The sequence below is a fragment of the Roseinatronobacter bogoriensis DSM 18756 genome, assembly GCF_004366635.1.
GTDB lineage: Bacteria > Pseudomonadota > Alphaproteobacteria > Rhodobacterales > Rhodobacteraceae > Roseinatronobacter > Roseinatronobacter bogoriensis.
In genome coordinates, this window is record NZ_SORN01000008.1 from 1 (window position 1) to 54,126 (window position 54,126).

General features: G+C 58.1%; 67 protein-coding genes and 2 tRNA genes. 53 read left to right on the forward strand and 16 right to left on the reverse strand.

Features of this window, described 5'->3' with window-relative positions:
* The 32 genes from EV660_RS14605 to EV660_RS14760 form a co-directional block, all read left to right on the forward strand.
* The coding region (locus EV660_RS14605; RefSeq protein WP_446430595.1) for an EF-Tu C-terminal domain-related protein at positions 1–258 on the forward strand (258 nt) is incomplete at its 5' end.
* 57 nt (positions 259–315) lie between these two features.
* Positions 316–624 carry a 30S ribosomal protein S10 gene (gene rpsJ, locus EV660_RS14610; protein WP_071469578.1) on the forward strand — a complete coding sequence of 103 codons (309 nt, stop codon included), beginning with the start codon at positions 316–318 and terminating at the stop codon, positions 622–624.
* A 12-nt stretch (positions 625–636) separates the two neighbouring features.
* Entirely contained in the window at positions 637–1,473 is an 837-nt protein-coding gene (gene rplC / locus EV660_RS14615) for a 50S ribosomal protein L3 (protein ID WP_071479241.1), read from the forward strand.
* Position 1,474: 1 nt separating this feature from the next.
* The gene (rplD, locus tag EV660_RS14620) at positions 1,475–2,095 is read left to right on the forward strand and encodes a 50S ribosomal protein L4 (RefSeq protein ID WP_071479242.1); all 621 of its coding nucleotides are present in this window, start codon (positions 1,475–1,477) and stop codon (positions 2,093–2,095) included.
* Entirely contained in the window at positions 2,092–2,388 is a 297-nt protein-coding gene (locus EV660_RS14625; protein WP_071479243.1) for a 50S ribosomal protein L23, read from the forward strand. The genes rplD and EV660_RS14625 overlap by 4 nt, the downstream gene beginning before the upstream one ends.
* A gap of 119 nt (positions 2,389–2,507) precedes the next feature.
* Complete coding sequence (rplB, locus tag EV660_RS14630) at positions 2,508–3,347, forward strand: 50S ribosomal protein L2 (RefSeq protein WP_071479244.1); 840 nt, start codon at positions 2,508–2,510, stop codon at positions 3,345–3,347.
* 3 nt (positions 3,348–3,350) lie between these two features.
* Positions 3,351–3,629: a 30S ribosomal protein S19 gene (rpsS, locus tag EV660_RS14635; protein ID WP_071469573.1), complete on the forward strand. Its 279-nt coding sequence runs from the start codon at positions 3,351–3,353 to the stop codon at positions 3,627–3,629.
* A gap of 3 nt (positions 3,630–3,632) precedes the next feature.
* Complete coding sequence (rplV, locus tag EV660_RS14640) at positions 3,633–4,013, forward strand: 50S ribosomal protein L22 (RefSeq protein ID WP_071479245.1); 381 nt, start codon at positions 3,633–3,635, stop codon at positions 4,011–4,013.
* Entirely contained in the window at positions 4,013–4,714 is a 702-nt protein-coding gene (gene rpsC / locus EV660_RS14645) for a 30S ribosomal protein S3 (protein WP_071479246.1), read from the forward strand. The genes rplV and rpsC overlap by 1 nt, the downstream gene beginning before the upstream one ends.
* A 21-nt stretch (positions 4,715–4,735) precedes the next feature.
* A complete protein-coding gene (rplP, locus tag EV660_RS14650) occupies positions 4,736–5,149 on the forward strand; it encodes a 50S ribosomal protein L16 (RefSeq protein ID WP_071479247.1) in 414 nt (137 codons plus the stop codon).
* A gap of 182 nt (positions 5,150–5,331) precedes the next feature.
* Positions 5,332–5,535: a 50S ribosomal protein L29 gene (rpmC, locus tag EV660_RS14655; RefSeq protein WP_071479248.1), complete on the forward strand. Its 204-nt coding sequence runs from the start codon at positions 5,332–5,334 to the stop codon at positions 5,533–5,535.
* Positions 5,536–5,546: 11 nt separating this feature from the next.
* Positions 5,547–5,786 (forward strand): 30S ribosomal protein S17, encoded by a 240-nt coding sequence (gene rpsQ, locus EV660_RS14660; protein ID WP_071479249.1) that lies wholly within the window; start codon positions 5,547–5,549, stop codon positions 5,784–5,786.
* A 63-nt stretch (positions 5,787–5,849) separates the two neighbouring features.
* On the forward strand, positions 5,850–6,218 hold the full coding sequence (gene rplN, locus EV660_RS14665) for a 50S ribosomal protein L14 (RefSeq protein WP_071469567.1): 369 nt from the start codon (positions 5,850–5,852) through the stop codon (positions 6,216–6,218).
* A complete protein-coding gene (gene rplX, locus EV660_RS14670) occupies positions 6,218–6,523 on the forward strand; it encodes a 50S ribosomal protein L24 (RefSeq protein ID WP_071479250.1) in 306 nt (101 codons plus the stop codon). The genes rplN and rplX overlap by 1 nt, the downstream gene beginning before the upstream one ends.
* Entirely contained in the window at positions 6,523–7,083 is a 561-nt protein-coding gene (rplE, locus tag EV660_RS14675; protein WP_071479251.1) for a 50S ribosomal protein L5, read from the forward strand. The genes rplX and rplE overlap by 1 nt, the downstream gene beginning before the upstream one ends.
* Before the next feature lie 19 nt (positions 7,084–7,102).
* Positions 7,103–7,408, forward strand: coding sequence for a 30S ribosomal protein S14 (gene rpsN / locus EV660_RS14680; protein WP_071479252.1), 306 nt, complete (start codon positions 7,103–7,105; stop codon positions 7,406–7,408).
* 15 nt (positions 7,409–7,423) lie between these two features.
* A complete protein-coding gene (gene rpsH, locus EV660_RS14685; protein ID WP_071479390.1) occupies positions 7,424–7,816 on the forward strand; it encodes a 30S ribosomal protein S8 in 393 nt (130 codons plus the stop codon).
* An 11-nt stretch (positions 7,817–7,827) separates the two neighbouring features.
* The gene (gene rplF / locus EV660_RS14690; RefSeq protein WP_071479253.1) at positions 7,828–8,361 is read left to right on the forward strand and encodes a 50S ribosomal protein L6; all 534 of its coding nucleotides are present in this window, start codon (positions 7,828–7,830) and stop codon (positions 8,359–8,361) included.
* A gap of 11 nt (positions 8,362–8,372) precedes the next feature.
* On the forward strand, positions 8,373–8,732 hold the full coding sequence (rplR, locus tag EV660_RS14695) for a 50S ribosomal protein L18 (protein WP_071479254.1): 360 nt from the start codon (positions 8,373–8,375) through the stop codon (positions 8,730–8,732).
* A gap of 10 nt (positions 8,733–8,742) precedes the next feature.
* A complete protein-coding gene (gene rpsE / locus EV660_RS14700; protein ID WP_071479255.1) occupies positions 8,743–9,297 on the forward strand; it encodes a 30S ribosomal protein S5 in 555 nt (184 codons plus the stop codon).
* A 15-nt stretch (positions 9,298–9,312) separates the two neighbouring features.
* Positions 9,313–9,501: a 50S ribosomal protein L30 gene (gene rpmD / locus EV660_RS14705; protein ID WP_071479256.1), complete on the forward strand. Its 189-nt coding sequence runs from the start codon at positions 9,313–9,315 to the stop codon at positions 9,499–9,501.
* Between the two features lie 114 nt (positions 9,502–9,615).
* Positions 9,616–10,107 carry a 50S ribosomal protein L15 gene (rplO, locus tag EV660_RS14710; RefSeq protein WP_071479257.1) on the forward strand — a complete coding sequence of 164 codons (492 nt, stop codon included), beginning with the start codon at positions 9,616–9,618 and terminating at the stop codon, positions 10,105–10,107.
* Positions 10,108–10,213: 106 nt separating this feature from the next.
* Positions 10,214–11,587: a preprotein translocase subunit SecY gene (gene secY, locus EV660_RS14715; protein ID WP_071479258.1), complete on the forward strand. Its 1,374-nt coding sequence runs from the start codon at positions 10,214–10,216 to the stop codon at positions 11,585–11,587.
* Positions 11,588–11,890: 303 nt separating this feature from the next.
* Positions 11,891–12,259 carry a 30S ribosomal protein S13 gene (rpsM, locus tag EV660_RS14720; protein ID WP_071479259.1) on the forward strand — a complete coding sequence of 123 codons (369 nt, stop codon included), beginning with the start codon at positions 11,891–11,893 and terminating at the stop codon, positions 12,257–12,259.
* Between the two features lie 15 nt (positions 12,260–12,274).
* Entirely contained in the window at positions 12,275–12,664 is a 390-nt protein-coding gene (gene rpsK, locus EV660_RS14725; protein WP_071469555.1) for a 30S ribosomal protein S11, read from the forward strand.
* A gap of 117 nt (positions 12,665–12,781) precedes the next feature.
* Positions 12,782–13,798, forward strand: a complete 1,017-nt coding sequence (locus EV660_RS14730; RefSeq protein ID WP_071479391.1) for a DNA-directed RNA polymerase subunit alpha — start codon at positions 12,782–12,784, stop codon at positions 13,796–13,798.
* A 123-nt stretch (positions 13,799–13,921) separates the two neighbouring features.
* Complete coding sequence (rplQ, locus tag EV660_RS14735; RefSeq protein ID WP_071479260.1) at positions 13,922–14,338, forward strand: 50S ribosomal protein L17; 417 nt, start codon at positions 13,922–13,924, stop codon at positions 14,336–14,338.
* Positions 14,339–14,449: 111 nt separating this feature from the next.
* Complete coding sequence (locus EV660_RS14740) at positions 14,450–15,835, forward strand: trypsin-like peptidase domain-containing protein (RefSeq protein WP_071479261.1); 1,386 nt, start codon at positions 14,450–14,452, stop codon at positions 15,833–15,835.
* A gap of 41 nt (positions 15,836–15,876) precedes the next feature.
* Positions 15,877–17,184, forward strand: a complete 1,308-nt coding sequence (locus tag EV660_RS14745; protein WP_071479262.1) for a replication-associated recombination protein A — start codon at positions 15,877–15,879, stop codon at positions 17,182–17,184.
* Between the two features lie 144 nt (positions 17,185–17,328).
* Complete coding sequence (locus EV660_RS14750; protein ID WP_071479392.1) at positions 17,329–18,363, forward strand: RluA family pseudouridine synthase; 1,035 nt, start codon at positions 17,329–17,331, stop codon at positions 18,361–18,363.
* 11 nt (positions 18,364–18,374) lie between these two features.
* Positions 18,375–19,022 (forward strand): HAD-IA family hydrolase, encoded by a 648-nt coding sequence (locus EV660_RS14755; RefSeq protein WP_311638542.1) that lies wholly within the window; start codon positions 18,375–18,377, stop codon positions 19,020–19,022.
* The gene (locus tag EV660_RS14760; RefSeq protein WP_071479264.1) at positions 19,019–19,729 is read left to right on the forward strand and encodes an ATP12 family chaperone protein; all 711 of its coding nucleotides are present in this window, start codon (positions 19,019–19,021) and stop codon (positions 19,727–19,729) included. The genes EV660_RS14755 and EV660_RS14760 overlap by 4 nt, the downstream gene beginning before the upstream one ends.
* Before the next feature lies 1 nt (position 19,730).
* Here the strand turns inward: EV660_RS14760 and EV660_RS14765 are convergent, their stop codons facing one another.
* The 10 genes from EV660_RS14765 to rpmH all read right to left on the reverse strand — a co-directional run bounded on the left by EV660_RS14765 (position 19,731) and on the right by rpmH (position 26,791).
* A complete protein-coding gene (locus EV660_RS14765; RefSeq protein WP_071479265.1) occupies positions 19,731–20,231 on the reverse strand; it encodes a SixA phosphatase family protein in 501 nt (166 codons plus the stop codon).
* Positions 20,228–20,878, reverse strand: a complete 651-nt coding sequence (locus tag EV660_RS14770) for a ferredoxin (RefSeq protein WP_071479266.1) — start codon at positions 20,876–20,878, stop codon at positions 20,228–20,230. The genes EV660_RS14765 and EV660_RS14770 overlap by 4 nt, the downstream gene beginning before the upstream one ends.
* Positions 20,879–20,882: 4 nt before the next feature.
* The gene (gene argB, locus EV660_RS14775) at positions 20,883–21,755 is read right to left on the reverse strand and encodes an acetylglutamate kinase (RefSeq protein ID WP_100319238.1); all 873 of its coding nucleotides are present in this window, start codon (positions 21,753–21,755) and stop codon (positions 20,883–20,885) included.
* Positions 21,756–21,772: 17 nt separating this feature from the next.
* On the reverse strand, positions 21,773–22,426 hold the full coding sequence (yihA, locus tag EV660_RS14780; protein WP_071479268.1) for a ribosome biogenesis GTP-binding protein YihA/YsxC: 654 nt from the start codon (positions 22,424–22,426) through the stop codon (positions 21,773–21,775).
* Entirely contained in the window at positions 22,423–23,172 is a 750-nt protein-coding gene (locus tag EV660_RS14785; RefSeq protein ID WP_071479269.1) for an MOSC domain-containing protein, read from the reverse strand. The genes yihA and EV660_RS14785 overlap by 4 nt, the downstream gene beginning before the upstream one ends.
* 4 nt (positions 23,173–23,176) lie before the next feature.
* On the reverse strand, positions 23,177–24,949 hold the full coding sequence (yidC, locus tag EV660_RS14790; protein ID WP_071479270.1) for a membrane protein insertase YidC: 1,773 nt from the start codon (positions 24,947–24,949) through the stop codon (positions 23,177–23,179).
* Positions 24,950–25,048: 99 nt separating this feature from the next.
* Entirely contained in the window at positions 25,049–25,921 is an 873-nt protein-coding gene (ttcA, locus tag EV660_RS14795) for a tRNA 2-thiocytidine(32) synthetase TtcA (RefSeq protein ID WP_071479271.1), read from the reverse strand.
* A 6-nt stretch (positions 25,922–25,927) separates the two neighbouring features.
* The gene (gene yidD, locus EV660_RS14800; RefSeq protein ID WP_071479272.1) at positions 25,928–26,203 is read right to left on the reverse strand and encodes a membrane protein insertion efficiency factor YidD; all 276 of its coding nucleotides are present in this window, start codon (positions 26,201–26,203) and stop codon (positions 25,928–25,930) included.
* Positions 26,200–26,619, reverse strand: coding sequence for a ribonuclease P protein component (gene rnpA, locus EV660_RS14805; protein WP_071479273.1), 420 nt, complete (start codon positions 26,617–26,619; stop codon positions 26,200–26,202). Before rnpA ends, yidD begins: the two co-directional genes overlap by 4 nt.
* Positions 26,620–26,656: 37 nt before the next feature.
* A complete protein-coding gene (rpmH, locus tag EV660_RS14810; protein WP_071479274.1) occupies positions 26,657–26,791 on the reverse strand; it encodes a 50S ribosomal protein L34 in 135 nt (44 codons plus the stop codon).
* Between the two features lie 255 nt (positions 26,792–27,046).
* Between rpmH and EV660_RS14815 the strand changes: the two genes are divergently transcribed.
* The 4 genes from EV660_RS14815 to EV660_RS14830 all read left to right on the forward strand — a co-directional run bounded on the left by EV660_RS14815 (position 27,047) and on the right by EV660_RS14830 (position 30,761).
* Positions 27,047–27,796 carry a TVP38/TMEM64 family protein gene (locus EV660_RS14815; RefSeq protein WP_071479393.1) on the forward strand — a complete coding sequence of 250 codons (750 nt, stop codon included), beginning with the start codon at positions 27,047–27,049 and terminating at the stop codon, positions 27,794–27,796.
* Positions 27,793–29,187: a dihydrolipoyl dehydrogenase family protein gene (locus EV660_RS14820; RefSeq protein ID WP_071479275.1), complete on the forward strand. Its 1,395-nt coding sequence runs from the start codon at positions 27,793–27,795 to the stop codon at positions 29,185–29,187. Before EV660_RS14815 ends, EV660_RS14820 begins: the two co-directional genes overlap by 4 nt.
* 22 nt (positions 29,188–29,209) lie before the next feature.
* Positions 29,210–30,607 (forward strand): sensor histidine kinase, encoded by a 1,398-nt coding sequence (locus EV660_RS14825; RefSeq protein ID WP_071479276.1) that lies wholly within the window; start codon positions 29,210–29,212, stop codon positions 30,605–30,607.
* Positions 30,608–30,684: 77 nt separating this feature from the next.
* A tRNA-Arg gene (locus tag EV660_RS14830) sits at positions 30,685–30,761 on the forward strand.
* Between the two features lie 174 nt (positions 30,762–30,935).
* On the opposite strand, the gene EV660_RS14835 is transcribed toward EV660_RS14830, so the two are convergent.
* The 3 genes from EV660_RS14835 to deoA form a co-directional block, all read right to left on the reverse strand.
* A complete protein-coding gene (locus EV660_RS14835) occupies positions 30,936–31,301 on the reverse strand; it encodes a PAS domain-containing protein (RefSeq protein WP_232727369.1) in 366 nt (121 codons plus the stop codon).
* A gap of 198 nt (positions 31,302–31,499) precedes the next feature.
* Positions 31,500–33,677 (reverse strand): excinuclease ABC subunit UvrB, encoded by a 2,178-nt coding sequence (gene uvrB, locus EV660_RS14840; protein WP_071479394.1) that lies wholly within the window; start codon positions 33,675–33,677, stop codon positions 31,500–31,502.
* Positions 33,678–33,768: 91 nt separating this feature from the next.
* The gene (gene deoA, locus EV660_RS14845; RefSeq protein ID WP_071479395.1) at positions 33,769–35,070 is read right to left on the reverse strand and encodes a thymidine phosphorylase; all 1,302 of its coding nucleotides are present in this window, start codon (positions 35,068–35,070) and stop codon (positions 33,769–33,771) included.
* Between the two features lie 84 nt (positions 35,071–35,154).
* On the opposite strand from deoA, the gene EV660_RS14850 reads away from it, so the two are divergent.
* From EV660_RS14850 to argE, 6 genes are all read left to right on the forward strand, one after another.
* On the forward strand, positions 35,155–35,562 hold the full coding sequence (locus EV660_RS14850) for a PaaI family thioesterase (protein WP_071479278.1): 408 nt from the start codon (positions 35,155–35,157) through the stop codon (positions 35,560–35,562).
* Between the two features lie 37 nt (positions 35,563–35,599).
* On the forward strand, positions 35,600–36,550 hold the full coding sequence (locus EV660_RS14855) for a DMT family transporter (protein ID WP_246028979.1): 951 nt from the start codon (positions 35,600–35,602) through the stop codon (positions 36,548–36,550).
* A gap of 12 nt (positions 36,551–36,562) precedes the next feature.
* A complete protein-coding gene (locus EV660_RS14860) occupies positions 36,563–37,234 on the forward strand; it encodes an SOS response-associated peptidase (RefSeq protein ID WP_071479279.1) in 672 nt (223 codons plus the stop codon).
* Between the two features lie 107 nt (positions 37,235–37,341).
* Entirely contained in the window at positions 37,342–39,135 is a 1,794-nt protein-coding gene (locus EV660_RS14865) for a Na/Pi cotransporter family protein (protein WP_071479280.1), read from the forward strand.
* Positions 39,136–39,209: 74 nt separating this feature from the next.
* Positions 39,210–39,494, forward strand: coding sequence for a hypothetical protein (locus EV660_RS14870; protein WP_071479281.1), 285 nt, complete (start codon positions 39,210–39,212; stop codon positions 39,492–39,494).
* Between the two features lie 55 nt (positions 39,495–39,549).
* A complete protein-coding gene (gene argE / locus EV660_RS14875) occupies positions 39,550–40,740 on the forward strand; it encodes an acetylornithine deacetylase (protein ID WP_071479282.1) in 1,191 nt (396 codons plus the stop codon).
* Between the two features lie 15 nt (positions 40,741–40,755).
* On the opposite strand, the gene EV660_RS14880 is transcribed toward argE, so the two are convergent.
* Positions 40,756–41,604 (reverse strand): hypothetical protein, encoded by an 849-nt coding sequence (locus EV660_RS14880; RefSeq protein WP_134014083.1) that lies wholly within the window; start codon positions 41,602–41,604, stop codon positions 40,756–40,758.
* 200 nt (positions 41,605–41,804) lie between these two features.
* Here EV660_RS14880 and EV660_RS14885 point away from each other — a divergent pair.
* The 6 genes from EV660_RS14885 to EV660_RS18695 all read left to right on the forward strand — a co-directional run bounded on the left by EV660_RS14885 (position 41,805) and on the right by EV660_RS18695 (position 48,888).
* A tRNA-Ser gene (locus EV660_RS14885) sits at positions 41,805–41,894 on the forward strand.
* Positions 41,895–42,360: 466 nt separating this feature from the next.
* Positions 42,361–43,260 carry an ArdC family protein gene (locus tag EV660_RS14890; protein WP_071479284.1) on the forward strand — a complete coding sequence of 300 codons (900 nt, stop codon included), beginning with the start codon at positions 42,361–42,363 and terminating at the stop codon, positions 43,258–43,260.
* Positions 43,261–44,074: 814 nt separating this feature from the next.
* Entirely contained in the window at positions 44,075–45,835 is a 1,761-nt protein-coding gene (locus EV660_RS14895; RefSeq protein ID WP_071479285.1) for a site-specific DNA-methyltransferase, read from the forward strand.
* On the forward strand, positions 45,832–48,378 hold the full coding sequence (locus EV660_RS14900) for a DEAD/DEAH box helicase (protein WP_071479286.1): 2,547 nt from the start codon (positions 45,832–45,834) through the stop codon (positions 48,376–48,378). Before EV660_RS14895 ends, EV660_RS14900 begins: the two co-directional genes overlap by 4 nt.
* A gap of 142 nt (positions 48,379–48,520) precedes the next feature.
* Complete coding sequence (locus EV660_RS18690) at positions 48,521–48,694, forward strand: hypothetical protein (protein ID WP_157798906.1); 174 nt, start codon at positions 48,521–48,523, stop codon at positions 48,692–48,694.
* A gap of 50 nt (positions 48,695–48,744) precedes the next feature.
* Complete coding sequence (locus EV660_RS18695; RefSeq protein ID WP_157798907.1) at positions 48,745–48,888, forward strand: hypothetical protein; 144 nt, start codon at positions 48,745–48,747, stop codon at positions 48,886–48,888.
* A gap of 15 nt (positions 48,889–48,903) precedes the next feature.
* Here the strand turns inward: EV660_RS18695 and EV660_RS14905 are convergent, their stop codons facing one another.
* Positions 48,904–49,548, reverse strand: a complete 645-nt coding sequence (locus tag EV660_RS14905) for a hypothetical protein (RefSeq protein WP_071479287.1) — start codon at positions 49,546–49,548, stop codon at positions 48,904–48,906.
* 142 nt (positions 49,549–49,690) lie between these two features.
* Here EV660_RS14905 and EV660_RS14910 point away from each other — a divergent pair, with 142 nt between their 5' ends.
* The 4 genes from EV660_RS14910 (at position 49,691) to EV660_RS14925 (ending at position 51,883) form a co-directional block, all read left to right on the forward strand.
* Positions 49,691–50,008 (forward strand): plasmid mobilization protein, encoded by a 318-nt coding sequence (locus EV660_RS14910; protein ID WP_071479288.1) that lies wholly within the window; start codon positions 49,691–49,693, stop codon positions 50,006–50,008.
* A gap of 142 nt (positions 50,009–50,150) precedes the next feature.
* Positions 50,151–51,065: a relaxase/mobilization nuclease domain-containing protein gene (locus EV660_RS19110; protein ID WP_084634607.1), complete on the forward strand. Its 915-nt coding sequence runs from the start codon at positions 50,151–50,153 to the stop codon at positions 51,063–51,065.
* A 14-nt stretch (positions 51,066–51,079) separates the two neighbouring features.
* Positions 51,080–51,493, forward strand: coding sequence for a hypothetical protein (locus EV660_RS14920; RefSeq protein WP_071479290.1), 414 nt, complete (start codon positions 51,080–51,082; stop codon positions 51,491–51,493).
* Between the two features lie 12 nt (positions 51,494–51,505).
* Positions 51,506–51,883: a hypothetical protein gene (locus EV660_RS14925; protein WP_134014080.1), complete on the forward strand. Its 378-nt coding sequence runs from the start codon at positions 51,506–51,508 to the stop codon at positions 51,881–51,883.
* A gap of 229 nt (positions 51,884–52,112) precedes the next feature.
* On the opposite strand, the gene EV660_RS18860 is transcribed toward EV660_RS14925, so the two are convergent.
* Complete coding sequence (locus tag EV660_RS18860; RefSeq protein ID WP_071479291.1) at positions 52,113–52,934, reverse strand: hypothetical protein; 822 nt, start codon at positions 52,932–52,934, stop codon at positions 52,113–52,115.
* 101 nt (positions 52,935–53,035) lie between these two features.
* On the opposite strand from EV660_RS18860, the gene EV660_RS14935 reads away from it, so the two are divergent.
* Entirely contained in the window at positions 53,036–54,115 is a 1,080-nt protein-coding gene (locus EV660_RS14935; protein WP_134014078.1) for a hypothetical protein, read from the forward strand.
* Positions 54,116–54,126: the final 11 nt, after the last annotated feature.

Consider the following 54,126-nt stretch of genomic DNA (forward strand, 5'->3'; position numbering starts at 1 on the left):
TATATCCTGACCAAGGAAGAAGGCGGTCGTCACACACCGTTCTTTGCGAATTACCGTCCGCAGTTCTACTTCCGCACAACGGATGTGACCGGCACTGTGAAACTGCCTGAAGGCACGGAAATGGTGATGCCCGGCGACAACCTGAAATTCGAGGTTGAGCTGATCGCGCCCATCGCGATGGAAGAGAAGCTACGCTTCGCCATCCGCGAAGGCGGCCGCACCGTCGGCGCTGGTGTTGTGTCGAAGATCATCGAATAATCAAGCAGGTCAGATGCGTGGAAACCCACGCATCTTCCCTTCCGAAGGAACAGCAAGATGCAAGGTCAGAATATCCGCATTCGGCTAAAGGCCTTCGATTACCGCGTGTTGGATGCCAGCACACAGGAAATCGTTAATACGGCCAAGCGTACGGGTGCCCAGGTTCGGGGGCCAATCCCGCTGCCGAACAAGATCGAAAAATTCACCGTTTTGCGTGGCCCGCATATCGACAAGAAGTCGCGCGACCAGTGGGAAATCCGCACGCATAAACGCCTACTCGATATCGTCGATCCGACCCCCCAGACTGTGGACGCGCTGATGAAGCTCGACCTCGCTGCCGGGGTTGATGTCGAGATCAAAGTTTAAGGAGCCAGGACAATGCGCTCTGGAGTTATCGCAAAGAAGCTGGGAATGACCCGGCTGTTTATGGAGGACGGGCGGCAAATTCCCGTAACTGTCCTTCAACTGGACGGGTTGCAGGTTGTTGCCCAACGCACTGCTGAAAAGGACGGCTATTCGGCTGTTCAACTGGGTGCTGGTGCTGCAAAGGCAAAGCGCGTTGCCGCACCGATGCGTGGTCATTTCGCGAAAGCCAATGTTGCGCCCAAGCGCAAGCTGGCCGAATTCCGCGTCAGTGCCGAGAACTTGATTGAAGTCGGTGAAGAGATCACGGCTGACCACTATTTTGAAGGTCAGTTTGTCGATGTCGCCGGTACCTCGATCGGTAAGGGCTTTGCCGGTGCGATGAAGCGCCACAACTTCGGCGGCCTTCGGGCGTCGCATGGTGTGTCGATCAGCCACCGTTCGCATGGTTCGACCGGTCAGTGTCAGGACCCGGGCAAGGTGTTCAAGGGCAAGAAGATGGCCGGTCACATGGGCGCTGCCCGCGTGACAACGCAGAACCTGCAAGTCGTGAAGACTGACAGCGACCGCGGCCTGATCATGGTCAAGGGTGCCGTGCCGGGTTCGCGTGGTGGTTGGGTGACGATCAAGGATGCGGTCAAAAAGCCGTTCCCTGAGAATGCCATTCTGCCCGCCGCTCTGAAATCCGCCGCTGACGCCGCACGCAAGGCCGCTGAGGAAGCTGCTGCTGCCGCTGCAGCCGAGGAAGAGGCCGCACGTCAGGCTGCGCTGGAAGCTGAGGCCGCAGAGCAGGAAGCTGCCCTGAAAGAGGCCGAAGCTTCGATCGAAGCCGAGAAGAAGGAAGGCGAGTGAGATGAAACTCGACGTTGTCAATCTGCAGGCAGGCAATGCCGGCGAGATCGAGCTAAATGAGGCCATCTTTGGCCTTGAGCCTCGCGCCGATATCCTGCACCGCGTGGTGCGCTGGCAGCGGGCGAAAGCCCAGGCTGGCACCCACAAGGTCAAGACCCGCTCGGAAACCAGCTACTCGACCAAGAAGATCTATCGCCAGAAGGGCACAGGTGGCGCACGTCACGGTGACCGGAATGCTCCGATCTTCCGCAAGGGTGGTGTCTACAAAGGCCCGACGCCGCGCAGCCATGCGTTTGATCTGCCCAAGAAGGTTCGTGCGCTTGGTTTGCGCATGGCGCTTTCGGCCAAGGCAGGCAGCGGCAAGCTGATCGTTCTGGACACAACAGAGATGGCTGAAGCCAAGACCTCTGTTCTGGCCAAGGCGGCCAAGGAGCTGGGCTGGAAAAAGGCGCTGGTCATTGATGGGGCAGAGGTGAATGAGAATTTCGCCCGCGCCGCACGCAACCTTGAAGGGGTTGATGTGCTTCCGTCGATGGGTGCCAATGTTTATGACATCCTGCGCCGTGATACGCTGGTGATCACGCGTGCCGGACTTGAAGCACTGGAGGCTCGGTTAGCATGAGCGCACAGGCCAAGCATTACGATGTGATCCGCAAGCCGGTCATCACGGAAAAGGCCACAATGGCTTCTGAAGCCAATGCTGTGGTGTTCGAAGTGGCGATCGACGCGAATAAACCCCAGATCAAGGATGCCATCGAGGCAATCTTTGGTGTGAAGGTCAAAGCGGTGAACACGACCATTACCAAAGGCAAGGTCAAGCGGTTCAAGGGGATGCCCGGACGCCGCAAGGACGTTAAGAAAGCATATGTCACCCTCGAAGAGGGAAATGCTATCGACGTCACGACCGGGCTTTGATAAAGGACTGAACGACTCAGCGGCCCCGGCGCAATCGGGGCCGCTGGTTATTTGGCGCTGCGGCGCCGGATTGACTGAAACCGGACCAATTGGTCCAGAGCACACGGAAGACAGAAAGCATGGCACTCAAGTCGTATAAACCGACGACGCCTGGCCAACGTGGGTTGGTGCTGATCGACCGTTCGGAGCTTTGGAAAGGTCGCCCGGTCAAGGCCCTCACAGAAGGCTTGACCAAATCGGGTGGTCGGAACAACACCGGACGTATTACAGCACGCCGCATTGGTGGGGGCGCAAAGCGTCTTTATCGTATCGTGGATTTCAAGCGCGCGAAGCTTGACGTTCCGGCTGTTGTGGAGCGGATCGAATATGACCCGAACCGCACCGCCTTTATCGCATTGATCAAATATGAAGATGGCGAGCAGGCTTATATCCTTGCGCCCCAGCGTCTGGCTGTTGGTGACAAGGTTGTTGCCTCTGCGAAGGCTGACATCAAGCCTGGCAACGCAATGCCCTTCTCGGGTATGCCCATCGGGACGATCGTGCACAATATCGAGATGAAGCCCGGCAAGGGTGGTCAGATCGCGCGTGCTGCTGGCACTTATGCGCAGTTCGTGGGCCGCGATGGTGGCTATGCTCAGATCCGGCTGTCTTCGGGCGAGTTGCGTCTGGTGCGTCAGGAATGCTTTGCGACTGTTGGTGCGGTTTCAAACCCCGACAATTCCAACCAGAATTTCGGCAAGGCTGGCCGCACACGCCATCAGGGCAAGCGCCCGTCGGTACGTGGTGTTGCAATGAACCCGATCGATCACCCCCATGGTGGTGGTGAGGGTCGGACCTCGGGTGGTCGTACGCCAGTGACGCCTTGGGGTAAGGACACCAAGGGTCGCAAGACGCGCTCGAACAAGCAGACCGATCAGTATATCCTGCGGTCACGTCACGCGAAGAAGAAGGGTCGCTAATCCATGGCACGTTCAGTTTGGAAGGGCCCTTTCGTTGACGCTTACGTCTTGAAAAAGGCGGAGAAGTCACGCGAGTCGGGTCGCAATGAAGTTATCAAAATCTGGTCACGCCGTTCGACCATCCTGCCCCAGTTCGTGGGCCTGACGTTCGGTGTTTACAACGGCAAGAAGCATATTCCTGTCAATGTGACCGAGGACATGATCGGCCAGAAGTTCGGTGAGTATTCGCCGACGCGGACCTATTACGGTCACGCAGCCGACAAAAAAGCGAAACGGAAATAAGCCATGGGTAAAGAGACAAATCCGCGCCGCGTGGCCGAGAATGAGGCCATGGCCAAAACGCGTATGCTGCGCACGTCGCCGCAGAAGCTGAACCTTGTTGCGGCCATGATCCGCGGCAAGAAAGTGGACAAGGCCCTGACAGACCTTACCTTCTCAAAGAAGCGCATTGCAGGCGACGTCAAGAAGTGCCTGCAATCGGCGATTGCCAATGCTGAAAACAACCACGGGCTGGACGTTGATGAACTCGTCGTTGCCGAAGCCTGGGTTGGCAAGAACCTTGTCATGAAGCGCGGTCGTCCGCGTGCACGTGGCCGGTTTGGCAAGATCATGAAGCCGTTTTCAGAGCTGACCATCAAGGTTCGCCAGGTCGAGGAGCAAGCATAATGGGTCAGAAGGTCAATCCGATTGGCATGCGCCTTCAGGTAAACCGTACCTGGGACAGCCGCTGGTTCGCTGAAAGCAAGGATTACGGCAACCTGCTGCTTGAGGATCTGAAGATCCGCGATTTCATCAATGATGAATGCAAGCAGGCTGGTATTAGCCGTGTTATCATTGAGCGTCCGCACAAGAAGTGCCGCGTCACGATCCATACCGCACGCCCCGGTGTTATCATCGGCAAGAAAGGCGCGGATATCGAGACGCTGCGCAAGAAACTTGCCAACCTCACCGACTCGGACCTGCACCTCAACATCGTTGAAGTGCGCAAGCCCGAACTGGATGCGCAATTGGTGGCAGAAAGCATTTGCCAGCAGCTGGAGCGTCGGGTCAGCTTCCGTCGTGCGATGAAGCGTGCGGTTCAGAACGCCATGCGCATGGGTGCCCTTGGTATCCGTGTTAACCTGGCCGGTCGTTTGGGCGGCGCAGAGATTGCGCGGACAGAATGGTACCGTGAAGGTCGCGTGCCGCTGCACACGCTGCGTGCCGATATCGACCACGCGCATTCCGAGGCGAAAACCGCTTACGGGATCATCGGTGTCAAGGTCTGGATCTTCAAGGGCGAGATCATGGAACATGATCCTCAGGCTCGTGACCGCCGTCATCAGGAACTTCAGGACAGCGGCGGCGCACAGCGCCCGCGTCGCTGATCCGCTTGAAGGAGAGACACCATGTTGCAACCAAAACGGACCAAGTTCCGCAAACAGCATAAAGGCCGCATTCATGGCGAGGCAAAGGGCGGGTTTGACCTGAACTTTGGCAGCTATGGCCTGAAAGCTGTCGAGCCAGAGCGCATTACGGCGCGCCAGATCGAAGCCGCACGCCGTGCCATGACGCGTCACATGAAGCGTCAGGGTCGCGTCTGGATCCGTATCTTCCCCGATGTCCCGGTCACGTCGAAACCGACCGAAGTTCGTATGGGTAAAGGTAAGGGTTCGGTCGATTTCTGGGCCGCCAAAGTGAAGCCGGGCCGCGTCATGTTTGAGATTGATGGCGTCAATGATGCCATTGCCCGCGAAGCGCTGCGTCTGGCAGCGATGAAGCTGCCGATCAAGACCCGTGTTGTTGCGCGCGAAGACTGGTAAGCGCGGCACGTCACCAAACCAGATGTCCCGGCCCGTTACAGGCCGGGACATATTCTTTTAGGCAAAATGCTTGCCATTCGGGCGTATCCGGCCTATAGGACGCGCTCATCCATCTCCGCCGGGAATCAGGGTGACCCTGTCACAGGGGGCTCGCCGGTGAATGTTGACTGAAGGAAAAGGCCATGAAAGCCGAAGATCTGCGTAACAAGACCCCGGATCAGCTGCGTGACGAGCTGGTGTCGCTGAAAAAGGAAGCGTTCAATCTGCGCTTCCAGAAGGCGACCAACCAGCTGGATAACACAGCCCGCATCCGCAAAGTTCGTCGGGACGCTGCGCGCGTTTCGACTATCCTCAACGAAAAAGCCCGCGTCGCGGCGGCGAATTAAGGAGCCAGGCCATGCCCAAACGCATTTTGCAAGGCAAGGTGACGAGCGATAAGAATGAACAGACCGTAACGGTTCTGGTCGAGCGCCGCTTCACGCACCCAATGATGAAGAAAACGGTTCGGAGCACGAAAAAATATCGCGCGCATGATCCGCTGAACCAGTTCAAGGTTGGTGATACAGTTCGCATCGTCGAATGTGCGCCAATTTCGAAGACGAAACGCTGGGAGGTTCTGGTCGACGCGGAAGCGTAAGCCAGACTCATCCAGTCTTGTCGAAACCCTGGGCGTGATGCCCAAAGGTCGGGAGAAACCTAAATGATCCAGATGCAGACCAATCTGGATGTAGCTGACAACTCTGGCGCACGCCGGGTTCAGTGCATCAAGGTCCTCGGTGGGTCCAAGCGGCGCTATGCGTCCGTAGGCGACATCATCGTGGTATCGGTCAAGGAAGCAATTCCGAAGGGCCGTGTTAAGAAAGGCGACGTGCGCAAGGCCGTCGTCGTCCGCACAGCGAAGGAAGTCCGTCGTGAAGATGGCACCGCAATTCGCTTTGACCGCAATGCTGCGGTCATCCTCAACAATGCTGGCGAGCCTGTCGGTACCCGTATCTTCGGGCCGGTGGTGCGTGAGCTGCGCGCGAAGAACTTCATGAAGATCATCTCGCTCGCGCCGGAGGTGTTGTAATGGCTGCGAAACTCAAAAAAGGTGACAAGGTCATCGTGCTTGCGGGCAAGGACAAAGGCAAGACTGGCGAGATTGATCGCGTCATGCCTGCGGACAACAAGGCCATCGTGAACGGGATCAACATCTCGATCCGCCACACCAAGCAGACACAGCAAAGCCAGGGTGGCCGTTTGCCACAGGCAATGCCGATCGATTTGTCAAACCTCGCGCTGGTTGATGGCAATGGCAAGGCAACGCGCGTTGGCTTCCGCGTGGAAGACGACAAGAAAGTGCGTTTCGCCAAGACAACCGGGGAGGCAATCTGATGCTTGATGTAGCAAACTATACCCCTCGTTTGCGGACTGTTTACAAAAACGAAGTCCGGCCTGCGATGAAAGAAGAATTCGGCTACAAGAACGACATGATGATCCCGAAGCTCGACAAGATCGTGCTGAATATGGGCATCGGCGAAGCCGTCAAGGACAGCAAGAAGATCAAATCGGCACAAGCTGATCTGACTGCGATTGCTGGCCAGAAAGCTGTCATCACCAAGGCACGCAACTCGATCGCTGGTTTCCGCGTTCGCGAAGAAATGCCTTTGGGGGTCAAAGTTACTCTGCGCGGTGAGCGTATGTATGAATTCCTTGACCGTCTGATCACTGTGGCGCTGCCGCGCGTGCGCGACTTCCGCGGTGTGAAAGGCACGTCATTTGACGGCCGTGGCAACTACGCCATGGGCATCAAGGAACATATCGTTTTCCCTGAAATCAACTTCGATCAGATCGACGAAGTCTGGGGGATGGACGTGATCATCTGTACCACCGCGAAAACCGACGCTGAAGCAAAGGCATTGTTGAAAGCTTTCAACATGCCCTTCACCAGCTGACGCGAGAGGGAGAGAACCAATGGCTAAGAAAGCAATGGTCGAGCGCGAAAAGAAGCGTCAGAAGCTGGTGGCGAAATATGCCGCCAAGCGTGCTGAGCTGAAAGCTATCGCTGCCGACGCAGAACGCCCGATGGAAGAGCGTTTCAAAGCGAACCTGAAACTGGCACAACTGCCGCGCAACTCTTCCGAGACGCGCCTGCATAACCGCTGCCAGCTGACAGGTCGTCCGAAAGCCTACTATCGCAAACTTAAACTTTCGCGGATCGCGTTGCGTGATCTGGCCTCCAAGGGTCAGATTCCGGGCATGGTCAAGTCGAGCTGGTAAGGAGATCGCAAGATGATGAACGATCCTCTCGGCGATATGCTGACCCGCATCCGCAACGCGCAGATGCGTGGCAAATCCACCGTTCGCACACCTGCTTCCAAGCTTCGCGCCTGGGTGCTGGATGTGCTGAAAGACGAAGGCTACATCCGTGGCTATGAGCATGCGACTTCGGACGCTGGTCACCCTGAGCTGGAAATTTCGCTGAAATATGCCGATGGCCAGCCCGTGATCCGCGAACTCAAGCGTATCTCGACCCCCGGTCGCCGCGTCTATTCCGGTGTTCGTGAAATCCCGCAGATCCGCAACGGTCTGGGTATTTCGGTGGTCTCGACGCCCAAGGGTGTCATGTCCGATGCAGCAGCGCGCGCAGCCAATGTTGGTGGCGAAGTGCTCTGCCGTGTGTTCTGAGGAGGGCTGAGATGTCTCGTATTGGCAAAAAGCCTGTCGAACTGCCTTCGGGTGTGTCGGCTCAGGTCAAGGGCCAGACCATCGAGGTCAAAGGTCCGAAAGGTACCCGCAGCTTCACCGCTGGTGACGATGTGGATATCATTCTTGATGGCAATGTCGTCACGATCAAACCGCGCGGCCTGTCCAAGCGTGCCCGCCAGCAGTGGGGTATGACCCGCTCGATGGTGGCCAACCTTGCGCAAGGCGTGACTGATGGGTTCAAGAAAGAGCTTGAACTGGTCGGCGTTGGTTATCGTGCCGCGATGCAGGGCAAAGACCTGAAGCTGTCGCTTGGTTACAGCCACGAAGTGATCTTTACAGTGCCTGAGGGCATTTCTGTTACGGTTCCGAAACAGACCGAGATCGTTGTCGAGGGCATGGACCAGCAGGCCGTTGGCGAATGTGCTGCGAATATCCGCAAGTGGCGCTCACCCGAACCTTATAAGGGCAAGGGGATCCGCTACAAGGATGAGTATATCTTCCGTAAGGAAGGCAAGAAGAAGTAAGGGCGCGACAGATGGCGAACACAAAGCAAAAGCTGTTCCAGAAACGCCGCTTGCGCGTGCGGAACAAGATCAAGAAAACGGCCAACGGACGTCCGCGTCTGTCGGTGCACCGTTCGAACAAGAACATCAGCGTTCAGCTGATCGACGACGCGAACGGCGTGACCCTGGCTTCTGCCTCGACACTCGAAAAGGATTTCGGGTTGGCAGGCACCAACAACAAGGACGCAGCCACCAAGATTGGCGCCGCGATTGCAGAGCGTGCGAAAGCCGCTGGCATCGAGGAATGCTATTTCGATCGCGGTGGGTTCATCTTTCACGGGAAAGTGAAGGCTTTGGCCGATGCTGCCCGTGAAGGCGGCCTGAAGTTCTGAGGAGACGATTATGGCAGAAAGAGAAAACCGCCGGGACCGCCGCGAGCGCGACGAAACCCCGGAATTCGCCGATCGTCTGGTCGCGATCAACCGCGTGTCCAAGACCGTCAAGGGCGGCAAACGCTTTGGCTTTGCAGCACTCGTGGTCGTGGGTGACCAGCGCGGCCGCGTAGGCTTCGGCAAGGGCAAGGCGAAAGAAGTGCCTGAGGCGATCCGCAAGGCGACCGAGCAGGCCAAGCGCCAGATGATCCGTGTACCGCTGCGCGATGGCCGTACACTGCATCATGACATCGAAGGGCGCCACGGTGCCGGCAAAGTGATCATGCGCACAGCAGTTCCGGGGACTGGTATTATTGCCGGTGGTCCAATGCGCGCTGTGTTCGAGATGCTGGGTCTGCAAGATGTCGTGGCAAAGTCGCAGGGCAGCCAGAACCCGTATAACATGGTTCGGGCGACCTTTGACGCGCTGCGCAATTCTGCCAGCCCGCGTCAGGTAGCGCAGCGTCGTGGCAAGAAGGTTGCGGATATTCTGCGCAAGCCCGAAGCCGAAACCGTCGACGCGTAAGGGGAGCACAGAGTCATGGCAAAAACCATCGTGGTCAAACAGATCGGTTCGCCGATCCGTCGCCCCGCCAGCCAGCGCGCAACCCTTAAAGGGTTGGGCCTGAACAAGATGCACCGCACCCGCGAACTGGAAGATACACCTTCCGTGCGCGGCATGGTCAACGCGATCCCACACCTTGTGCAGATCGTCGAAGAGCGCGGCTGAACCAAGTGACAGCCTATTGGCCCCGGAGTTTATCCGGGGCCTCTCATTGTAAAAACAACGCCGCGTTGCCCTGATCCGTCGCTGGCAGGGTTTTCCGGCAAAAGGAGAAGCGACATGAAACTGAATGAACTTCGTGACAATCCCGGTGCGACCAAGAAGCGCATGCGCGTTGGCCGTGGTCCCGGCTCTGGTAAGGGCAAAATGGGTGGCCGCGGGATCAAGGGCCAGAACTCGCGTTCCGGTGTTGCGATCAAGTCCTACGAGGGCGGCCAGATGCCGCTGTATATGCGCTTGCCAAAGCGCGGCTTCAACAAGCCCAATCGCAAGTCTTTTGCTGTCGTAAACCTTGGCCTGATCGAGAAATTCATCACCGAAGGCAAGCTGGACGCAGGCAACGCGATCACCGAAGATGCGCTGGTCGCATCCGGTCTGGTGCGTCGCAAGCTTGATGGCGTGCGCGTTCTGGCAAAGGGTGACATCACCAGCAAAGTAAACTTGCAGGTATCTGGCGCATCGAAATCGGCAGTCGAAGCGGTTGAAAAGGCCGGTGGCTCTGTCGAAATTCTCGCCCCTGTGGCGAAAAAGGAAGAGGCGGCCGCCGAATAATGGTTGTGAGCGGCGTCCTAGCCGCTTACATCAGACCGCATACGGGTTTTCGCGCCGCCGACCGTACCCCGGTTTGGCGGCGCTGACATGACAGAGAGAGACGCGCATGGCATCTGCTTCTGATTCACTTGCAGCCAACACAAGCTGGGGGGCGCTGGCGAAAGCCACCGATCTGCGCCGCCGCATCTTTTTTGCGCTTGGGCTTCTGATTGTTTATCGCATCGGGACTTATATTCCTGTGCCAGGAATTGACGGTCTGGCGCTGCGCGAGTTCATGGATGAGGCCGCAGCCGGTATCGGCGGTATGCTCAACATGTTCACGGGTGGCGCGATCAGCCGGATGGGTATCTTTGCCCTTGGCATCATGCCCTACATTTCAGCCGCAATCATCGTGCAGTTGGTTGGCGCGATGTACGAGCCGTGGAAACAGCTCAAGAAAGAAGGCGAGATGGGGCGGCGCAAGTTGAACCAGTACACGCGCTATCTGACTGTTATATTGGCAACCGGGCAATCTTATGGCCTCGCCGTATCGCTTGAAGCGGGCGATTTGGCGACAGACCCGGGTTGGTTCTTCCGCTCTGCTGTGGTGATTACGCTTGTCGGGGGCACAATGTTCCTGATGTGGCTGGGTGAACAGATTACTGAACGCGGCATCGGCAATGGTATCTCTCTGATCATCTTTGTCGGTATTATCGCCGAATTGCCTGCCGCTCTTGCACAGTTCCTTAGCCAGGGCCGGACAGGCGACATTGCGCCAGCGGTGATTGTCGGCGTCATCATCATGGTGATTGCGGTGATCGCCTTCGTGGTCTTCATGGAACGCGCGATCCGCAAGATAACGATCCAATATCCGCGCCGTCAGGTCGGTATGAAAGTATTTGACGGCGGCGCTTCGCATCTGCCCATCAAGGTGAACCCTGCCAATGTGATCCCTGCGATCTTCGCATCGTCGTTGCTGCTGTTGCCTACGACCGTTGCAACCTTCTCCGGCAATTCGCAAAGCGAGTTGATGGCGACTGTGCTGGCCTATTTCGGCCCTGGGCAGCCCGCCTATCTGGCCTTCTTCACAGTGATGATCATCTTCTTCACTTTCTTCTACACGCAGAATGTGTCGTTCAAGACCGAAGACGTGGCCGAGAACCTGAAGAACCAGAACGGCTTTATCCCCGGCATTCGTCCCGGCAAGCGCACCGAGGAATATCTGGATTACGTTGTGAACCGGATCGTAACGGTGGGGGCCATCTATCTGGCGGCTGTGTGTCTGTTGCCCGAGATCCTGCGCGGACAGCTTGCGATTCCGTTCTATTTCGGCGGTACGTCGGTACTGATTGTGGTGTCGGTGACGATGGATACGATCAACAGGGTTCAGTCGCACTTGGTGGCACACCAGTATGAGGGTTTGCTTGAAAAGTCCCAGCTTCGCGGCAAAGGGCGCAAGAGAACCACGACGGGCAAGCCCAAGGCGCCGTCGCGCCGGTGAAAACACTTTTCTACTCGGCTCTTCGGGGCCGAGTTTCCCGCCACTTGCCGACTGAGATGCCCGGGTAACCCTTCACGTTCAGAGTTCGCGTGCTGGTTGAGTTGGCGTTCAAAGACCTGCTTGGTGGCAAATGAATATCTGGCCTCTTGACCTTATCTTGAAAAGGACATAGGCGAAAACCTCGACAGTCGAATCGCGCCTCGATCTCGGGGCGTTATTCGTTTTTGATGCACGCGGGCATTCGGCCCGTGTTGTGAAAAAAGGTTCTGGGATTACGGAACCGCAACGAAAGGAAGCTCCCGCGTGGCACGTATTGCTGGCGTAAACATCCCTACAGGAAAGCGCGTTCCTATTGCGCTGACCTATATTCATGGCATTGGCCCGAAAGCGGCCGAGACAATTTGCAACGCTGTCGGTATTGATCTGACGCGCCGCATCAATGAATTGTCGGATGCCGAGATCTTGTCGATCCGTGAACATATCGACGCGAATTTCACAGTTGAAGGCGACCTGCGCCGCGAAGTGCAGATGAACATCAAAAGCATGATGGACATCGGTTCTTATCGTGGTCTGCGTCATCGCCGCAACCTTCCCGTGCGCGGTCAGCGTACCCATACCAATGCGCGCACGCGCAAAGGTCCGGCGAAAGCAATCGCCGGCAAGAAGAAGTAAGGGGAGGTTTGAACGATGGCTCGTGAAAAGACTCGCGTCAAACGCAAGGTCCGCAAGAATATCGCTGCTGGTGTCGCACATGTGAATTCCAGCTTCAACAACACCAAGATCCTGATCTCGGATGTGCAGGGTAACGCCATTTCATGGTCGTCCGCCGGCACAATGGGGTTCAAAGGGTCGCGTAAATCGACACCTTATGCTGCCCAGCTTGCTGCGGAAGATGCAGGCAAGAAGGCGCAGGAACATGGCGTCAAGACATTGGAAGTCGAAGTGCAGGGCCCCGGTTCGGGCCGTGAATCTGCACTGCGTGCCCTGGCTGCTGCTGGTTTCAACATCACCTCTATCCGGGATGTGACACCAATGGCCCATAACGGCTGCCGTCCGCCAAAGCGGCGTCGCGTCTGATTTCTGCTAACCCTTGGTCAGGCCGCGTGGTTTTCGCGGTCTGGCTTTGGCATTTTTGATCCTCGGGCGTTGCCGCGTTACGGACATGGCGCAGCAACAGGAATGGAGGCGACACGCATGATCCATAAAAACTGGCAAGAATTGATCAAACCTTCGCAGCTGGAGGTCAAGCCGGGCGCTGACCCCATGCGTCAGGCGACCGTTGTGGCCGAACCGCTGGAGCGTGGCTTTGGCCTGACGCTTGGCAATGCGCTGCGCCGCGTCCTGATGTCTTCGTTGCAAGGTGCGGCGATCACATCGGTTCAGATCGACAATGTGCTTCACGAATTCTCTTCCGTGCCGGGTGTGCGCGAGGATGTGACCGATATCGTTCTTAACCTGAAATCCGTGTCCTTGCGGATGGATGTTGAAGGGCCAAAGCGGATTTCGATTTCTGCGCAGGGTCCCGGTGTTGTGACCGCAGCCGAGATTCAGACTTCGGCGGGCATTGAGGTTTTGAACGGCGATCAGGTTATCTGTCACCTTGACGATGGCGCTTCGGTGTACATGGAACTGACCGTCAATACTGGTAAGGGCTATGTTTCGGCCGACAAGAACCGTCCGGAAGATGCGCCGATTGGCCTGATCCCGATTGATGCGATTTTCTCGCCAGTCAAGAAGGCCAGCTATGAAGTGCAGCCAACCCGTGAAGGGCAGGTGCTGGACTATGACAAGTTGACCATGAAAGTGGAAACTGACGGTTCGGTCAGCGCGGAAGATGCGGTCGCGTTTGCGGCGCGTATTCTGCAAGATCAGCTACAGATCTTCGTCAATTTCGACGAGCCTGAATCTGCTGGTGCGAAGGACGATGATGACGGTCTGGAATTCAACCCGCTGCTGCTGAAAAAGGTAGACGAGTTGGAACTGTCGGTACGTTCGGCAAACTGCCTGAAGAACGACAACATCGTCTATATTGGCGACCTGATCCAGAAGACAGAAGCAGAAATGCTGCGCACGCCGAATTTCGGCCGCAAGTCGCTGAATGAGATCAAGGAAGTGCTGTCAGGCATGGGCCTGCATCTTGGCATGGATGTCGAGGAATGGCCGCCAGAGAATATCGACGATCTGGCCAAGCGCTTCGAAGATCAGTTCTGAGATTGGCAGGGCGTGGGGCCAACCCCGCGCCCTGCATAAGACCGGGCGATCACGCCCCAAGGAGAGCCAAGGTCACGCAGCCTTGGCCAGACAAAGCAAAAATGACGTTTTAGGAGATATGACATGCGTCACGCCAGAGGATACCGCCGCCTGAACCGCACACACGAGCACCGCAAGGCGCTGTTTGCGAATATGTCAGGCTCGCTCATTGAACATGAGCAGATCAAGACCACGCTGCCCAAAGCCAAGGAACTGCGCCCGATCATCGAAAAGCTGATCACGCTGGCCAAGCGCGGCGACCTGCATGCGCGCCGTCAGGCCGCTGCACAACTTAAGCAGGACATGCATGTTGCCAAGCTGTTCGAAGTGCTTGGCCCACGCTACAAGGACCGTCAGGGCGGCTATGTGCGCGTTCTGAAAGCCGGTTTCCGCTATGGGGACATGGCACCTATGGCGATCATCGAGTTTGTTGATCGCGATGTGAATGCGAAGGGCGCCGCTGACCTGGCCCGTCTGGAAGCCGAAGCCAACGAAGCTTGATATCAGCTTTGCACGATTGAAAAAGGCCCGCACATCTGTAGCGGGCCTTTTGCATTGAACTCGGCGTCGGGGAATTCCTATATATCCGCAGTAATGACACGGAGGTTTGCTATGCGTCTTGCCCCGCTGATAGCTTTTTGCGCGGCCCTTGCATGGAGCGGCCCTATGCAGGCCGAAACCGTGCCCAGTTCCCTGACCGAGGTACAGTTAAGTTTTGCGCCTGTCGTGCGCGAAGCCGCGCCTGCTGTGGTCAATATCTATGCGCAACGTATCGTGGCGCAGCGCAGTAGCCCTTTTGCGGATGATCCGTTTTTTGGTGATCTGTTTCGGAATTTCGGTCAGGTCACTCCGCGGGTGCAGAACGCGCTTGGGTCTGGGGTGATCCTGTCTGATGACGGGATTGTCGTGTCGAACTTTCATGTTGTCGGCAACGCAACCGAAATCAGGGTCGTGATGAACGACCGGCGAGAATATGATGCCGATATCATCCTTACGGATGAGGAAAGCGATCTGGCTGTGCTGAAACTGCGCGGCGCGTCCGATCTGCCCAGCTTGGAATTCGCCGATTCCGATGCGGTCGAGGTGGGCGAACTTGTGCTTGCCATAGGTAACCCGTTTGGGGTGGGGCAGACAGTGTCCAGCGGGATCATCTCTGGTCTGGCGCGCTCGGGGATCGCGGTCGGGTCGGGGCGCGGCTATTTCATTCAGACTGATGCACCGATCAATCCCGGCAATTCTGGCGGTGCACTGGTCGATATGCAGGGGCGGTTGGTCGGCGTGAATACTGCCATCATTTCGCGTTCGGGGGCATCGCATGGTATAGGCTTTGCAATACCGGCCAATCTGGTGGCAGCCGTTGTCGAACAGGCCCGCGATGGGCGGGCGACATTCGCGCGCCCTTGGGCTGGCGTAACAGCACAGGCCGTGGATGCGGCGCTTGCCGATGCCTTCGATCAGGCCGCACCCGAAGGGGTGATCGTTCTGGAAATGCACCCGGACAGCCCGCTTGCCAAAGCGGGCCTGTTGCGGGGCGATGTGGTGCTGAGCGTGGATGGCGAAGAGGTGAATTCCGCGCCCGAGATGATGTTTCGCTTGTCGGTCCGTGGCCTTGGCGCACAGTCGGATCTGACCTATCGGCGCGGGGAGGAAGTGCGGACCACGCAAATTGATCTGATTGCCGCGCCCGATACCCCGGATCGACAGGCCCGCCATGTGGAGGGGCGCAGTGCCTTGCGCGGGCTTTCCGTGGTGCGGGTCAACCCGGCGGTGATTTCCGAATACAACCTTGCGCCAGAGGTGGAAGGGATCATGGTCGCAGGGCTTGAAGACTTTGCGGCACGCACGGGCTTGCGCAGGGGCGATATAATCCTGACCATGAATGGCGCAGAAGTCGCCAGCACAGATGATGTCGTCCGTCTGGCTCAAGAGCAGACACGCAACTGGCGGATAGAGGTTCTGCGCGATGGGCGCCGCGTGGCCCTGCGCTTCCGCCTGTGATGCAGCTTTCCCAAGGGGCGCAACAGGGATAGACTGCGCAAATGGCTGACCTGTTCGATCATTCAAACGATGCGCCGGAAAGCGCACCCCGCCCCCTTGCCGACAGGCTGCGCCCGCGCACCCTGCGCGAGGTGATCGGTCAGGACAAAGTGCTGGGCCGTGATGGACCGCTGGGGGCGATGCTGGCCAGCGGGCAACTGGCCTCTCTCATCCTGTGGGGGCCGCCCGGGGTGGGCAAAACGACAATTGCCCGCCTGCTGGCCGATGAAACCGACCTGCATTTCACGCAACTCAGCGCGATCTTTACGGGCGTGCCTGATCTGCGCAAGGTGTTCGAACAGGCAAAGATGCGCCGCCAGAACGGGCGCGGCACATTGCTGTTTGTGGATGAAATACACCGCTTCAACAAATCGCAGCAGGACAGTTTTCTGCCGCATATGGAAGATGGCACCATCATTCTGGTAGGCGCCACCACGGAAAACCCGTCTTTCGAGTTGAACGCGGCACTTTTGTCGCGCGCGCAGGTGATCGTGCTGGAGCGGTTCTCTCTCGCGGATCTTGAACTGATGGCACAACGCGCCGAGCAGGAGCTTGGCCGCCCCTTGCCGCTGGACGGCCCCGCGCGTGAGGCGCTGCTGGAGATGGCCGATGGCGACGGACGCGCAGCGCTGAATCTGATCGAGCAGGTTATGGGCTGGCACCTGAGCGCGAAGCTGGACAGCGCGGGATTGTCAAAACGCCTGATGCGGCGTGCCGCGCAATATGACAAGTCAGGGGACGCGCATTACAACCTGATTTCAGCGCTGCATAAATCGGTGCGCGGCTCTGACCCGGATGCGGCGCTATACTGGTTCGCACGCATGATCGAGGGGGGCGAAGACCCGCGCTATCTTGCGCGGCGCCTGACGCGGATGGCGGTTGAAGATATTGGCCTTGCTGATCCGCAGGCACAGGCCGTTTGCCTGGAGGCCTGGCAAAGCTATGAGCGGCTTGGCAGTCCGGAAGGGGATCTGGCGCTGGCCCAAGCGGTCAGTTACCTGGCACTCGCGCCCAAATCGAATGCGGGCTATGTCGCGTGGAAGGCGGCGCTGAAACTGGCGGAGCAGACGGGATCGCAACCCCCGCCTAAGCATATTCTGAATGCGCCTACAAAGCTGATGAAAGAACAGGGCTACGGGGCAGGTTATGATTATGATCATGATGCCGAAGACGGGTTCTCCGGGCAGAACTACTTTCCTGAGGGGGTAAAGCGCCCCGTCCTGTATCAGCCGCTTGAACGCGGGTTTGAACGCGAATTGTCAAAACGTCTTGCCTATTTCGCCAAATTGCGGGCCAAGCGGGGCGGCTGACCCCGGGGGCTGCCGCCCCCGGACCCCCGCGAGTATTTCACGCAAGAAAATGGTTATGTCGGGTTCCGGGTGTTGAGGTGACGTGCATCCGGTTGACATCGGGGGGCGGGCAGGGAATTGAGGGCGAGAAAGACGGGGATGAAGATGAGCAAGGTTCAGGTTGTACAAGTCGGGGCAGAAGAGGGCGAGCAGCGGCTTGATCGCTGGCTGAAGCGCCAGTTCCCGCAGGTGACCCAGGGGCTGATCGAGAAGGCTTGCCGCAAGGGCGAGATCCGCGTGGATGGCGCGCGCGTCAAGGCGTCGAGCAGGATCGAGGCCGGACAGCAGGTGCGCATTCCGCCTTTGCCCGACAGCATGCCGGCCCTTGCCAGCCCCAAGCCTGGTTATAGCGTGAGTGACGCGCGGATGATCCAGTCCGCCGTGATCTGGAAAGACCAGCATATCATTGCGCTGAACAAGCCTGCCGGATTGCCAAGCCAGGGCGGCAGCGGGCAAGGCAGCCGCCATGTGGACGGGCTGAGCGAAGCGTTGATGTTCGACTATAAGGAGCGCCCGGTTCTGGTGCACCGGCTGGACAAGGACACATCCGGCGTGTTGTTGCTGGCGCGCACACCGCGCGTGGCGCGCAGGCTGGCCGAGGCCTTTCGGCACCGCGAGACGCGCAAGATTTACTGGGCGCTGGTGGCAGGTGTGCCACAGCCACTGAAGGGCACCATTCGTTACGGGCTGGTCAAGGCTGGTACGCGCGGGAATGAGAAAATGCGCTGTATTCACCCGGCAGAAGTGGATCAGGTCGAGGGGGCCAAGCGTGCCACGACCGATTTTGCAGTGTTGGAACGCCTTGGCGGGCGCGCTGCATGGGTGGCCCTGTCCCCGATCACGGGGCGGACGCATCAGTTGCGCGCGCATATGGCCGAAATTGGCCATCCGATCATGGGCGATGGGAAATATGGGGGCTCGGCGCAGGAGAATCTTGGCGATGGCTGGGGTGCAGGCATAGGCGGCGAGGTCAGCCGCAAGCTGCATCTGCACGCGCGATCCCTGCGGGTGGAGCACCCGGTCACAGGGGCAATGTTGGAACTGACCGCCCCTTTGCCGGAGCATATGGCCGAAAGCTGGAAACTGTTTGGCTGGGACCCGCGCGATGCGCCTGCCGACCCGTTTGACGGGGATAGCTGATCTTGCGTCTGGTGGTATTTGATGTTGATGGCACGCTGGTGGACAGTCAGGCCCAGATCCTTGGGGCTATGGCGCAGGCTTTTGGCAGGCTTGGTTTGAAGCCGCCAGAGTGCGCGGCTGTGCTGGAGATTGTCGGGTTATCATTGCCTCAGGCAATGGTGCGGCTGGCCCCTGACATGACAGAAGACGAGCGGGCACAGCTGGTTGATGGCTACAAGGAGGCCTATGCCACAATGCGCGCACAGAGCTTGTCCCCGCTCTACCCGGGTGCGCTTGCCGTGCTGGATCATCTTGCAAAAGATCGGTCCGTCATGTTGGGGATTGCGACGGGCAAATCGCGGCGTGGGCTGGTGCATCTGATGGCGGCGCATGGCTGGGAGGGGCGTTTTGTCACCACACAGGTTGCCGATGACCACCCTTCCAAACCGCACCCGTCCATGTTGCATGCCTGTTTGCGTGAAACGGGTGTCGCACCGCATCAGACGGTGATGGTCGGGGATACAGCCTATGACATGGAGATGGCGCGCGCAGCAGGCGTTCATGCCTTGGGCGTAAGCTGGGGCTACCACCCGGCCAACAGGCTGGGCGCGCGCGTGATCGACCACTTCAGCGCCTTGCCCGCAGCATTGGCGGAAATCTGGAATGAGAGGGCAGCATGAGTGGTTGGGCGAAAAAGCGGTTCTGGGCGCAGGCAGAGGTTTGCGCGGCAGAGGGCGGGTTTACCGTAACGCTGGATGGGCGGCCTGTTAAAACACCCGGTAAGGCTGTTTTGGTCGTGCCGACAGAAGCGGTGGCGGCGCTGATTGCAGCGGAGTTTCAGGCGCAGGACAAGGTTCTTGATCCGAATGCAATGCCGATCACCCGTGCTGCAAATTCCGCCATCGACAAGGTCGCTGTCGCGCGCGCAGAAGTGACAGAATTGTTTGCGGCTTACGGCGATAGCGATCTGGTGTGTTACAGGGCCGAAGGGCCGGAGGCGCTGATCGCGCGTGAAGCGCGTGCATGGGACCCGCTGGTGGACTGGGCGGCGCATCGCTACGGGCTGCGGCCAAATGTACGCACAGGCATTGTCCACGCGGCGCAGCCATCCGCCTTGCTCGAAAGCATGCGCTCTGATGTCGAAGGCCTCAGCGTATTTGAGCTGACGGCTTTTCATGACCTTGTGTCGATGACGGGGTCGTTGATTATCGCGCTGGCTGTGCTGGACCGGTTTGACACGCCAGAGGCTTTATGGGACGCGTCGCGCGTTGATGAGGAATGGCAGGCAGAGCAGTGGGGGCGCGACGAGATCGCCGATGCCCTGACTGCCGGGCGCAAGCAGGCGTTTCTGGATGCCGCACGGCTGTATTTCGCCTTGCAGCCATAAGCTATTCCAACTCGCGCGGGACGATGAAATCCAGCGCAACGCCTTTGTCATAACCCACTGCTGACCAGTCTTCTGCATCGAATTCCACAACCAGAGTTGCGCAGGTGGGATACCTGCTGAAGGACGAATGTGTATAGGGTTTGCGCAACAACAGCGCGGCAAGCGTTGCGATCCCGGGGTTGTGGCCGATCATCAGGATGGTCTGCGCCTTGGCGCTGCGCAAAACACGCAACATGACATCCGGGCAGGCGTGATACAATGCTGGATCAAAGCGCACAGGGATCTGCGGCCAGTTGGCACTTAACAGCGACCAAGTCTCCCGCGTGCGGGTGGCATCCGAGACCAGCGCTTCTTGTGGCACATAGCCCTTCTCGGTCAGCCAGCGGCCAATCAACGGGGCGGCGCGTTTGCCGCGCGCGTTCAGCCCGCGTTGATGGTCGGTTTCCAAAGGGTTGTCCCAGTCGGATTTCGCGTGGCGGGTCAGGACAAGTCGCATGGTCATGTGTGAAATTGCCTCATATGAAACGCAGATTGTGCGGGGTTGCGGCCATAATTGCAAGAAATCGGGCAGGCCGCGCGCACAGCGCACCCACCAGTCATGCACTCTTGTCCAGAAAATGTGTTGAGATATGCATGACAGGCCGTCAACTCATAGCCCGTCTGTGTCAAAGCGTCCACAGGGCAGGCGGTCAAGCAGGGCTTGGTGCAATGCGTACAGGGGCTTTCTGTGGGGGGAGGGGGTAGGTTGAGGCGGTTTGCGAAACCAAGAGCGCCGCGATAGGACACCCACAGGCCAGCCACATCATGCACCAGAAACTGCACCGGCGAAGACCATGCGCGACCTGTGGCCTTGGCCCAAGTGTAAAAGGGATGCGGCGGTGTTGTTGCGAATGGAAAAAACGCGTGTGCATCAAGGCTGTCGGCCAGCCGATCGATAACGCGGCGTGACCAGCGGTCCATCGGGTCGGGCAATGTGTCACAATACTCGGGGCTTTGGGTAAAATGCGCCCAGAAACCCGGTTCACGCGGGCCCAGCATCACAAGGGTTTCGACACCCTCAGGCAGCGGCGCGGCCCCCTTGTGGAACGCACCCATAACGGCCAGAGCATGGGGCCGTGCCAGATCGTCAATCTGGTCCAGCCCGACCATCTGGCTACCCTTGCGGCGTGATCTGTGGGGCGCTGTCGCGGATGATGCTGCCAGCGCCGTGCTCGGTGAACAATTCCAGCAGGCAAGCATTGGGCGCACGACCATCCAGAATGACGACGGCGCGCACACCGCCCGTGATCGCGGCCAGTGCAGTTTCGGTTTTGGGGATCATTCCGCCAGCGATCACGCCCGCTTCTGTCAATTCGCGCACATGGGCGGGCGTCAGTTGTGTGACAACTTCGCCTTGGGCATCCTTCACGCCGGATACATCGGTCAGCAAAAGCAGGCGATCCGCTTTCAGTGCGCCAGCGATGGCGCCAGCGGCCGTATCGCCATTGATATTGAATGTCTCACCCTGACGGCCCATGCCCAAGGGGGCGATCACCGGAATGAAGCCGCCGGTAAACAGGTGGTGCAGCAGATCCGTGTTCACCTCGACCGGGCGGCCCACAAGGCCCAGTTCGGGGTCATCTGCCTCGCATGTGACCATGCCGCCGTCTTTGCCCGACAGGCCGACCGCACGCCCGCCTTCATCCTGAATGGCCTGCACGATGCGCTTGTTGACCGCGCCCGACAACACCATTTCGACCACTTCCATCGTGGCTGCATCGGTCACGCGCTTGCCGCGCACGAAATCGGACTGGATGTTCAGCTTGCCCAGCATGTCATTGATCATCGGCCCGCCGCCATGCACGATGACCGGGTTTACGCCGACCTGACGCATCAGCACCACATCGCGTGCGAAACTGGCCATTTCTTCTGCATCGCCCATCGCATGGCCACCAAACTTGATGACAACAATCGCACCCGCATAGCGTTGCAGGTAGGGAAGGGCCTCGGACAATGTCCGGGCAGTGGCAAACCAGTCCTGGGTCATGGGGCGTTGCTTCTTCATTAGGTCAGTCCGGCGATGATCGCGCGCAGGGTGGGAATACCTGCGCCCTTTTCGGACGAGGTCACGACAAGTTCCGGGTAGGCAGCAGGGTGCTTGGCAAGGGCGGCGCGCACCTGCGCGAGCGTCTTTTCCTGTTCAGCAGCGCTGAGTTTGTCAGCCTTGGTCAGAACAACCTGAAAGGTGACCGCCGACTGGTTCAGCAATTTCATGATCTCTGCATCCACGTCCTTTACCCCGTGGCGCATATCGACCAGCAGAAAGGCGCGGCGCAGATTGGCGCGGCCTGAAAGATAGGCTTTGAGCAGGAGTTGCCATTTTTCGACAACGGGCAATGGTGCCTTTGCGAAACCATAGCCCGGAAGGTCCACCAGATAGTGGCTGTCGCCAGCCGTGAAATAGTTGATTTCCTGCGTGCGCCCCGGCGTGTTCGATGTGCGCGCAATTGCGCGGCGTCCTGTCAGCGCGTTGATCAGGCTGGACTTGCCCACATTGGAACGGCCCGCAAAGCAGACTTCCAGCCGGTCTGACGGGGGCAACCCGTCCATTGCCACAACACCTTTGAGAAACTCCACCTCGCTGGTCAGCAGCTTGCGGCCTGCTTCCAGCGAAAAGGCATCCGGCTCCTCGGCAACGGGGAAGGGCAATGTGTTCATTCAACAATCTCCACCGTGTCGCCGGCACGAATTACGCCAGTGCGGGTAACACGTGCATAAACACCGAAATCTGTATGGTCATAGCCTTGTTCTAGCGCGTCCAGCGTGTTCACATCAATCTTGCCGGTTGCGCAATCCACCATGGTTGCGCGGCAGCGGCCAATGCGCTCGACGATCTTCAGGCGTGCTGCCCCGATCTGAAGTTCTCGTCCGATCAGGTCGAATTCTTCCCAAGGTGCCAGACCGTCAAGCCATAAATTGCCGCGCCAGCGGTCCAGCCCCAGATCAATGCCGATGCGTTGACCCAACGCACGATTGGAGGACAGGTTCAGAATCGAGACAGACTCGAAATCCGTGTCGGTCATGCCGCGCCCAGCCGTGACCAGACGCGCGGGTTGTGCGCGCCCCACTGCCATCAGCGGGCGCACCCAGTCCAGAAATGCGGCCTGTCCGGCGCTGTCATCGGGGGCAAAGCTAAGCGCCTCCAGCGCAGGGTGGGTCAGGGTCAGGCGCTGTGACGCCTCATCAAACTGTGCGTTGATGGCCTGAAGCGCGGGGGTCTTGGCCCCGCGCGTGAAGTTCATGCAGGCGTTCCAGCCGGGCATCAGGGTGGCTGCTTCATGCGCCACGGCCCAGTGGCGGTCATAGGGCAGGCATTTGCCCTCAGTCAGATTGACCGAGGGCAATTCCTCTCGCCCATGCGCCTTTATGGGATGGCGGAAGATATGCGAAAGCCGCCATCCCATCTTGTCAGGTCTTCTTCTTTTTCTTGACGCCGATATTGCCCAAGAGATCAGGCCGCGAGCCGTTCATCGCCATGATCGTGTATTGCTGCGTAAAGGTGATCACGTTGTTCGCGATCCAGTACAGCACAAGCCCCGAGGCGAACCAGCCCAGCATGAACATGAAGATCCACGGCATCCAGGTCATGACCGCCTGCTGGATCGGTTCTGTGGGGGTTGGGTTCAGCTTCATCTGCAACCACATCGACACGCCCAGCAAGATTGGCAAGATGCCGATGAAAACCAGCGACAGAATGCTGTCCGGATGCGGTGCTGCCCAGGGCAGCAGGCCGAACAGGTTCATGATCGAGGTCGGGTCCGGTGCGGACAGGTCGTTGAACACCCCGAACCATGGCGCATGGCGCAATTCCAGCGTGACGAAGATCACCTTGTAGAGCGAGAAGAAGATTGGGATCTGCAACAGGATTGGCAGGCAGCCCGCAGCGGGGTTCACCTTCTTTTCCTTGTACAGCTTCATCATCTCCTGCTGCATCTTCTGCTTGTCGTCGCCCGCACGCTCCTTGATGGCCAGCATGTCGGGTTGCAGTTCCTTCATCTTGGCCATGCTGACATAGGACTTCCACGCCAGCGGCAGCAAAACGGCCTTGATCAGCAGCGTCAGCGTGACGATGGACCAGCCCATATTGCCGATGATTCCATTGATGAAATACAGCGTCGCAAAGATGGGTTTTGTCAGGAAGAAAAACCAGCCCCAGTCAATCGCGTCGATGAACCGGTCAATACCGCGCTCGCGTTCATAGTTGCGGATGACGGTCCATTCCTTGGCACCGGCAAACAGCATGGTTTGCACCTGATCGCTTTCGCCCGGCCCCACTGTCAGGGTCGGCAGGTCTGCACGCGCCTGATAAACATCGCGCGCAGGGATATAGCGAGAAACTGCCGTAAAGGCCTGCCCCGGCTGCGGGATCAGCATGGCCATCCAGTATTTGTCGGATATGCCAAGCCATCCGTTTTCGGCGACTTCGGTGATACGGGCATTGGTGTTTTCGCGCTCGCTGACGCGGAAATCGCGCACTGCCCTGTATTTATCCTCGTTCAGGCGACCATCGGCGACTTCGATAAACCCTTCATGGCTGATGAAGAAATTTTCGAGATCCGATGGCTCTCCATGACGTGAGATCAGGCCATAGGGCGCCATGCGCGCGGTTGCATCGCCCGTATTCTCGACACCTTGAGTGACGCTGAACATATAGTTCTCGTCAATCTCGAAACGCTGGGTAAAGCGCAGACCGGACACATTTGTCCACGCCAGGGTGACCGGCATTCCGGGGGCAAGGCGGTTGCCTTCTACCAACTCCCAAGGGGTATTGGCGCCGGGCACTTCATCCCAGCTCATGTCGCGACCGGGCCGCCAGCCATAAAGCGCGTAGAACGCTTCGTTCTGCTCTTCTGGTTTGAGCAGTTGCACAATGCTTGCACCGGGATCGACTGTTTCGCGGTAGTCTTTCAACGACAGATCATCAATCCGGCCACCGCGCAGGTTGATTGATCCCGTCAGGCGGGGCGTATCAATCTCGATGCGGGGCAGGTCCTCGTCGATTTCGACTTGCTCGGCCTGGGCCATTGTCTGTGCCTCGCCACCCGCCGCAACGGGCAGTTCGGCTATATCGGCTGCGTCTTGTGGGGTAGGTTCTGGGGGTGGAAACATCCACATCCATGCCACGAGCACCAAAAGGCTGAGGGCGAAAGCCAATAGCAGATTGCGGTTCTGTTCGTCCATGAGAAGGCCGTATCCTGTCACATCTGGGGTCGCGCCCGGTTCAACAGAAGCCCCGCCCAAAGGTCAAGCGATTTTACCCTGTTTCCCGAATGCGCGACATCACATCGCGTCAAAAACCGGTGGCGTTTTTTTGTTCGTGCCGGTGTTTGGCGCAGTTTCAAGGGAAAGAAAATCGAAAAGCGCGGGGTCGGGCATATGCGAGGGGCGAATGTTCATAAGCGCGCGAAACATTACGTTGCGCCGCCCCGGCATACGCTTTTCCCAGTCATTCAGCAACGCCTTGACCTGCATACGTTGCAATCCGTCCTGACTGCCACACAGATCGCAGGGAATGATCGGGTAATTCATGGCGCGGGCAAAACGGTCACAGTCATCTTCGGACACAAAGGAGAGGGGGCGATACACAAAAAGATCCCCTTCTTCATTCACCAGCTTTGGCGGCATCGTGGCCAGTCGGCCACCATGAAACAGATTCATGAAGAAAGTTTCCAGCAGATCGTCACGATGATGGCCCAGCACCACGGCAGAGCATCCTTCTTCGCGGGCGATTCGGTACAGATTGCCGCGCCGCAGGCGCGAACACAGCGCGCAATAGGTGCGCCCTTCGGGCACCTTGTCCATGACGACAGAATAGGTGTCGCGGTATTCGATCCGGTGGGGAATTTGCATCCGCGTCAGGAATTCCGGCAAGACCGTTGCCGGGAAGCCGGGCTGGCCCTGATCCAAGTTGCAGGCCAGCAATTCGACCGGCAGCAGGCCACGCCATTTCAACTCTGTCAAAGCAGCCAGCAGGGTATAGCTGTCCTTGCCGCCAGACAGACAGACCAGCCAGCGCGCGCCGGGTTCCACCATGCCATATTGGTCGATTACGGCACGCGTTTCACGGATAATGCGCTTGCGCAGCTTGCGAAACTCGGTCGTGTCGGGGGCATTTTGCAGAATCAGCGGTATATCTGCGTTTTCATCAAGCATGAACCGTCACCTTTTTCCGTCGTCGCGCTGGGGGTCAGGCTGTGCACCCGCCTTTGCAGGGCGCTCGGGAACAGGGTCATAGCCAGAACTGCCCAAGGGGTGGCAGCGCCCGATGCGGCGGATTGTTAACCATGTGCCCTTTATCGCGCCATGCCGTTCCAACGCTTCCATCGCATAGGCCGAACAGGTGGGTTGAAACCTGCAGCCATGCCCAACCCAAGGGCTGAACACGACCCGATAAAACCGCACTGGTAGCGAGACGACCCATGCCAGCGGTGTCATGACGTGCCTCCGTGAAGCTTGTCCAGCGCGCGCTGAAGGTCCACGCACATTGCCGCGAAGTTGTGGCTGACAGTTGCGCCAGGCCGACCGACCAGCACATAATCCCAGCCGTCACGGCCTTGGTGTGTTATGACATCACGTGCGACGGCACGCAAACGGCGCTTGGCGCGGTTGCGCGCAACCGCATTTCCCAGTTTCTTGGAGCAAGTGAAGCCCACGCGGACCCCCTTATCCGTATCGGGGCCACGCTGTCGCGCTTGTAACAAAAAAGCCGTGCAGGGCAAGCGCACAGCTTTTGCGGCGCGCACGAAATCTGCGCGCTTCTTCAGGGTTTGTAGTTTTGAACAAGTTAAATCCGCCGGTGCAGAGGCAGGTTCGGCGATTTGCCTTGCCACATTTGCACCCGGCGGTTTCATCTTGCTAACCTCTGGCCCGCTATCGCAGGCCATGCAATCAGGCCGACAGTTTCTTGCGGCCCATGCGACGGCGCGCATTCAGAATTTTCTGGCCCGCTTTTGTGGCCATGCGTGCGCGAAAACCGTGGCGGCGCTTGCGCACCAGGTTACTGGGCTGATAGGTGCGTTTCATCGCTCCGTTCCTTATATCCGGGTAGCCGGGGTCCCGCGGGATTCGGCCACGTATTCTTATTCAAGACCGCCGCATACCCGCCATGCCCATGCAAGTCAATTCTCAAATCCTTGAAAACGGCGCTGGCAGATCTGGATTGCGCGGAAAACTGAAACATTTCGCTTGTTACCCTCGCAAATGATCAAGGCCTCGTGAGAATGCAAGAAAACATGAAACACCTTGGGCTTTCTTGCGTAATCCGACATGGTGACGGCAATGAAAGGACCGCTTCGTTTGACACAGCCCATCAGACCCGCAGTGCAATGGCGCCAGCGTTTGCCGATTCTTGTCATTATCGTTGTGGCGATCCTTGGCGCTATCGTCTTGCGCGAATATCTGTCCTTTGACGCGCTGCGCGAAAATCGCAGCGCGCTGATCGCTTTTCGTGACAGCAATTACCTGCTGACCGCTGCCGCCTTTATCCTTGCCTATATTGCAATCGTCAGCTTCTCACTGCCCGGCGCAACAGCGGCCACATTGACGGGGGGGTTCCTGTTCGGCCTGTTTCCGGGGGCTGCGTTCAACCTGATCTCTGCCACGATTGGCGCGATCATGATTTTCTGGGCAGTGCGCGCGGGGTTTGGCCGGTCAATGGCGGCGCGGATCGATGCAAGCAACGGGCGCGTTAAGCAGTTGACACGGGCGATACGCGCAAATGAATTTCCGGTCCTGTTCTCGCTGCGCCTGATGCCGGTGTTGCCGTTCTTTGTGATGAATGTCATTCCGGCCTTGATCGGTGTGCGCACATCGGTTTTCGCGGCCAGCACATTTCTGGGCATCATGCCGGGGGGGCTTGTCTACACATGGGTTGGCGCAGGGCTGGGCGAGGTGTTTGCCCGTGATGAAACACCCGATCTGGGTATTATATTCGAGCCGCATATTCTGGGGCCGCTTCTGGGATTGGCCTTGTTGTCGCTACTGCCCACAATCGTGAAATACCTGCGCGGCAAGGAGCGTGAGATATGAACCATATCAAGACAGATATCTGCGTGATCGGGGGCGGCTCTGGCGGGCTTTCGGTTGCTGCGGGGGCCGTGCAGATGGGGGCACGCGTCGTGTTGGTCGAAGGGCACAAGATGGGGGGGGATTGCCTGAATTACGGCTGTGTCCCTTCCAAGGCGCTGCTTGCGCAAGCCAAGGGCGTCAAGGCACGCGGGGCCCCCCCACGCGCCGAAGATTTCAGCGCCGCCATGGCACATGTCCACGCAACCATTGCGGCTATCGCGCCCCATGATTCGGTTGAAAGGTTCGAGGGGTTAGGCGTTCAGGTCATCGAAGGTTTCGCGCGTTTCACCGGCGCTGATACGGTTGTGGTGGGCGAGACAACAATTTCTGCGCGCCGCTTTGTCATTGCGACTGGATCACGCGCATTCGTGCCACCGATCAAGGGGCTGGAAGACGTGCCCTATATGACCAATGAAACCCTGTTTGAACAAACCGAGTGCCCCAGCCACCTGCTGATCATCGGTGCTGGTCCCATCGGGTTGGAAATGGCGCAGGCCCATCGCCGCCTTGGCGCACGGGTCACTGTGATCGAAGGGGCCACCGCCCTTGGCCGCGATGACCCAGAGGCCGCCGCGGTCGTGCTGGACCAGTTGCGCAGCGAAGGGGTCGAGATTATCGAGCAGGCTCAGGTCGAGCAGGTCTCTGGCCGCGCAGGCGCGATTGAGGTGCAGGTAAAGGGCGGCACGATTTTTGTGGGAACGCATTTGCTTGTCGCGGTCGGGCGCGCGCCGAATGTCGAAAAGCTGGATCTGGCCAAGGCGGGTATACGCCACACGCAGGCAGGCATTACTGTAGATGCCAGGTTGCGCAGCAGCAACCGGCGCGTCTATGCCATTGGCGATGTGGCAGGGCAGGGGCAGTTTACCCATCTGGCGGGCTACCATGCGGGTGTGGTCATCCGCTCTGTGGTGTTCGGCTTGCCCGCGAAAGCGCGGCACGATCACATTCCGCATGTCACTTTTACTGACCCCGAACTGGCCCATATCGGACTAACCGAGGCCGCGGCGCGCAAGCGCTATGGTGGACAGGTCAGTATACACAAGATTGGATATGACCAGATCGACCGTGCGCAAGCCGAAGGCTGGAAGACAGGCTTTATCAAGTTGATGGCCGTGCGGGGACGGCCTGTGGGGGTGACGATTGTCGGCACGCAGGCGGGCGAGGTGATCGCCCCATATGCGCTTGCAATGGCGAACAATCTGAAGTTGAGTGCTGTTGCCGGAACGGTATTGCCATATCCGACTTTGGCGGAAATCGGCAAACGCGCAGCAGGGGCCTATTTTTCACCGAAACTCTTTGATAGCATAAACGTGAAGCGCTTTGTAGGCTTGGTTCAGAGGTGGTTGCCCTGACCTGCATGCGCTAGGTAAGGGTATGATCTCGAATAGTTTGTCAGCGCGGTTTCTTTGGCTTGTCGTCATCTTCGTGATGCTGGCAGAAGTTCTTATATTCGTGCCCTCGGTGTCACGATTCCGCGAAGAGTATCTTCTGGCGCGGTTGGAACGCGCGCAAATCGCCTCTCTGGCATTGCTGGCCTCTGACGGGTCCATCGCTGGCGACTTGGCGGGCGAATTGCTGGAAAATGCGGGCGTCTATAACGTGGTCCTGCGTCGGGATGCCGTGCGCGAACTGATCCTGTCATCGCCCATACCGGGACAGATTGACGCGACTTATGATTTGCGCGGTGCCAATGCCTTTGCGTTGATGCGCGATGCGATTGACGAAATGCGCCGCAATGAAGCAAGAATCATAAGGGTGATTGGCGACCCGGTGCAACAGGCCGGTTTGTTGATCGAGATCACCCTAGATACTGAAAACCTGCAATCTGGCCTGTGGGAGTATGGTAAGCGTATCTTGCTGATATCGCTTCTGATTTCGGGGTTCACAGCGCTGTTGCTGTATTTGTCAATTCAAGCGTTTGTGGTCGCTCCGATGCAGCGCGTGATCCGCTCTATGTCATCCTATGCAGACGCGCCGCAAGATGCCAACCGGATTATCGTGCCGCAATCCACCATCCGCGAGATCAGAGAAGCGGAAGAGGCGCTGAACCAGATGCAGACCGACCTGACAGGGTTATTGCGGCAGAAGAACCGGCTTGTGCAATTGGGCGGTTCGGTCGCGCGGATCAGTCATGATTTGCGCAATATGCTGACCACGGCCTCCATGCTGGCGGACCGCATGGAAACCAGCAAAGACCCCAGCGTTCAGCGCGCTGCCCCGAAGCTTGTCGGGTCATTGTCGCGCGCGATCAACCTGTGTGAATCAACCCTCGCTTTCGGCAAGGCAGAAGAGGCACCGCCAAAGCTTGCCCGTCTGGGACTTGCGGCGCTGATCGAAGATGTTGTCGAAAGTGAAAAACTAGCCATTGCAGAGGGCGCAGAGATTACATTTCTGACCGAACTGCCCGCCGATCTGACCGTCCATGCCGATGGCGAGCAGCTTTACCGGGTGCTGAACAATCTGGTGCGCAATGCGCGTCAGGCGCTTGAGGCGACCAAGCAACCCGGTGTCATAGAGATATTGGCCAAGCGCTCGGATCAGGATGGCAAGCCCGGTGTCGCAATAAGGGTTGGGGATTCGGGGCCGGGTTTGCCGCCGAAGGCGCGCGAGCATTTGTTCGAGGCCTTTCAGGGCGGGGCGCGCAAAGGGGGTGTCGGGCTGGGGCTGGCCATCGCGGCGGAACTTGTGCGCGGGCATGGCGGTGTGTTGGAGTTGATCCGCTCAGATGCCGACGGCACGGAATTTCGCATCTGGTTGCCGTGCGAAAACTGAATTTTTTAGCTTGATTGCAAATTCGTCACCAAAGGCCCCTTGCAAAGCGGCAAGCGGGGCGATATGTCGCCCTCAACGCGCCCGTAGCTCAGCTGGATAGAGCACCAGACTACGAATCTGGGGGTCAGAGGTTCGAATCCTTTCGGGCGCGCCATTCACCTGAAAAACAGGTTTTGTGTTTGAATAAAGCACTCCTAATGGCAGGGATGCCCTGTTTTTCACTGTTAAAACGCAATCAGTCTTTGAAAAGCAGATCGCAAAACGCGCCAGTTTTCCTGTGCTGAAAGGTCTGCGCGGTACGAAACGCTAGGTCTTTGGATAAACGGCGTCAGACCGGGTTTTGTGCCCCGGCAAAGAACAGCAACCGCCCATCTGCATCATAGATTGGTCTGATTCTGAGGCGGTTCACAAAGGCGGACCCATCCTTGCGGTAATTCAGGATATCAATCGTGAACCGCGTCTGCGCGCGTAACGCATTTCGGATGGCTTCGATTGCATAAGGGCTGGTCTCTGGCCCTTGAAGAAAGCGGCAATTGCGCCCCAAGGCCTCATCAGGGCTGTAGCCGGTATGCGCTTCGAATTCCTCGCTCACATAGATCATCGGATTGTCGGGCAAATGAGGATCCGAGAAGACAACGCTCATCTCGGTCTCATCGGCTTCCAGCATGCCCCTTAGCGTCGCTTGATCCATCATCAAATTCCGTACTTGCATTCAATTAGCGGCCTGCGCATCTACTGCCAGATACCTTGCCAGAATGTGGGTAGCAATGCGCGAATTGCGCGCAGCAGATGACAAGATTAGCCGGGAAACCTATTTCATTTGCTGATGAACATTGGCCTGTGCGGTCGGGAGGCCGTGTTAAACCTTGTTTTCAGACAAAAGGCGGTGCCTTCATCTTTTGCCCCGGCGCTTTACGCCACCACGCTGTCCCGGTCGCCCTGCGGTCGAGCGCGGCTTGACCGCATGGTCAACAGCATCATCCACGGCGGATTGGCGCGCCAGCGGATCATCCGCAATGGCAAGTTCAACTGCCTCCAGCCGTTTCACTTCATCACGCAGGCGGGCGGCTTCCTCGAATTCCAGATTTTCGGCGGCCTTGCGCATATCGGCCCGCAGCCCTTCAAGATGGGCTTGCAGGTTCGCGCCGGGTTTTACCTTGTCAACCTGCGCGGTCACGCGGGCCATATCCGTGTCGCCCTGCCAAAGCCCGGCCAGCACATCTTCGACATTCTTCTTGACGGTCTGGGGCGTGATCCCATGCGCCTCGTTATAGGCGATCTGTTTTTCGCGCCGCCGGTTGGTTTCGTTCAGCGCGCGCTCCATAGAGCCGGTGATCCGGTCGGCATACATGATCACGCGCCCATCGGCATTGCGTGCAGCGCGCCCGATTGTCTGGACAAGGCTGGTTTCAGAGCGCAGGAACCCCTCTTTGTCCGCATCCAGAATGGCAACCAACCCGCATTCGGGAATATCCAGCCCCTCGCGCAGCAGGTTGATGCCGATCAAGACATCAAACGCGCCCAGTCGCAGGTCGCGCAGGATCTCGATACGTTCAATCGTGTCGATATCAGAGTGCATGTAGCGCACGCGGATGCCCTGCTCGTGCAGGTATTCGGTCAGATCCTCGGCCATGCGTTTGGTCAGGACGGTGCACAGCACGCGCAGGTCCTTTGCAGCAACCTTGCGGATTTCATCGAGCAGATCATCGACCTGCATCTGGACAGGTCGAATCTCCACTTCAGGGTCGATCAGCCCGGTGGGGCGGATGACCTGTTCCGTAAACACCCCACCCGTCTGTTCCAGTTCCCATGCGGCCGGGGTTGCGGATACAAACACCGATTGCGGGCGCATGGCGTCCCATTCCTCGAATTTGAGCGGGCGATTGTCCATGCAGGAGGGCAGCCGGAACCCGTGTTCGGCCAGCGTGAATTTGCGCCGGTAGTCGCCGCGATACATGCCGCCGATCTGCGGCACGCTGACATGCGACTCGTCTGCGAAAACAATCGCGTTGTCCGGGATGAATTCAAACAGGGTGGGGGGCGGTTCGCCCGGTGCGCGCCCTGTCAGATAGCGCGAGTAATTCTCGATCCCGTTGCATACGCCGGTGGCTTCAAGCATTTCCAGATCGAACTTGGTGCGTTGTTCCAGGCGCTGGGCTTCCAGCAACTTGCCTTCGGCAATCAATTGGTCAAGGCGCTGCTGCAATTCATGTTTGATGCCCTTGATCGCTTGCTGCATGGTCGGGCGCGGGGTCACGTAATGGCTGTTGGCGTAGACCCTGATCTGATCGAAACTGTCAGTTTTCGCACCTGTCAGGGGGTCAAACTCGGTTATCGCTTCCAGCTCCTCGCCGAAAAACGACAATTTCCATGCGCGGTCGTCCAGATGGGCAGGCCATAATTCGATCACGTCACCGCGCACGCGGAACGACCCGCGCTGGAATGCGGCATCGTTGCGCCGGTACTGCTGGGCCACAAGTTCCGCCAGAACCTGCCGCTGGTTATAGCTTTCGCCCTTCTCGAAATCCTGCGTCATGGCCGAATACGTCTCAACCGAGCCGATGCCATAGATGCAGGAGACAGAGGCCACGATGATCACATCATCGCGTTCCAGAAGCGCGCGGGTGGCCGAATGGCGCATCCGGTCGATCTGTTCGTTGATCTGGGATTCCTTCTCAATATAGGTATCGGACCGCGCGACATAGGCTTCGGGCTGGTAATAGTCGTAATAGCTGACGAAATACTCGACCGCGTTGTCGGGAAAGAACCCCTTGAATTCGCCATAAAGCTGGGCTGCAAGTGTCTTGTTTGGCGCAAGGATGATCGCGGGGCGCTGTGTTTCCTCGATGATCTTGGCCATCGTGTAGGTTTTGCCCGTACCCGTTGCGCCCAGAAGCACCTGATTTTGTTCACCCGATTGCACGCCTTCGACCAGTTCCGCAATCGCTGTGGGCTGGTCGCCTGCGGGCAGGAAAGGGCTGGCCATACGAAACTGCCTGCCGCCTTCCAGTTTGGGGCGGGTCAGGACATCGGGGCGCTGGGCAGGCAGGTTCAGGTTGTTATGCGGCATGATCTCACCATTCGGGACACTGCGCATACTTGGCCTTTCAGCCCCGTTGTTCAAGGTGGAAAGCGGCAAGGGTCGGGCTGGTTCAGCGTTGTCAGGTAATATGGTCAAGGATCAGCGGGCGCGCGGCTGCCGCGCCGCCGATCTGGCACGCGGCGAGAAATGATTGTGCTGCCGCCCGCGCTGTGGCGTCATCCGCAGCATGGACGCGCGCAAGCGTGTCACCGCGCGTGACATGCGTGCCCTCAGGCAGGATATCCGAGAAACCCACGCGCGGGTCGATCCTGTCTGTCGGCTGTCGTCTGCCGCCGCCAAGCTCAATGACGGCCAGCCCGATGGCGCGTGTATCATGGCCCGTGATCACCCCGTCATGCGGTGCGGCGACTTCGAGACTTGCAGGGGCGGGGGAGATGTAGGTGGTTGGGTTTTCCAGCAGGTCGCGCGGCCCGCCAAGCGCTGCAACCATTTGCCCAAAGCACGCCGCCGCGCGGCCAGAATAAAAGGCATCATCAATCATTTTTCGCCCTGGCGCGGTATCGGGGGCAAGCCCTGCCAGCACCAGCCCTTCAGCGCCAAGGGCGCAGGTCACATCCCACAAGCGGGGCGGAACCGCGCGCCCGGTCAGGAAGTCCAGCGCGACCAACAGTTCCAGCGCATTGCCCGCTGCCGGGGCAAGCGGCGTGTTCATGTCCGTGATCAGCGCAGAAGTTCGGCACCCAGCACCATTTGCAACATCGACTAGGGCCCGCGCTAGCGCTTTCGCCTGTGCCAGATCGGCCATGAAGGCCCCACTACCGCATTTAACATCCAGCACCAGCGCATCCAGCCCCGCCGCCAGTTTCTTGGACAGGATCGAGGCGGTTATCAGGTCCAGCGACTCAACAGTCGCGGTAACATCGCGCACGGCATAGAACCGCCGGTCTGCGGGGGCAAGCTGGCCCGTCTGGCCTATGATTGCGCAGCCTGTCATGCCAATCACCTGCCGCAACAAGCGCAGGTCCGGCGTTGTGTTATAGCCCGGTATCGCCTCCAGCTTGTCCAGAGTGCCGCCCGTATGCCCCAAACCGCGACCAGAAATCATAGGCACCACCGCGCCGCAAACCGCAAGCGCAGGGGCCAGCATCAGCGACACTGTATCGCCAATCCCGCCGGTCGAGTGTTTGTCCAGCACAGGCCCGCTGTCCCATTGCAGCACATCACCGGAATCGCGCATCGCTTCGGTCAGGGCAACGCGTTCGGTCAGCCCCATACCGTTCAGAACCACGGCCATCGCGAATGCGCCCAGTTGAGCATCGCCAAGGGTGCCATCAGTCATGCCTTGGACAAGGGCTGCTATTTCTGCTGGCGTCAGGCGCTGCCCATCGCGCTTGCGTCTGATAAGTTCCTGATACAACATTGGCGTTTCGTCTATGATGGCGCTTGTCCCAAGCCTTGCTTTTCCCACCTGCAAAGGCAAGAAAATTCCCGGAACGGAGGATAAATGATCGACCCGCGCATCGCTGAGAGTTTTGCCCGCCAAAGCATGATGACAAGCCTGCAAGCCAGGCTCATCGAGGCAGATGCGGGGCGCTGCGTCATTCATGCGCCGGTGCTGGCGGGGTTTCAGCAACAACATGGCGCGGCCCATGCGGCCGTGGCCTTTGCCTTGGGCGATTCGGCGGCGGGCTATGCCGCGCTTACCCTGTTGACCGAGGGGCAGGAAGTGATGACCGTCGAGATGAAGATCAACCTGCTGTCACCGGCTATTGGTGAGCGTTTGGAAGCCGTGGGCGAAGTTGTGCGCAATGGTCGCCGCCTGAGTGTGGTCCGTGCCGAAGTGGTGGCAGTTGCAGATGAGAAGCGAAAGACGATTGCCGTGTTGCAAGGAACAATGATCGGGGTCCAATAGCCCCTCTGGACAAGTGCCATTTGCCTGAATACTACACATGTTCAACATGTCTGCTGCATTTCGCGGCTGTTCCGAAAGTATCTCGATGCCCCATACCCCTAATACTGGCAACTGGATCGGTCTGATCGCACTGGGTTTGATCTGGGGGGCCTCTTTTCCGGGGGTTACCATCGCGCTGGAGGGGTTTTCGCCTGTTTGGGTGGCGGCAGGGCGCATTCTGATCGGTGCGGTGACACTGTCCCTGATCGCAGTGGCTATGGGCGTAAAGCTGCGCATGTCCCCCGCAATCATGGCTTTTGCTGCCGGGATGGGGGTGCTGTCCAATGCGCTTCCCTTCTTTCTGCTAAGCTGGTCACAGCAACATGTCACATCGGGCTTTGCTGGCATCACCATGGCGGCGATTCCGCTTTTCGTGATCGGGCTGGCGCATTTTCTTGTGCAAGGCGAAACTTTGACGCGGCAGAAGGCCATTGGCTTTGTGCTAGGGCTTGTCGGCGTGGCGGTCCTGATCGGGCCGGGCGTGTTCGCGGCGTCAGGGTCAGAGTTTGAGGCCGCCGCAAGAGTGGGCTGTCTTGCGGCCGCGCTGAGTTATGCCGTCGGGGCGATCATAACCCGCCGCTGCCCCGACGTGCACCCTGTTGGCTTTGGCGTGCTGGCGCTTTGGGTGGCCAGTGCAATCATGCTGCCTGCCGCGTTGGTGACAGACGGTATGCCGCCGATGGTAGATATACGCCCGCTTCTGGCCTTGCTGTATCTGGGCCTTTTGCCAACGGGTTTTGCAACCTTGCTATTGGTAGGGATCATTCGCAGCGCTGGCCCAAGCTTCCTGTCGCAGGTCAATTACCATGTTCCGGTCTGGTCTGTTCTGCTGGGCGTCATCTTTCTGGCCGAAGATTTGCCGGGGCGTTTCATCCTGGCGCTGGCGATCATCATTGCCGGGCTGATGCTGGCGCGGCGCAAGGGGCTTCAAGCGCGCGCGCCTGCCTGATAGTTTCGTCCCATGTGCGGACGATTTGCTATCACCTTGCCAGATGCCGCTATGGCCCGCGCCTTTCAGGCGCAGCCTGCCAATGACCTGCCGCCGGTGCCGCGGTTCAATATCTGCCCCACGCAGCCTGTAGCCACCGTCGTCAGCCGGGACGGCGCGCGGCATCTGGGCCCGATGCGCTGGGGCTTCTTGCCGCATTGGTACAAGACGGAAACTGACGGCCCGCTGCTGATCAATGCGCGTGCTGAAACGATTGCCAATAAACCCGCCTTTGCCGATGCTGCCCGAACCCGGCGCTGCCTGATCCCGGCGACTGGCTTTTATGAATGGACGAAAGGGGCGGATGGCGCGCGCCTGCCGTGGTATATTCGCCCTGCACAAGGCGATCTGCTGGCCTTTGCCGGTATCTGGCAGGTCTGGGAGCAAGGCGACCGGCGTCTTGTCACCTGCGCGATCGTGACCTGTGCCGCGAACAGCCAGATGGCCAAGCTTCACCATCGTATGCCAGTGATCCTGTCGCAGGCAGACTGGCCACTCTGGCTGGGCGAGGCGGGACATGGCGCAGCAACGCTGATGCGTGCCGCGCCAGATGACACCCTTGAAGCGCATCGCGTGTCCCCAGCCGTCAACTCCAACCGCGCCGAAGGGGCTGAACTGATTGAACCACTGGACGCGGAACGATAGCGGCTTGGGTTGAAAAACAGTGGCGCCGAGCCCCTGTCCCGCGCTACATCTGCTTCATGGTAGTGTCGCATGAGGCGCATACCGACTGCGCCGGGACAATCTGAGCAATGACACGATACGCCCCACAGCTTCAGTTAGGCCTGATCCTGGCAATCTTGCTGCTGGCCTTCTGGCTAAGCGCGGATTTTCAGCAAATCGCTGCGGGTGTTGCGATCTTTCTTCTGGGCATGGTCATGCTGGAAGATGGTTTCAAGGCGCTGGGCGGTTCGGTGCTGGAGCAAATATTGGCGCGTGCCACGGGCACCTTGCCGCGCGCGATGGGGTTTGGCGTTCTGGCCACAGCGGTGACGCAATCCAGCTCGCTTGTCTCGGTCATCTCCATCTCGTTTCTCAGTGCCGGGCTGATCAGCCTGCAAGCCGGGATGGGCATTATCTTCGGGGCCAATCTGGGCACCACCACAGGGGCATGGCTGATTGCCGGGGTCGGCCTGAAGGTGGATATTGCGCGCTATGCCATGCCGATGCTGGCAATTGGGGCCGTGCTGATGTTTCAGCGTTCTCCGACGGTGCGGGGGGCAGGGCAGGTGGTGCTGGGCATTGGCCTGATCTTTCTGGGGATTGCCTTTATCAAGGACGGGTTTGATGCCTTCAGCGCCCGCTTTGACCTTAGCCAGCTTGCATTGGGCGGGCTGGTGGGGCTGGCTGTTTACACCTTGCTGGGGGCTGCGGCCACGGTTGTCATGCAATCCAGCCATGCCACAATGCTGTTGGTCATCACCGCGCTGGCGACAGGTCAGATCACCTATGACAACGCGCTTGCGGTTGCGATTGGTGCAAATATCGGCACCACAGTGACAGCGCTGATCGGGGCCGCGTCGGCCAATTATCAGGGCAAGCGGCTGGCCTTGGGGCATCTGATCTTCAATTTTGCCACAGCGCTTGCGGCGCTGATCCTCATCGTGCCCCTGCGACTGACGGTGGACCAGATCAGCGATATGCTTGGCATAAGGGCGGATGATTTCGCGCTGCGGCTGGCGGTGTTTCACACGCTGTTCAACCTGTTGGGCCTTGTCATCATGGTGCCGCTGATGGCGCGCTTACTCAGGTTTCTTGAGCGCCGTATCGCCGCGCCCGCCCCAAGCATCAGCAAGCCCCGTTTCATCAACCAGACCCTGGGCGATTTTCCGGCACCCATTCTGACAGCGCTGAGCAACGAATTACGACATCTGTACGAAAATGCGGCAAGGCTGATCTGCGAAGGGTTGAACCTTCGGCTGGAGGATCTGACCCAGTCAAAGGATATTGCCGTGACGATCGCGCGGTCCAATGACCCGATCAAACTGGATTTCGAGCGCCGCTACGAAGACAAGGTCAAGTCTTTGCATTCTGCGATCCTTGAATTTACAGCGCAAAAAGCCACACTCGCTTTGCCATCTGATGCTGTGATGCGTTTGCAGGAATTGCGCGATGCAGCAGGTTTTGTGGTGCGCGCGGTCAAGGCGATCAAGCATATGCGCGACAATACGCAGCGGTTTACCACTGCCCCACATGGCGAGATTACAGGTCTGTACGACAATCTGCGCCGCGATATCGCGCAAATCCTTGTCGAGATAGAGCGACTGGAGGCAACCGCCCCAGAGGCGCGCACTTCGCTGTGGATGGAAGAGGAACGCGCAGCGCTGGATCATGAGGCGCGCGAGGTCGTCCAGAATGTAGAGCGCGCGTTGCAAACCCGCCGGATATCGGCCGCGGACGCCACATCCTGCCTGAATGACTCGGGCTATGCGTTTGAGGCGATGCGCGCGCTACTGGATGCAGCACAACTGCTCTATCGCCCCCAAGATGCAGCCGAAGCAGAGATAGAGCGCTTGCTGGAATTGGATAAAGATGATCAGGTTTAAGCACCAATGCAGGCTGTGTCATGAAACCGACACAGATTATGTGAACCCTGTCGCTGTCTGAACTGGAGCGCGCGATGGCATATGAGAAGCTTTCTGAGAAACTGGAAAAGTATCTCGCACGGGTGAAAGCGGGCAAAGCTTCCAAGATCAAGCCGCGCGATGTTGAGAAGGTCATTGCGAAGTTGCGCGCGCGTCGTGCGGAATTGTTGGACGCAGTCGAGAAAACGCCAGCGAAAGCCGAACGCCTGAACCAAAAGCTGCATATGGCAGATGACCTTATCGCGCGGGCAGAATGGTTGCTGGGAGAGTTGCATCCCGACGCGCCGTATCAACCACCCACCCCAGAGCGGCCGGATTGACGTGACAATGCCATCCGGTTAGCCATTCATCTGCAACGCGATAAGGGGGCACTGGATGGACAAGACAACCGATACCGACAGGTTAGCGCATTGCAAGACCCTGTTGGCAGAGTTGATCGCCTTTCCTACAGTGTCTTCAGAGGGCAATCGTGCCCTGACCGAGTATCTGGCTGCGCATCTGCACGACATCGGTGCCAAGGTCTGGACAGAGCCGGACGCTACTGGCGACAAGCTGAATCTCTTCGCAACGATCGGTCCAGATTGTGACGGCGGGGTGATCTTGTCGGGCCATACTGACGTGGTGCCTGTGACAGACCAACCCTGGAGCAGCGACCCTTTTGAGATGTCAGAACGTGACGGCCGCTTATTCGGACGCGGCACATGCGACATGAAAGGGTTTGTGGCCGCTTGCGTGACCATGGCGCCCGAATTCGTACGCCGGAAGCTAAAGGTCCCGATTCATTTCGCCTTTACCTATGACGAAGAAATCGGCTGCTTTGGTGCGCAGGCCCTCACTGCATCGCTGCTACGTCGCGGCATAAAACCTGCTGCCGCGATCATTGGAGAGCCGTCATCGATGAAGGTGATCGACGGGCACAAGGGCTGCTTCGAATATACAACCTGGTTCACGGGGCTGGAAGGGCATGGTTCTGCCCCGGATCGGGGGGTGAATGCTATCGAATATGCTGCGCGCTACATGATGAAGCTTGTCGAGCTGCGCGAGGCGCTGAAGGCGCGCGCACCCGAAAACTGCCCCTTTGACCCTCCGCATACCACCATAAACATGGGGATGCTGACAGGTGGGGTGGCGCATAATGTCATTCCGGGCAAGGCGCGTCTGGATTGGGAAATGCGCCCCGTGCAGCCAGCGGATGCGGCGTTTGTGAAGGCGGAACTTGAACAGTTGGTGCAGGGCGAATTATTGCCGGAGATGCGCAAGAAGCATTCCGCGGCCGATATCTGTACCGATATTGTTGCCGAAGTTGCTGGCCTGCTGCCGGAACACAAAAACCCCGCGCGCGATCTTGTCATGGCCGTGACCGGTGAAAATGACGCGGGTCTGGTCCCATTCGGCACCGAGGCCGGGCTGTTTCAAAGCATCTCGATACCGTCTGTGATTTGTGGTCCGGGCTCTATCGCTCAGGCACATAAGCCGGATGAATATCTTGATGTGGCGCAGCTTTCACTTTGTCTGAAAATGCTGGGCCGTCTGGGCCAGAGGCTGGAAACTGGCCCCTTGATGTGACGCCGCAGATGCAGGCTAGATATCCTCTACATTCAGCCTGCGCCCCAAAGCGCGCCCGACATCAAGAGAAATTCCGTTGAACAAGCTCTCGAACGCCCGAAACATGGCGCGGTTGAAGGCCTGTGCCAGCGGCGTCGAGACATAGGCGATATAGGCTGCCAACTCGTCGTCATTCAATGGCTTGTAAGCCATCATGAAGTAGGATTCGATCCAGTCTTCTATATCGGCACGGATTTCGGGTTCTTGTGCCCAGACCAGAAACAGAAGTTGCTCCGCATCCAGACCGTTCACTGCGTTTTCTGCCATCATGCCCTGATAGTAGGCAAAGCTGGTGTTCAGCCCCAGCGAAACATTCAGCTCCACCAGATCATTCGCCTCCACGCGTTCGCGGACCATTTCAAGGCGGTCTGCAGCGACGGTACCGGGCTGCGCCTCGCGTGCCTCGTGAAGTGCCAGGCGCGCGATCTCGTCAACCTCGTCATCCAGCAGCGCATCACGCGCAGAGACTTCAAGCCGCAAAACCCGCTTGCCAAGGTCGGTTTGCGCGAATTCGAGCGCATCGCGCAACACCTCGGGGGTTGCTGCCATTTCTGCCATCAGGCTGTCCAGAAACGCATCATGCATGGTGTGTCGGTCATAAATCCTCGCGACATCGCGCTCAAAATCCGCCAAAGCGCGTCCTTCCAGTGGAACTGCGCCCTCTGCCAATACCGAACTGCGCCCCTCTGCGGCCATGATCTCGAATAACTCGGGCAAAAGATAGGCGCGCGACAAATCTTCTGCCGCTGCAAAGCGGGCCAGTGACAGAAGGATAACCAAACTGGACAGCACTAGACGCGCAGTATGAAACAAAGAAGAGGGCATGATCAGATCCGGTTCTATTGACTTGATGAAATCATATTGAAACCCGGATGCCGATGCCAAACACTTTCACGCGCGCAGTGCACATGAGCCAGTTCTGTAGCGAGACTGTGCTTGTTTTTCGTATAGGCGCCAATATCTCGAACAACCCCCAGAATTTCCGCTTGCACGCCCAACCACAAGAGATTATCGACACGGCGGATGGAGAGGTGCCGGAGTGGTCGAACGGGGCGGTCTCGAAAACCGTTGTCCCTTCACGGGGACCCAGGGTTCGAATCCCTGTCTCTCCGCCAATAAATCCCACAAGTAGTTGTTTTATAAGGAAAATTTGTAAGGCAAGTTTTCCTACGTGTCATCCAGAGTGTATCACCGAAAACGCTTGAAATCACTTCCTGGCAAGACTGATGGGTCCGGTAATACCGGACGCTTCGACCCGGTCCGGGTTTCATAAAGCGCGCGTTCCGCGCATCATCTTTTTCTCTAACCGCCCAGCATCCGCGACCGTCCCGTTCAAGGGGCGAGCGCCGCGCGTTGCGCGTCGGTTGCGTCGGGGCCCGTGTCCTCGCCTCCGGCTGCGGGCCGCACCAGCCCCGCCTCACCCCCTTGACCGAGCCGTTCGCGGTCGCGGGTCGGGCTGCGCCCTACCCCTCTGCTCCGCCGAAAACACGGGGTTTTCGCCAAATCAGTTGGTGGAGACGCCGCCCACAGGCGGAGGGGGCAAGGGGCCCGGACCGCCGGACCGGAGACAGGAGGCCACAGATGGCTAAGATTCAGTTCGACGTGTATCAGGAAGTTGCAGACGCGATCTTGGCAGAAATCGAGAAGGGGACGCCCCCGTGGCGTCAGCCGTGGAGCGGGGGGGCGGTGGCGGCCTTGCCTCAGAAATGGAACGGCGAGGACTACTCGGGAATTAACGTGATCTTGCTATGGGCGACCGCAGCGGCGCGCGGATTCATGTCACCGCGCTGGATGACTTTTCGTCAGGCGCAGGAGCTTGGCGGCATGGTCAGAAAGGGCGAGAAATCTTCGACGTCTATCAAGTATGGCGTTTTTGAGCGGGTGAGCGAGGAAACCGGGTCACCCGAAGAGGTTCCCTATGCCCGGGCATACAGAGTTTTCAACGCCCAGCAGATCGACGGGCTGCCGAGCGAGTTTTACGCGCAGCCGGAACCAGCCCGGACCTTTGACACTGAAACCGACGCACGGCTTGACGCGTGGCTCATGTCGCGGGGGGCCGATATCCGGACCAGCGACGAGCCGAGGGCCTACTACCACATGAAACTGGACCTGATCCACCTTCCCCGGGTCGAAAGTTTCTATTCGCCGACAGGTTACTACGCGACGGCGCTTCACGAGCTGATGCACTGGACCGGGCATCACACACGCCTTGCGCGGCTGGACGAAGCCGGGGAGGTCAAGGGGCGGCGCGACTATGCCTTCGAAGAGCTGGTCGCGGAGCTCGGCGCTTGCATGGTGGGGGTGAAGCTGGGGATCGCTCCCGACTTCAGCCAGAGCGCGGCATATGTTGAGAGCTGGGCGAAGGTTCTGAAGGAGGACAAGCGCGCGATCTTCCGGGCCGCAGCGGCGGCACAGGCGGCGGCGGACTATGTCCGGCCTGAAGAGGCTGAGAACGCGGCGGAGGAATCTGAAGCCGCCTGAACGGTGAAGGGGGCGCGGCCTTGGGGGTCGCGCCTTACCTCGAAGGCCGCGCCGCCAGTCAGCGAGGGAGTGGACCGTATGGGGTCAACGAGGCATCAAGCAGAATATGCGGAGCCCCGCGATTGCGGGGCCCGGTCCGGATGAGGCGGGGCTGGTGCGCCGCGATACTATGCCGATCCGGCCCTGTCGCTCCCGGTCACCGGGAGCGACCAGCGTGCGCCGCTGGACCACTCTCATAGAGGAAGGGAATTTGGGGAAAGGTTAGCGACCAGATACCCATCACACACCGACTTCTTCGGTGAAAAAAGGGTGAGGGAGTGAGGGAAGTGAGGCAACTTCCCATACTTCTTTTGAAGGTATCTTAGCTACTGCTTCATAGGGGTTTAGTGTTCTAGAGAGATGTTAACGAAAGTGCGTCACTTCCCTCACTCCCTCACCAGGGGCGGGTCGTTATAGGGTTTGAACCCATCCGATTATTCTATGATTTCTTCGCCAAAGCGTAGCCGCTGGCTCATGGTTCATTGATGAATTCGCCGATAGGCGTCTCGTGCGCCCGTGCGTGTCTCGTCCCTGATCGGATCCGGGCCACGTCCACACGGTCGACTCCGTTATGGATCAATGCAACTCGACTGGCTAAACAATCCGTAGGAAATGTTTTTTCCGTGATTGTGGGCGAAGAACAGGATCGGTTCCAGCCTGCGCCGTTGAGGCAGAGACCGCAGTGGTGTATCACTTGGGGAAAGGGCTGCGGGCTTGCCTCGCCAGCTATGAGCCGACCGGGCGGAGCATACGCCCCAAGAAGACGGGACAGGGCATGAGCAAGTATGACGATCTTCCCCGCGAGCAGTTGATCGAACTGCTGAAAAAGCGGGACCGCACCAAGAAGCTGGGGCTGGTCTGGGAGCGGGACGAGATCGAGGCGGACAACGCCGTGGACGCCAATTTTGTGGCGGCAACGATCATTCCCGACCTGTCGGACAAGCCCGCGCCGTGGCGGAACATGGTGATCGAGGGCGACAATTACGACGCCCTGCGCTGGCTGCGCATGACCATGGCGGGGCAGATCAAGTGCATCTACATCGACCCACCCTATAACACTGGTACAACGACCTGGGTCTACAATGACCGCTACGTCAATCCAGAGGATGCATATCGGCAGTCGACATGGCTAGAATTTATGTTCCGGCGCCTCGCGCTAGCCCGTGATCTTCTTGCGCCATCTGGCGTTATTTTGGTTTCTATCAATGATGAGCAGCGGGCGCGCCTTGAGCTGTTGATGGATGAAGTCCTGCCCGGCATGCGTCTAGGCTGCTTTGTCTGGCGAACAAGGAAGGGCGGTTACGACAGCGGGAATTTTTCGAAGGATCACGATTTTGTCTTGGTCTACAGGAATGCTGGTTTCGAATTTGCAGGTTCTGCAAAGCAGCGAGATGACTACAGCAACCCGGACAGTGATGAGCGTGGCGACTGGACTGACGACCCTCTCCAACAGCCGAAGACCTACAAGCAGCGAAAGAACGGTGTTTACTTCATTGAAGATGAAGAAACGGGCATATTCTACCCGCCAAATCCAAATCGAGTGTGGTCAGTTGGCAGAAAAGGCGACAAGGGGCTCACCGGCCCGACAATTGAAGACTTGATCAGTGAACGGCTGATAATCTTCAAGCGAAAGGGTGAGTACGTCGTCTACAAGACCATGGAAGAATTGGTTGCGGCTATTGCTGATGGGTCAGCGCACAAGTTTGCACGACTTGATCTCCCCAATCTTGATGAATGGATTGGCAAGAAAATCGGCCTCGGAAGTGTTCGGATAAAGAAGTTCCTCAAGGATAAAACTGAAGAACCCAATCCCCTTTCGAGCATGCTCGATGGCATTGTTTCGGAAGAAAGCTATTCGGAGGAAGTTGGTCAGACTGCCGAAGGAACTCGGCAGATCAGAAGCATCTTTGGGGAGTCTGTGTTCGATTACCCCAAACCTGTTTCACTGCTCAAACTGCTAGTAGAACAGTCAACCCGACCCGGTGACATCGTGCTGGATTTCTTTGCAGGGTCTGCAACGACAGCCCAAGCCGTGATGGAATTGAATGCGCAAGATGGTGGGGATCGTCGGTTCATCATGGTTTCGTCCACTGAGGCGACTGCCGACGCACCCCAAAAGAACATCTGCCGCGATGTGACGGCGGAACGCATTCGCCGCCTGAATACCTCGGATAACAAGAAATTCGCGAACCTTTCCGCAGAATTCGCCTATCTGCGCTGCCGAGGGATCGAGTTTGAAGACCTCGACCAAGACCTAGCGCCTGCCGAGGTCTGGGCCGCACTGGAAACGCTGCACCGCCTGCCCCTGACCCGCTACACCCAAGCCCCGTGGCAGGAGCACAAGACGGAAGCCCAGACCCTGATCTTCGCGGATAGGGTCAGCACGGACCTGCTAGACCATCTGCGCGGGGTGGTGGATCGGCGCGAGAATGCCTTTGTCTATGCCTGGGCACCGGGCCAGATCACTGCCGCCCTTGGTGATGTGCTGGATGTGCGGTCTGTGCGCACGGAACTGGTCGGAAGGTTCCGCCAATGACCGCAGATTTCCGGCTGTCGCTCGCGCCATACCAGCAGAAGGCCGTCGATGCGATGGCCGAGACCCTGCACACTGTATCAGGCTTGCATGACCGTGAACCTGAACATCGCGACATCATTGCGCGCGAATTGGGCGTGATCCTGCTGCAAGCGCCCACGGGATCAGGAAAGACCCTCATGCTAGGCCGTGCTTTGGAGGCTGTGCGCGGGCAGCTTAGCGCCAAGACAGTGTGGTTCTGGTTCGCGCCTTATGCCGGATTGGTGACGCAGACCCGAAGCGCCCTGACCGCTCAATGTGGCGCATTACGACAGCGCGATGTCTATGCAGATCGTGAGGCCAGTGCAGCGCGTGATGGTGATGTGTTCGTGCAGACTTGGGCATCAGTTGCCGTCATAAAGAAGGAAAGCCGCAAAGTCCGCTCTGACAAGGAAGGAGCGCTCTCGGTGGACAGCATGATTGAAGAACTGCGCGAGCGGGGGTTCCGTATCGGCGTGGTGATTGACGAGGCGCATCTGAATTTCGGATCGGGCGCAAAGGCAACCGCTGATTTCTTTCTGAACGTGCTGTCACCCGATTTCACGGTGCTGGCCACGGCCACGCCGAATGATGCCAAGCTGGAAAAGTTCGAACGCGATGCCGGGTTAAAGGTCGCTAGCCGCGTGACGGTTTCGCGAGATGCGGTGGTAAAAGCAGGGCTGAACAAGATCGGCCTTATGGTCGGCGTGCTGCGGTTCAAGGAAGAGGACCGGGCGCTGATCGATACCGAAGTGGCGACCCTGACGGCGGGGTGGTCGCAGCATTCGTTCATCAAGGACAAGCTGGCCGAGAAGGGGATCAGCCTGACGCCCCTGATGCTGGTGCAGGTTGAGGACCAGCAAGAGGGCAAGGAAGACCCGGTTGCACGGGTGAAGGAACGACTAATCGAAATCGGCGTGCCCGAGAAAGCGATTGCCGTTCACACGTCGGGCGAGCCGGACCCAGCATTTCACACGCTGGCCTATGACCCTGAAATTGAGGTTCTGGTGTTCAAGCTGGCTGTGGCGACCGGGTTCGATGCGCCTCGGGCGTGGACACTGGTTTCCGTGCGCCCGTCGCGCGGGCGGGATTTCGGTTTGCAGATCGTAGGCCGGATCATGCGGGTGCATCCGCTGGTGCGCCCGCTGCATGGGACAGAGCCGCTTCTGGACCGTGGCTATGTTTTCATATCGGACCCAGAGTTGCAGGTCGGGCTTGATGAAGCAGCCGCCGATCTGAAAGCGGTGCGCGAGGGGATCGCGGTTTTGACCGATACGCTGGACGTGAATGTGTTGGGCAACGATACGCGGGCGGCGGAAAGCTATGGCGCAACGCCGTTGCCGCCCCCACCCGTGCAGGCAGTGCCGGGTGAGACCGAGGGCGACCAGGTTGAACGGCAGGTGTCGATGGGGTTGCTGAACCCGAATTATGCCACCGCCTCGACCCTGCGCCAGAAAAGCGCCCTGAGCGCCGTTGAGGGCTTTTCGGCCCCCGCGACACCGCCACTGTTCCCGAACCTTCCCGATGTCCTGTCACCTCGCGTGACACCTGCGCAGCCGGTGCCGCAAGAGCATCAAGTGAAGTATCTGCTGCGAACGGACTTAGGCATTCCGTCCGCGCTGGTGCGGGAGGAACTGCCGAACCTGTTCGACATCGAAGGCGACCTTTGCCCGCAAATCGCCCGCGAGTTTTGTCGGATGGTGCCCATGACCTCGATGTTGCTGGCGGTGAACAGCAACGCCGAACTGTCGATGCGCGACCTGTTCAACGCGGGCCAGACGGATCAGCGCAATCTGAGTGTCAGGATGTCGGCGGCCCGGATCGCGGAACAGGCGCAGGCGCAGCTTATGTTCAATGACGGGATCGACCCCCGCCGCATCCGCGAAGCGGTGGAGGCCGAGCTTGCCCGCTTATGCCAGAAGGATGGTATCGCTGCGACGAGCCGCGACATTCGCAGGACCATCAACTTGGCCATCCTGCGCCAGCCGCAGGCGCTGAAAGAGGCCGTCCGCATCGCACAGGGCCATCACATCCGCCTAGAGAGTAACGAGCCGATCCCGACAGAACAGTTTGGCCCGAAGGATGCGCCGAAGGCCAAGAAGGGGGCCTACGGGGCCTTCATCGGTCGCTACAACCGACCCGAGCGAGCCTTTGTTGAAATGCTGGACAATGACGACACGGGCCGGATCAAGTGGTGGCTGCGGAACCCGGAGAGCGAGAAGTGGGCAACGCGGCTGATCCTGCCGACCGGCAAGCGGTTCTTCCCTGATTTCGTTGTGGGTGTCAGCGGACGGCGCACCCGCGACAGCATCGCATTGGTCGAGATCAAGGATGACGGAGAAACCGGGCGGCTGCATTCAGACAGCAACGCGGTCAAAATCCGTTCCGAGCACAGCGAATACAAGAAGGTCTTCTGGTCCTTCCGGGAGACAGAGGGCGTATTTCTGAAAGCCGTGTGGAACCAATCCTACAACCGAATTTTCAGCGCGGGGCCGTTTGAGATCGAGGATATGGTGTTAATCCAGTAGTGATTCTATCAATTCTTACGCGCAGGGAAAGGGCCAGAGCCATGCTAGGCAGGTAGAAAAAGAGATAACCGTATGAGCGAACAGGGATCGTTTTCAAAACGCCTAATCTATCGCAAGACTTACATAATTTAAGGTTTGAGACATGCAGACCGATGATCACGCTGTTGAGGAAATCCTAGCTGAGGGGCGGCGCTTTATGGTGCCGCTCTATCAGCAGAAATATCAATGGCATGACACACAGCGCATCCCGTTCTGGGAAGATGTCGAGGCCAAGGCCATCAAGGTTCTGGAAGGCGAGAGCCGGTTCCATCACTAGATGGGCGCGCTCATTCTGGCACCCATCGGAGAGAGGACGATGACGCGCAGGTGATCTTCGAAACACTGAACTCCAAGGGCGAGCCGCTGCTCGCCATGGACCTGGTGCGGAACAACATCTTCTATCGCGCGGAGAAGGAAGAGGCCGAGGGAGGCACTGGCAGATATGGCGATTTTACTCTGGCCTCCCTTTGATGGGCCAGAGTAAGATTATCGCAACCGGGCCGTCCTCCCGCAAACTGGCAGCCACACAATGGTCCTGAGCAGGCATAACGGTGAGCGCCCCCAAGGCCTACTCAAGAACTGCTTGGCTTTAAGAAGTGTGGGCGTGATAGGGACTGTTTCTTTTGCTTGAAGGAGCTGGATATACCTGACCAGAGCCTCCTCCGCCTCATCAAGCCCACTTTTTTCATAAGTGGTCAAGAGGACGGATAATTCGTAAAGTGATGGGGTCGAATGCGCAAGCCGGAGTGCATCATGGGCAGCCGCTTCTAATATTTTGAACCGCCGCTTTCCCAGCCAAGTTCCGGTGGCAATGTTGGCCACAGCAATTTTCGCGTGAAGTATTTCATGCCTCAGGAGCCAACCGGCCCGCGCCTCCCAGTCAGGTCCATCAAAAACGCGCTCATGTAGCCAGATAACATCCTCGATGAAAGCAGCGTCACACTCGAGCCCATCACCCAGTTGAAAATCTGGATCATCAATCACGCCCAACCTCAGCGGCATTCCTGTTTGCCACCATATTTTTAATCGCGCCTGATTTCTAAAACCAAGCGTTGACCTAGTCCAGGCGAAGGGGCCCAGTTCTAGGCTTTGAAGAAATCGGAAAACGTTAAATCTTGAAAGAGGTATCATATTACCCCATATATAGGAAAACTCAACAGCAAGCAATGTTTTCGGCCCCGAAATAGGCCCAAAACACGCTTCGCGCGAGGGTCAGCTGCGGCTTCGATAGTCGCCTTCGGCTCCAAATGGACAAAGATCAGTAGAGTAGCGAATGCGGCAAAATGTTCTGAAGATATACCTCGATGACAATGAATGGGACCATATTGTGGACATGGCCGCCAGTGTCTCAATGCCCTTGTCAGGCTTCGCACGTACCTTTCTTTTGACCCAAAAACCACCTCAACCAAAAGCTCTCGGGATCACTGTTGAGGCCGTTGCAGCGCTGAATCGGATCGGCTCACTTTTGAATCAAATTGCGAAAATCGGCAACAGTTCAAAAACTTTCTCGGCGGCTGAGGTCCGGGCAGTGACAGTCGCGCGAGAACGTCTTCTCACTATCGCTGAACAACTTGAAGGAGATCTAAAATGAAAAGCCACTCTACCACGGTCCGGAGTATCGCAGTCATAACGACTGCCGTGATCGGCCTCTTTGCCACGCTTTTGATTAGGCTATTCTCACCTCGCGAACGCAGCCGTCGAGCACCGCACAGGTCGCATCGGGGGTGGGGTAAATGATCGGGAAGCTTAGAAAAGGTCAATCATTTATTGGGCTCGCCCGCTACTTGACGCATGACGGGAGGGGCCAAGTGCTGGCGCTGGATAACCTCTCATCGGATAACGTACCAGAAGCAGCGCAAGAGATGACCGTTGCTGCCGCGACTTCCCGCCGCACTCAAAAACCAGTTCTCCATCTGTGCCTTAGCTACTCCGATAGTGAATTCATCACGACAGACCAGATGCGTGACGACGCGCGGAGGGTCCTCAGAGCCCTTGGCCTGAAGGAACATCAAGCAGTCATCGTAGCGCATGACGACACAAGCCATCCCCATATCCATGTCATGGCGAGTAGGGTTGGGCCAGATAGCCGTACGGCCTCGGACAGCCAGAGCTTTGCCCGCGTCGAAAGTGTCCTGAGAAAAATAGAAACAGAGCGAGGCTGGAGCTCAGTCCCGGGACGGAATGCGTCATCTCCAACCACCGGGCGTCGCGTGTCGGGGCAACGAATATCGCGTGATCCGCGACAACACCACGTCCCAGAACGAGTCCGTCAGTTCCTTCTGACTGCCGAGAGCTGGGTCGAGTTACACAAGGGGGTCCGAAGTGAAGGCTGGCGGCTGGAGGTGGTCCAGAAAGGACGCGGGTCTGGCGCTCTGCTTGTCGGTCCGGCTGGTGAATGCGTGGCGGCTGGAAACGTGGACAGGCAAGCAACACTGACCAGCCTTCGGCGACGTTTGGGACGCGACCCCGAGGCTCGGAAAAAAAGGCTGAGTGACCTCGTTCGTGTCCGAAAAAAAGCGCCGCGCCGCGCGCCTTCCACCGCCGGGCAAATGCTGGCCGCGATGCGCCCGATGCTACTCTCAGGTCTGGTCCCAAGCCTCCGGCCTTATAAATCAGCGCTGCGTCTACCCGGCTTGCCCCGTCTCTGAAGAGGAGTATTCAAATGGCTCGCATACGAAAACCCAACGCAAATGACACGAACGCGGGATCTGATATCGACAACGGGACGAGTGATGACTTGCGGCGGTTTATCGACCACGCGGCGGACATGATAGCGGCGCTCGAAGCGATACAGATGCGCCTCGCCGATGCTACTGCCGCCCTGGAAAAGGCAGCAGTTGGCTACAACAGGACCGCCCACGGTATCGAAAAACGAGAGCGCGAGGGTATAACGGTCAAACTGGAAAGCGAAATCGGTGTTGCTTTGCGGAAAGTGAAAGCCGCACTCGCCGATCCAATTTTTCGGGCCGAAAGCATCGCGCGCCGCCTCCACTATACCGTAGCATTCGCAGGTGTGGCAGGAAGCATTATCGGCGCGGGCGGTGTGATCGCTTTGATTATGTTTCGGATAATCTGAGAAAGGAAGACGATGAAAAACTCTGAAGTACTTGCGAAATTGATCACGGCTGCACAATCGGCAAACGATCCACTTGATGAGCTCGCATGTCGCAGGGCTGCTGCGTGGATTCGCTGGTGTGATGGATACGGTGCGACACTGACGCGGCCTGAGGCCGACCGTATAGCCGCAGGCGGCGCGTTGGGGGAAGCAGCACGTGGATTGATCCGGCGGCTGGCAGAGGAGTATCCGGCTCCGATTGAGGACATTCAGTTTTTATCTCTTCACGATGATGACGGTACGCCTTGGTCGCTTTCAGAAGTCGCCATATGTGCAGACCGGTCAGATAAAACTAAAGATCATAGAGAAAGGGGATTGCGGAGCCGGGGAGGATATCCGCTTTCGTTATGATGGCACAGTGCGAAAGTGAAAGCTTATGTCTCAGACAGTCACCCACCTTCCGGTATATATTTTCTCCAGTAAGCAAGTGTTCATCAGCACCACGCAAGATAGCTTGGCCACTGGCGCCAGCTGTCACAGCGGTGGCATAAAGACGTATCGATGTACCTGAGGAAAGCTCTGGGTGAAACTTGAGATATAAAAAGGCGCCCGTGGGGCGCCCTTCCTGTGCTTTTTTCCATTAATCCGGGATGATCAATGGCGCGGCAAAACCGCCCTCCATCTCGAACCCGGTTGCAGGATTGTTGGCCGAGGTATTGCCGAAAAACGCTGCATCGCCATTGTCATTGACAAAACCGGAGCCCGAGACAGCGAAATCGCCTTCATCGCGTTCGCGACGCACGAACACCCCGCCCACTGACTGGTCGCGCAGGATATAGCTCAGATAGGTCACATCATCCGCACCAAATGCATTATTCACCACATTTGCATCTGCGAAGATCTCCACAGAATGCCGTGCATTTGCAGCCATTCCGCCGATCGCAACTGTTCCATCGGCGATATTCAATGTCATACCGAAATCACCCGAGGCGATATCCCAAGGGGTATCATGGTCGAATTTGTAATTGATATCCCAATTTCCGACATACCGACCACCAGGAAGTGTATGCGAGGCCACGGGCTCGCCATCAATGCGGTAAATCCAGATATCATTGCCCAGGCGATACTGGATCAATCCGAAATCGGTCCCGTTCAGGCGATCAACTGCAACAGTGCCGCGGACACCATTCTCATCTGTGAAGTTGCGCTGCTGGCGGGTGACCTCCCCATCGATTGTCGTGCCACCCACCGGGCGCGAAGTTCCACCCGCAGCAAATGCGATGAGATCTTCATTGCTGGTCGAGGCCGGCACATTCGATGTCTGCTGGGATCCGCCAGAGGGTGGGGCATCCTGTGGCGGGTTTTGTGTGTAACCGCCATTATTTGTGCTCGACCCGCCACCGCAAGCCATCAGCGCTAATGCGGAGATAGAAAGAAATGAAAAAACGGTTGTATTTGTCATTTAGGAGATCCACTTATACGGGCGCGTGGAAAATGAATAAACCTACCACTCTGCGTGCCGCAATATAAAAACAACCAGAAAAAAACAACCTTAAGAGCGCAATGGTACACTTAAGTTTAATTTATGGAGAAAAGGAAAGTAAAAAAATGCTCAGGTTTTTATCAATATTATTAATTACGAAAGTAACATCCGGAGAGCTTTACGCGCAAGGAAATCAACAGCGCGCTCTGATACTTACAGGTAATGATGTGCTTGTAACAAGATATCTGGATAGGATGTCGGGGCATCCGGCGGCGCGCCGCCATCTCGAGAGTTTTGAGCAACAACGCGGTTTTAGAGCTTTGGATGGGAGGGGCGCACGGTATGTCAGGATCAGCCCGACCCTGACATATGATCCGAATGTCACTGGGGGCGTTCCGAATGACAGTATTGACGTCGCAGGCTTCAGGTTCCGGATCGATCCTGACTTTGTGGCGCAGGGGGATATCCTGGCCGGGGTGAAGATCCGTGCCGGCCTGCGTCAGAATCTGGCCGAAAATACAGCGCTGGACCTTCGGTTTTCAGGATCGGCGGCCTATGCGCCCCGCGTTCAGGTGATGAAAATAAATCTTGATGCAGAGGCTTGTCTTCGGTTTCAGCAAAATGCCGGGCGCCATTTCCATATCTGCGGGGGCGGGGATTATCGCTATGTGAAACTGGGTGAGGTGAAATCCCTGCGCATCTCTTCAGGAGTGACCCAGGCATTCACCTCCTCGCACGGCGTCCACTCTCTGGGCCTCGAGATCGGAGAACGGCAGGTCATGCCTGATACGTCGTCAAACTGGTCGCAGGATTTCCTGCGCATCTCGGCAAGCTCTGCCTTGAGCAACGGAACAGCGATCACATCGGGCCTCGAGTTCGGATCGAAAGTGACGGACATCCACAGCCAGAGATTTCGGGCCACAGTTGGTATTGCCCGATATATCGCAGATCGCCCGGCAAGCCTCTCTGCCCATTATGCCACCAGCAAAGGTGGGCGCTATATGGGGCAGCCCAGGAAAGATCGCTCTTTCGGGGTGAGTGCGGGTTATCAGATATCGGATCGGGTATCGGTGTCTATGTCGGCACATCGGACATTGTCCAATGCCGATCTGATGCAAACAAGTCTCTCGAAGAATGTCGGAATAAGTATCCATTTCTGAGGCTGACGTGA

Bases quoted from the DNA above. Each gene is read 5' to 3' on its own strand.
- EV660_RS14835 (WP_232727369.1), bottom strand. From the start codon at position 31,301: ATGATGGATCAAGCGACGCTAAGGGGCATGCTGGAAGCCGATGAGACC.
- EV660_RS14765 (WP_071479265.1), bottom strand. From the start codon at position 20,231: ATGACCATGCGACTTGTCCTGACCCGCCACGCGAAATCCGACTGGGAC.
- rplO (WP_071479257.1), top strand. From the start codon at position 9,616: ATGAAACTGAATGAACTTCGTGACAATCCCGGTGCGACCAAGAAGCGC.
- EV660_RS18690 (WP_157798906.1), top strand. From the start codon at position 48,521: ATGCAGACCGATGATCACGCTGTTGAGGAAATCCTAGCTGAGGGGCGG.
- rplX (WP_071479250.1), top strand. From the start codon at position 6,218: ATGGCTGCGAAACTCAAAAAAGGTGACAAGGTCATCGTGCTTGCGGGC.
- EV660_RS14865 (WP_071479280.1), top strand. From the start codon at position 37,342: ATGACACGATACGCCCCACAGCTTCAGTTAGGCCTGATCCTGGCAATC.
- EV660_RS14625 (WP_071479243.1), top strand. From the start codon at position 2,092: ATGAGCGCACAGGCCAAGCATTACGATGTGATCCGCAAGCCGGTCATC.
- rpmC (WP_071479248.1), top strand. From the start codon at position 5,332: ATGAAAGCCGAAGATCTGCGTAACAAGACCCCGGATCAGCTGCGTGAC.
- yihA (WP_071479268.1), bottom strand. From the start codon at position 22,426: ATGAACACATTGCCCTTCCCCGTTGCCGAGGAGCCGGATGCCTTTTCG.
- rplV (WP_071479245.1), top strand. From the start codon at position 3,633: ATGGGTAAAGAGACAAATCCGCGCCGCGTGGCCGAGAATGAGGCCATG.
- rplB (WP_071479244.1), top strand. From the start codon at position 2,508: ATGGCACTCAAGTCGTATAAACCGACGACGCCTGGCCAACGTGGGTTG.
- EV660_RS14935 (WP_134014078.1), top strand. From the start codon at position 53,036: ATGGTACACTTAAGTTTAATTTATGGAGAAAAGGAAAGTAAAAAAATG.
- EV660_RS14785 (WP_071479269.1), bottom strand. From the start codon at position 23,172: ATGGGATGGCGGCTTTCGCATATCTTCCGCCATCCCATAAAGGCGCAT.
- EV660_RS19110 (WP_084634607.1), top strand. From the start codon at position 50,151: ATGATCGGGAAGCTTAGAAAAGGTCAATCATTTATTGGGCTCGCCCGC.
- EV660_RS14910 (WP_071479288.1), top strand. From the start codon at position 49,691: ATGCGGCAAAATGTTCTGAAGATATACCTCGATGACAATGAATGGGAC.
- EV660_RS14850 (WP_071479278.1), top strand. From the start codon at position 35,155: ATGATCGACCCGCGCATCGCTGAGAGTTTTGCCCGCCAAAGCATGATG.
- yidC (WP_071479270.1), bottom strand. From the start codon at position 24,949: ATGGACGAACAGAACCGCAATCTGCTATTGGCTTTCGCCCTCAGCCTT.
- argE (WP_071479282.1), top strand. From the start codon at position 39,550: ATGGACAAGACAACCGATACCGACAGGTTAGCGCATTGCAAGACCCTG.
- EV660_RS14925 (WP_134014080.1), top strand. From the start codon at position 51,506: ATGAAAAACTCTGAAGTACTTGCGAAATTGATCACGGCTGCACAATCG.
- rplE (WP_071479251.1), top strand. From the start codon at position 6,523: ATGCTTGATGTAGCAAACTATACCCCTCGTTTGCGGACTGTTTACAAA.
- rpsJ (WP_071469578.1), top strand. From the start codon at position 316: ATGCAAGGTCAGAATATCCGCATTCGGCTAAAGGCCTTCGATTACCGC.
- rplP (WP_071479247.1), top strand. From the start codon at position 4,736: ATGTTGCAACCAAAACGGACCAAGTTCCGCAAACAGCATAAAGGCCGC.
- rplD (WP_071479242.1), top strand. From the start codon at position 1,475: ATGAAACTCGACGTTGTCAATCTGCAGGCAGGCAATGCCGGCGAGATC.
- EV660_RS14920 (WP_071479290.1), top strand. From the start codon at position 51,080: ATGGCTCGCATACGAAAACCCAACGCAAATGACACGAACGCGGGATCT.
- argB (WP_100319238.1), bottom strand. From the start codon at position 21,755: ATGACCCAGGACTGGTTTGCCACTGCCCGGACATTGTCCGAGGCCCTT.
- rpsQ (WP_071479249.1), top strand. From the start codon at position 5,547: ATGCCCAAACGCATTTTGCAAGGCAAGGTGACGAGCGATAAGAATGAA.
- EV660_RS14815 (WP_071479393.1), top strand. From the start codon at position 27,047: ATGAAAGGACCGCTTCGTTTGACACAGCCCATCAGACCCGCAGTGCAA.
- rplF (WP_071479253.1), top strand. From the start codon at position 7,828: ATGTCTCGTATTGGCAAAAAGCCTGTCGAACTGCCTTCGGGTGTGTCG.
- EV660_RS14880 (WP_134014083.1), bottom strand. From the start codon at position 41,604: ATGCCCTCTTCTTTGTTTCATACTGCGCGTCTAGTGCTGTCCAGTTTG.
- EV660_RS14750 (WP_071479392.1), top strand. From the start codon at position 17,329: ATGAGCAAGGTTCAGGTTGTACAAGTCGGGGCAGAAGAGGGCGAGCAG.
- yidD (WP_071479272.1), bottom strand. From the start codon at position 26,203: ATGACACCGCTGGCATGGGTCGTCTCGCTACCAGTGCGGTTTTATCGG.
- rpsN (WP_071479252.1), top strand. From the start codon at position 7,103: ATGGCTAAGAAAGCAATGGTCGAGCGCGAAAAGAAGCGTCAGAAGCTG.
- EV660_RS14895 (WP_071479285.1), top strand. From the start codon at position 44,075: ATGAGCAAGTATGACGATCTTCCCCGCGAGCAGTTGATCGAACTGCTG.
- secY (WP_071479258.1), top strand. From the start codon at position 10,214: ATGGCATCTGCTTCTGATTCACTTGCAGCCAACACAAGCTGGGGGGCG.
- EV660_RS14740 (WP_071479261.1), top strand. From the start codon at position 14,450: ATGCGTCTTGCCCCGCTGATAGCTTTTTGCGCGGCCCTTGCATGGAGC.
- rplN (WP_071469567.1), top strand. From the start codon at position 5,850: ATGATCCAGATGCAGACCAATCTGGATGTAGCTGACAACTCTGGCGCA.
- rpmD (WP_071479256.1), top strand. From the start codon at position 9,313: ATGGCAAAAACCATCGTGGTCAAACAGATCGGTTCGCCGATCCGTCGC.
- EV660_RS14890 (WP_071479284.1), top strand. From the start codon at position 42,361: ATGGCTAAGATTCAGTTCGACGTGTATCAGGAAGTTGCAGACGCGATC.
- EV660_RS14770 (WP_071479266.1), bottom strand. From the start codon at position 20,878: ATGGTCGGGCTGGACCAGATTGACGATCTGGCACGGCCCCATGCTCTG.
- EV660_RS14900 (WP_071479286.1), top strand. From the start codon at position 45,832: ATGACCGCAGATTTCCGGCTGTCGCTCGCGCCATACCAGCAGAAGGCC.
- EV660_RS14860 (WP_071479279.1), top strand. From the start codon at position 36,563: ATGTGCGGACGATTTGCTATCACCTTGCCAGATGCCGCTATGGCCCGC.
- EV660_RS14855 (WP_246028979.1), top strand. From the start codon at position 35,600: ATGTTCAACATGTCTGCTGCATTTCGCGGCTGTTCCGAAAGTATCTCG.
- EV660_RS14820 (WP_071479275.1), top strand. From the start codon at position 27,793: ATGAACCATATCAAGACAGATATCTGCGTGATCGGGGGCGGCTCTGGC.
- EV660_RS18860 (WP_071479291.1), bottom strand. From the start codon at position 52,934: ATGACAAATACAACCGTTTTTTCATTTCTTTCTATCTCCGCATTAGCG.
- EV660_RS14760 (WP_071479264.1), top strand. From the start codon at position 19,019: ATGAGTGGTTGGGCGAAAAAGCGGTTCTGGGCGCAGGCAGAGGTTTGC.
- rpsH (WP_071479390.1), top strand. From the start codon at position 7,424: ATGAACGATCCTCTCGGCGATATGCTGACCCGCATCCGCAACGCGCAG.
- EV660_RS14905 (WP_071479287.1), bottom strand. From the start codon at position 49,548: ATGATACCTCTTTCAAGATTTAACGTTTTCCGATTTCTTCAAAGCCTA.
- rpsS (WP_071469573.1), top strand. From the start codon at position 3,351: ATGGCACGTTCAGTTTGGAAGGGCCCTTTCGTTGACGCTTACGTCTTG.
- EV660_RS14745 (WP_071479262.1), top strand. From the start codon at position 15,877: ATGGCTGACCTGTTCGATCATTCAAACGATGCGCCGGAAAGCGCACCC.
- EV660_RS14870 (WP_071479281.1), top strand. From the start codon at position 39,210: ATGGCATATGAGAAGCTTTCTGAGAAACTGGAAAAGTATCTCGCACGG.
- rplR (WP_071479254.1), top strand. From the start codon at position 8,373: ATGGCGAACACAAAGCAAAAGCTGTTCCAGAAACGCCGCTTGCGCGTG.
- EV660_RS14730 (WP_071479391.1), top strand. From the start codon at position 12,782: ATGATCCATAAAAACTGGCAAGAATTGATCAAACCTTCGCAGCTGGAG.
- rpmH (WP_071479274.1), bottom strand. From the start codon at position 26,791: ATGAAACGCACCTATCAGCCCAGTAACCTGGTGCGCAAGCGCCGCCAC.
- rplC (WP_071479241.1), top strand. From the start codon at position 637: ATGCGCTCTGGAGTTATCGCAAAGAAGCTGGGAATGACCCGGCTGTTT.
- rpsE (WP_071479255.1), top strand. From the start codon at position 8,743: ATGGCAGAAAGAGAAAACCGCCGGGACCGCCGCGAGCGCGACGAAACC.
- rplQ (WP_071479260.1), top strand. From the start codon at position 13,922: ATGCGTCACGCCAGAGGATACCGCCGCCTGAACCGCACACACGAGCAC.
- deoA (WP_071479395.1), bottom strand. From the start codon at position 35,070: ATGTTGTATCAGGAACTTATCAGACGCAAGCGCGATGGGCAGCGCCTG.
- EV660_RS14825 (WP_071479276.1), top strand. From the start codon at position 29,210: ATGATCTCGAATAGTTTGTCAGCGCGGTTTCTTTGGCTTGTCGTCATC.
- rnpA (WP_071479273.1), bottom strand. From the start codon at position 26,619: ATGAAACCGCCGGGTGCAAATGTGGCAAGGCAAATCGCCGAACCTGCC.
- rpsC (WP_071479246.1), top strand. From the start codon at position 4,013: ATGGGTCAGAAGGTCAATCCGATTGGCATGCGCCTTCAGGTAAACCGT.
- rpsK (WP_071469555.1), top strand. From the start codon at position 12,275: ATGGCTCGTGAAAAGACTCGCGTCAAACGCAAGGTCCGCAAGAATATC.
- uvrB (WP_071479394.1), bottom strand. From the start codon at position 33,677: ATGCCGCATAACAACCTGAACCTGCCTGCCCAGCGCCCCGATGTCCTG.
- ttcA (WP_071479271.1), bottom strand. From the start codon at position 25,921: ATGCTTGATGAAAACGCAGATATACCGCTGATTCTGCAAAATGCCCCC.